Source organism: Cryobacterium sp. Y57 (assembly GCF_002929505.1).
Taxonomy (GTDB): domain Bacteria; phylum Actinomycetota; class Actinomycetes; order Actinomycetales; family Microbacteriaceae; genus Cryobacterium.
Genome location: NZ_PJJL01000062.1, coordinates 57,549 through 115,219 on the forward strand (window position 1 = coordinate 57,549; position 57,671 = coordinate 115,219).

The following is a 57,671-nucleotide window of genomic DNA, read 5'->3' on the forward strand; positions in this document are numbered from 1 at the left end:
GGTTTGTTTCATCGACGGCCATGGCGGGCGTGACCGCGGCACCAACGAGGGCGACCGAGCCCAGGAGGGCGAGGGCAGCGAAACTGGACTTACGCATAATGGAGCCTTTCAAAGGAGGTGAACCGATCGACGTTAGGCATGAAGCCCCGTGTCGATCAGAGGGTCAAGAATCTCGACTTGTCAGATTGTACGTAGTGCATCACAGGACACCCAATCGGGGCACGGACTGTGTACTTTTCCCATTTACCCCATTTCCGCGGAAAGACGCGGCCGGAGACCCCCTTAACGAGCGCCCCGCGCGGTAAGTGCCACCCACACTGGGGTCAGAAAACGTCAATAATGGGCCCGAGGGGCTCTCAGCTGCGTGACAAGGCCCTCTATTGTCCCGCCGAGGCGCCATGCAGGGCCGGCGCGACAAGACGTTCAACCGCACGGACGACACTGGCGCGCCGGGCCGCGATCGCTGCCGGATCGAGAGCTCCGCCATAGGCCAGAACCGTGCCGGGCTCGTGCATCCACGCGGAGGCCACTCCGAAAACGAGAGTCAAGAGCTGCGCCGCGTCCCACGTAGCCTCAACCTGGCCAGCGGCCTGCGCTAAGCGGATGCGCCGCACCTGTTCGTCGCGATAGCCGATCATGACCTCGAGCGCCGGCAGCTTGGTGCCGTCGGTCTCGAGGCGCGCCCAGTCGATCATGCGCAGGTGGTCACCGTGCAGCACAGAATGGTCGAACAGCGCTCCGGCAAAAGCCGGCACATCGTGGTCGGTGAGCATGGCGTCGCTCGCGAATTCGCGGAGATTTAGTTCCAGCACCTCGAGGAACAGCTGTTTCTTGTCGGAGTAATAGGCGTAGAGGCGCTCCTTGCTTGCCGTGGCACTCTTGGCGATGCGGTCGACACGCGCCCCGGCCAAGCCGTAGGCCGCGAACTCCGTGCGCGCCGCGTTGAGAATGCGGGTCTGAGTGTCTGCTCCATCGCGTGCCATACTCGACTATAACCAATAATCCATTAAAACGAACTAGTTCGTTTGTTTTTGGCGATAGGGTTGCCAACATGTCGACTCCACGCCGCAAGGCTGATGCACCGCCAATCGATTTGAATCACACCGACGCGTCTGAAACACCCGCAACGAGCCCCGCAACGAGCACGGCCCGACCGAGCACGGTCGAACCCGATACCGCAGCGCCCTCATCAGCGAGTGCGGCATCCGCTTCTGTTGATCACGGAGCGGCCAACCCCCGCCGGTGGTGGCTGCTTGCCATTGTGGCGCTCGCCCAACTCACCGTCGTGCTGGACGGCATCATTGTGAACATCGCGCTTCCCCAGGCGCAGATCGCACTCGGCATGAGTGACGGCGAACGTACCTGGGTCGTCACTCTCTACTCGCTGGTGTTCGGCGCGCTGCTGCTGCTCGGCGGGCGCATCGCCGACTTCTGGGGCCGCAAACGCTCCTTCATTGTGGGCATGGCCGGGTTCGCCATCGCTTCAGCCATCGGCGGTGCCGCGCAGAACACCGGGGAGCTACTGGCTGCTCGTGGTCTGCAGGGGCTGTTCGCAGCCTTGCTCGCTCCAGCCTCGCTCGCCCTACTCACCGTGAATTTTCCCGGCGGCAAGGACCGCATCAAGGCCTTTGCCCTCTACGGCGCAATCGCCGGCGGTGGCGCGGCCGTTGGCCTCATTCTCGGCGGCGTGCTCACCGAGTATGCGAGCTGGCGCTGGTGCCTGTTCGTGAACGTGCCGATCGCGATCGTCGCGATTGCGGCCGCCCTTCCGGTGATCCGGGAAAGTAAGGCGCACGGCAACACCCGGTACGACGTGCCGGGGGCCACTCTCGTGGCATTCGGTCTCGGATCCCTCGTGTTCGGCTTCGCACAAGCCGAGAATGGCTGGGGCAGCTGGCCCGTGCTCGTCTGCCTCCCGCTCGGACTGGTGCTGCTGGCACTATTCGTGTTTGTGGAGAGCCGGTCCAATCATCCGCTTCTGCCGTTGCGCATCATCGCCGACAAGGTGCGCGGCGGAGCCTTTCTCACCGCTTTGCTTTCCGGCGCTGCGCTTCTTGGCGGACTCCTTTTTCTCACGCTTTATTTTCAGATCGTGCTGGGATATACCCCGATCCAGTCCGGTCTCGCTTCCCTGCCGATGACGGTGACGATCATGATCGGTGCGGGGGTGCTGTCAAAGTTTCTGGCCAGCACCGGCGTGCGCCTTCCAATGACTGTCGGCCCGATCGTCGGCGCAGCCGGCCTGCTCTGGCTGACCGGCATCACGGTGGGCGGAAACTATGCGCTGGAGGTGCTGCCCGGGCTCTTTCTGCTCGGAGCCGGCCTGGCCCTGATCTTCGTGCCTCTGCAAAACGTGGCCCTGTCCGGGATTGCCGAACACGACGCGGGCGCGGCAAGCGCGGCCGTGACGGCCATGCAGCAGATCGGCGGCTCGCTTGGAACCGCGCTGTTCACCGCGCTCTACACGGCCGCCGTGAGTTCCTATCTGATCGGCACAGTGCCCTCACAAGCAGCACAGTTCGGCGCGCTCGTGAACGGCTACCAGTCCGCATTTCTGTGGGCGGCCATCATCATCTTCGCGGCGGCGCCCATTGCATTCTTCCTGGTCCGCCCGCGCAGGGAGGATCTGCTCAGCACGGAGTCCGCTGTGCACCAAGGGTAGCGGGGCAGTCGGCACGCGCACGCTCGCGGCCCACCTTATCTCCTCGGGCCCAGTTTATAAACTGGGCCCGAGGACGGGGCCCGGGCCCCGTCCGATCAGCTATCCAGGGCGACCAGGACGGTGTCGCCGTGCACGTCGATCGTCACGACGAGCAGACCGTCGGTATCGTCGGGACTGATGGCGTATTCGAGCACCGCGAAGTGCGCCTCGCTGCCGGCGTGATGCGGGTGAAAGCTGATGCGCTGCAGGCGCAGCGAGCGCAGAAAGTCAATCTGCTGGTCACCGGAATCCCAGATGATGGCGTTTTCGATCGCCTCCTGGTCCATCTCGTCGAGCTGCTCACCGATGTACTGGCTCGTCACCGACACCTCAGCGGACAGGTCGGCCACGAGGGATTCGCGCACCTGGGAGTCGAGGTCCTCCATCGAGCCGATCATCGCAGCCGCAATGTCGAGCGCCTCGGTGATCACCGAATCTTCATCGGGCGAACTGAGATCGATTTCGATGCTCTGGTCGCCGAGCTCCACGGAGTCCGACCAGTACACCTCGCCTTCGTCTTCGTCGCCGAGAATTCCGAAGAAGTCGTGTTCAATGCTCATGCTGGTCTCACTGTCTCTTGAAGGTAATAGTCGATCAGCCGACGAGTTTCTGGGCGAACACGTGCGGGGTGAAACCGGTGAGGTCATTGATGCCCTCACCCTGTCCGACCAGTTTGATGGGAATACCGGTCTTCTCCTGTACCGCCAGCACGAATCCGCCACGGGCTGAGCCATCAAGCTTGGTCAGCACGAGCCCGGTCACCCCGGCGTGCTCGATGAACGCTTCGGCCTGGGCCAGCCCGTTCTGGCCGGTCGTCGCGTCGAGGACGAGCAGCACCTCGGCGATCGGCCCCTGCTTCTCCACCACCCGCCGAATCTTCGTGAGCTCATCCATCAGGCCGCCCTTGGTCTGCAGCCGCCCGGCGGTGTCGATGAGCACGATTTCAATGCCCTCGTTCTTCGCCTTCTCCACGGTCTGAAAAGCGACGGATGCCGGATCCTGGCCGGTCATCTGCGGTTTCACGATCTGCGCCTCGGCGCGCTCGGCCCAGGTGGCCAGCTGTTCGACAGCGCCGGCTCGGAATGTGTCAGCAGCCCCGATCACGACGCTGCGACCGTAGGTGTGGAGAAACTTTGCGAACTTGCCGATCGTCGTGGTCTTGCCGACGCCGTTGACGCCGACAACGAGCACGACGGCCGGCCGATCGGAGAGCGTGAGGGTGGAGTCGAGAACCGAGAGTCGCTCTTCGATGCCTTCGCGCAGCATCCGCTGGAGGTCGGTCGGGTCGGTCGTGTTGTATTTGGCGACCTTGGCACGCAGGTCGGCGATGACCGCTTCGGTGACATTCGGGCCGAAATCGGCCTTCAGCAGGGCGTCCTCGAGGTCGTCCCAGGTATCCGCGTCGATGGTCTTCTTCGCGAACATTCCGCGCAGCGCGCCAGAGAGGGACCAGGGGGTTCGTTCAGCCATGTGCTTAGCCTACGGGGACGCCACCGCCTTCCGCGCGGCGCGGGACGCGGCCAGGCCGCAGCATGCCAGCTACCGACCGAACACTCAAGCGGTATCGCGCAACCTGTGTGACGCTGCGTGACAGTGTGTGACAGTGCATGACCAGGTCACCGCGCCCCTATTCGTGCGGCGCAGTAGCGTGAGAGTCGTTGCTTCGGTTCGTAAACCCCGGGGCAGCGCCGCAAACCGAGGGAGCCCACGTGCCGAACGAATCCGAGACGGTGCACAGCGAAACGGCCGTGGCCGCGAACGCACCGGTCGCGACCAAGCTGCCCGCAGCCCGTCCGCCGCGGCCTTCAACCCGCCCGAACGGCCAGTGGAAGATCGACGGCACCGAGCCGCTCAACGGCAACGAGGTCTGGAAGCAGGTCGACAACGGCCTCGCTGTACGTGGCCGCATCGAAGAAATCTATTCCAAGCAGGGGTTCGATTCCATTGACGGCACCGACCTGCACGGCCGTTTTCGCTGGTGGGGCCTCTACACGCAGCGTAAGCCCGGCATCGACGGCGGCAGGACTGCCACCCTCGAGCCGGAAGAACTCGAAGACCGCTACTTCATGCTGCGGGTGCGCATCGACGGCGGCCAGCTCACCACCGAACAGACCCGCGTGATCGGTGAGGTCTCCCGCGACTTCGGCCGCGACACCGCCGACATCACCGACCGCCAGAATATTCAGCTGCACTGGATCCAGATCGAGGACATGCCCGAAATCTGGCGCCGTCTCGAAGCCGTCGGCCTGGAAACCACCCAGGCCTGCGGCGACGTACCCCGCGTCTTCCTCGGCTCCCCCGTGGCCGGAATCGCTGCCGACGAACTCATCGACCCCACCGAAGCCATCGCCGAAATCGCCCGTAAGTACCTCGGCACCGACGAATTCGCCAACCTGCCCCGCAAATTCAAGACGGCCATCACCGGCCACCCGAGCCAGGATGTCGTGCACGAGATCAATGACATCGGTCTCGTAGCCGTCGACCACCCCGAGCTCGGCATCGGCTATGACCTGTGGGTAGGCGGCGCCCTCAGCACCACCCCACGCTTCGCCGAACGGCTGGGTGCCTTCGTGGCCGAAGACCGAGTGTCCGAGGTGTGGCGCGGCGTCACCTCGATCTTTCGGGACTACGGCTACCGTCGCCTCCGCGGCAAAGCACGCCTGAAGTTTCTACTCGCTGAATGGGGCACCGAGAAGTTCCGTCGCATTCTCGAAGACGAATATCTCGGCTACCCCCTGCCAGACGGGCCCGCTGCGCCACGCCCGAAGACGCAGGGCGACCACATTGGTGTGCACAAACAGAAGGACGGCCGCTTCTACATCGGTGTGGCCCCCTTCGTCGGCCGAGTTTCCGGCCAAACCCTCATCCGCCTCGCCGACCTGCTTGAAACCTACGGCTCGAGCAGGCTGCGCACGACCCCGCACCAGAAGATCGTGGTGCTCGACGTGGCTGAGGAGCACGTGGAGCCGCTCATCGCGGCCCTCGACGAGATCGGGCTGTCGGCCCGCCCCAGTCTGTTCCGCCGCTCCACCGTCGCCTGCACCGGCATCGAATTCTGCAAGCTCGCCATTGTCGAAACCAAGCAGACGGCAACGGATGCCATCCTCGAGCTCGAACAACGCCTCGCCACCATCGTGGCCCCGCACCCCATCACCCTGCACGTCAACGGCTGCCCCAATTCCTGCGCCCGCATTCAGGCTGCGGATATCGGGCTCAAAGGCCAGTTGCTGCCGGATGGCAACGGCGGTTCCACCCCGGGCTTTCAGGTGCACCTGGGCGGCGGTCTTGCCTCGGTCGATCGGGAAGAAGCCGGCCTCGGCCGTACCGTGCGTGGCCTCAAGGTCACCGCCGAGAACCTCACCGATTACGTCGAACGCCTCGTGCTGCGCTTTCTGGCCGCCCGCAGCGCCGACGAAACTTTTGCGCAGTGGGCACACCGCGCCGATGAGGAGGACCTCAAATGAGCGCTGTCAACCTGAACGCCACGACACGCCAGACCCGCGCTGTCACGTCCCCCGCCCGCGACCTGCCGCCGCGTCGATCGGGCGTCGAGCTTCAGGCCCTCGCCGAAGCTGGTTCCAGTGAGCTCGCTGCGGCGGCCGCCGCCAACAATCGTGAGGCCACCGCCGCGGAGGTCGTGGCCTGGGTCGCCCGCAATTTCGGCGTTGGCTCTGTCGCCGTAGCCTGCTCCATGGCCGACGCGGTGCTGCCCGAGATCGTGTCGCAGCAGCTGCCCGGCGTCGACGTGCTTTTTCTCGACACCGGTTATCACTTCGCCGAGACCTACGCGACCCGCGACGCGGTAGCTGCCGCCCTGCCGGTCACGGTTGTCGACGTACTGCCACTGACGACGGTGCCGGAGCAGAACGCTCTGCACGGCGCCGAACTCTTTGCCCGCGACGCAAATGCCTGCTGCGCGATGCGCAAGGTCGAACCGCTGCAGAGGTCGCTCAGCGGCTACGAGCTGTGGTTCACCGGTGTACGCCGCGACGAAGCACCCACCCGCGCCGACACCCCGCTGGTGACCTGGGACGAACGCAACGGCTTGGTCAAGGTGAACCCGGTTGCCGCCTGGAGCTATGACGAGCTCATGGACTACGCCACCGAACACCGGGTTCCCGTGAACGTGTTGCTCTCCCAGGGCTACCCCTCCATTGGTTGCGCCCCGTGCACCCAGCCCGTCGCGGCTGGTGCTGACCCCCGTTCCGGCCGCTGGGCCACCCTCGAGAAGACAGAATGCGGGCTCCACCTATGACGATCGCAACTTCACATCGCCTCTCCGAACTTGACGTGCTCGAGAGCGAAGCGATTCACATTATTCGCGAGGTCGTCGCCGAGTTCGAACGCCCCGTACTGCTGTTCAGCGGCGGCAAAGACTCCGTCGTCGTACTGCACCTCGCCGCGAAGGCGTTCTGGCCCGGCAAGATTCCGTTCTCGCTGCTGCACGTGGACACCGGCCACAACTTTCCCGAAGTGCTCGAGTTTCGTGACAAGACCGTCGCCGCGCACGGCGTACGTCTGACCGTCGCCAAGGTCGAGGATTACATCGCCGACGGCCGCCTGGCGGAACGCGCCGATGGCACCCGTAACCCCCTGCAGACCCTGCCGCTGCTCGACGCCATCGCCGCCGGTCGGCACGACGCGGTCTTCGGTGGCGCCCGTCGCGACGAAGATAAAGCGCGCGCGAAGGAGCGCATCCTCTCGCTACGCGATGAATTCGGGCAGTGGGACCCGCGCAACCAACGCCCCGAACTGTGGAACCTCTACAACGGCCGCCACACCGTCGGCCAGCACGTTCGCGCCTTCCCGATCAGCAACTGGACCGAACTCAACGTCTGGCGCTACATCGAACGCGAGAACATCGAACTGCCCCCGCTCTACTACGCCCACGAACGTGAGGTGTACCGCCGTGACGACATGTGGCGTGCCGTCGGCCCGGTCAGCCCGGCACGGGCCGACGAGACCATCGAAGTTCGCACCGTGCGCTATCGCACGGTGGGCGATATGAGCTGCACCGGCGCGGTCGACTCGGCAGCGGTATCCGTCTCCGACGTCGTGCGCGAGGTGGGAGTGAGCACCATCACCGAACGCGGCGCGACCCGCGCCGACGACCGCATCTCCGAGGCCGCCATGGAAGACCGCAAAAAGGAAGGATATTTCTGATGAAGAATTCGCTCCGTTTGGGCGCCCTCATGCTCGGAACGTCACTTCTGCTCAGTGGATGCGCCGCCACGGCCAGCACCGAGCCCGCAGCCGACCAGGGTCCCGCCGCCGAACTTCGCCTGGGCTACTTCGACAACGTCACCCATGCCGCAGCGCTCGTCGGGCTGCAGAAGGGCTACTTCGCGGATGCCCTCGGCGACACGAAACTGAACACCCAGATTTTCAGCGCTGGCCCGGCAGCCGTTGAAGCACTCAGCGCCGGCGCCATCGACGCCGCGTACATCGGCCCGAGTCCAGCCGTGAACACGTTCATTCAAAGCGCCGGCCAGTCGGCCGTTATCGTGGCCGGAGCCACGAGCGGCGGGGCTGCGCTCGTGGTGCGAGACGGCATCGACAGCCCGGCTGACCTGGCCGGCACGATCCTCGCTACTCCGCAGTTGGGTAACACCCAGGATGTCGCCCTGCGGTCCTGGCTCGGCGACGAGGGGTACGAAACCAGCACGACCGGCGGCGGCGACGTCACGGTGTCCCCCAGCGATAACGCGCAAACTCTCACCCTGTTCCAGAGCGGCAAGATCGACGGCGCCTGGCTGCCGGAACCCTGGGTCTCCCGGCTTGTGCTTGAAGGCGGCGGCCACGTTCTGGTCAATGAAGCCGACCTCTGGGACAACGGCGATTTTCCCACCACCGTACTGCTCGTGCGCAAAGCCTTTCTCGAGGAGCACCCGGACACGGTGAGGGCCCTGCTCGACGGGCACGTCACCGCCGTGGACTGGCTTACCCAGAACCCGGTCGACGCCGCGGCCGTCATCAACGCTCAGCTCACGGCCGACACCGGCAAGGCTCTCGCCGACGATGTTCTGGCTCGTGCCCTGACCGAAGTGAAATTCAGTGTCGACCCGCTCGCCACGACCTTTCCGGTGTTGCTACGCGAGGCAGTCAAGGTCGGCACCGCCAAGGACGGCGACCTAAACGGCCTGTTCAACGTGACACTGCTCAACGCCGTACTGGCCGAACGCTCTGAAGGACCGGTCTCGGCCGGCGGATTGGGAACGGAATAACAGATGACCCTCACCATTGACCCCCAGGCCAGCACCGAGAACGACATCGTCGCCGCTCCCGAAGGCACCCTCTTTCGCTTCGCGACGGCCGGTTCCGTCGACGACGGAAAGTCCACCCTGGTGGGCCGACTGCTGCACGACTCGAAGGCGATCCTGGCCGACCAGCTCGAAGCGGTCACCCGCACCTCCACCGAGCGCGGCTTCGGCGGCGAGAGCGGCGGCATCGACTTCGCCCTCCTGACCGACGGCTTGCGCGCCGAACGTGAACAGGGCATCACCATTGACGTGGCCTACCGCTACTTCGCAACGCCCGCGCGCTCCTTCATTCTCGCGGACTGCCCCGGCCACGTGCAGTACACCCGCAACATGGTCACCGGCGCCACCACAGCGGATGCCGTCATCATGCTCATCGACGCCCGCAAGGGGGTGCTCGAGCAGACGCGCCGGCACCTCAGCGTCGTCGCCCTGCTGCGGGTACCGCACGTGATCGTCGCCGTCAACAAGATCGATCTGCTGGACTACGACGAGGCCGCATACCGAGAGGTGGAGGCATCCGTTCGTCTCGTCACCGCCGAACTCGGAATCGCTGACGTTCTCGTTATTCCGGTGTCGGCATTGGTCGGCGACAACGTCGTCGACCGCTCCGAGCGCACGCCCTGGTACGCCGGGCCGAGCCTGCTGGAGCTGCTGGAGACGCTCAGTGTGATCGATGACCTCGACGCATCTGGGCGGGCCTCCGAGGCATTCCGGCTGCCTGTTCAGCTCGTGCTGCGCCCGCAGGGCGCTGTCGTCGTGGACCCCGAGCTCGCCGACTCCTACCGCGACTATCGGGCCTATGCCGGCCAGATCGCGAGCGGCAGCATCAAGGTGGGTGACACCGTCAGCGTTGAACCCGGCGGCGGCACCAGCACCGTCACCAGCATTGACTTCGCCGGGGTCTTTCTCGACGAAGCCTTCGCGCCGCAGTCGGTCGCCCTACAGCTGGCCGACAATCTCGACATTGCCCGCGGCGCCGTCATCGCAGCGCTAGACACCCTGCCACCTCTTACCCGAACTCTCGAAGCCGACCTGTTCTGGCTCGACCCGCGCCCGCTCGCTCCGGGCGCCCGAGTTCTCGTGAAGTTCGGTACGACCGTGGTGCAGGCCCTGGTCAGTGACGTCACCGGTCGGCTCGACCTGACGACGCTCGGCGTTGAACCGGCGACAAACCTGGCCGTGAACGATATCGGGCAGGCCAGCATCCGCTTATCGCGCGATCTGCCCGTGGAACGGTACGTGCAGAACCGCCGCTCAGGCGCTTTTCTCGTGATTCACCCGCAGGACGGCGCAACCCTCGCCGCCGGCATCGTCACCGCGCCGGGCGAGCCCACCCGGGCCGGCGATGGCTCGGGCGCCGGGTCGGACGTGTCGCCGTGACCTCCCCCGCACGCACGTCAGTCGTGACAGCACCGGTGCAGACCACTGAACCGGCCGTCGCCCCTGGGCTAGCCGCAATCACGATCGAGTCCCTCGGTAAGCGCTACGGTACCGGCCCACTCGTGCTCGACGACATCAACCTCTCGATCGAGGCCGGCCAGTTCGTCTGCCTGCTCGGCGCGAGCGGATGCGGCAAGTCCACCCTGCTCAACATCATCGCCGGCCTTGAGAAGCCGACGGAGGGCGCCGTCACCGTGGCGAGCGGTAAAGCCGCCGTCATGTTCCAGGACGCCGCTCTGTTCCCCTGGCTGACCGCTGGGCGCAATGTGGAACTCGCCCTGAAACTGCGCGGGGTGCCACGCAAACAGCGGGCCGCCGCGGCACTCGAACTTCTTGATCTGGTCAACCTGGCCGATGCTGCCGACAAGCGCCCGCACGAGCTCTCCGGCGGAATGCGGCAGCGGGTCGCCCTGGCTCGTTCGCTGGCGCAGGACCGCAAGGTGCTGCTCATGGACGAACCGTTCGCCGCCCTCGACGCCATCACCCGGGACCTGCTGCACGAAGAGCTCGAACGGGTGTGGCGCCAGACCGGCCGCACCATCGTCTTCGTCACCCACAATGTGCGCGAAGCGGCCCGGTTGGGCGAACGAATTCTGCTGATGTCGTCGCGCCCCGGCCGCATCGTCAACGAGTGGACCATCACCGATACCGGCTCCCGCCGAATCGAATCCCCCGAGGTAGCTCGTCTGGGCGACGAGATCACCGGCCAGCTGCGAGAGGAGATTCGCCGCAATGCCGCTTGACGCCCGAATTGACACCGTCCGTGCCGCACCGCACACATCCGACCCCGGCCACGACGAATTTCGTCGCCTCGAAGCTGGCCTGGATTCGTTGCAGGCCGTCCCCGAAACGCCGCGCGGCGCCTTTCGCCGCACCGTCGACGGTGTCCTGCCACCGATTCTGCTGCTCGTCGCCCTCGTCGCGGCCTGGCAGGTCTACATACTTATCGCCAAACCGCGGCCGGACCTGATCCCCGGGCCGTTCGACGTGTTCGGCGCCCTGGCCAGCGCATGGTCGAGTGAGCGCCTGCAGCTCGCGGTCCTGACGAGCCTCGAACGCGGCGGCCTCGGCTTTCTGATCGCCGTCGCCATCGGCACCCCGATCGGGCTGCTGCTCGCTGAATGCCGCCCGGTACGACGGACCGTCGGCCCGCTGTTGTCGGGTCTGCAGGTGCTGCCCTCGGTCGCGTGGGTGCCGGCCGCGATCATCTGGTTCGGCCTGACCGATGCCACGGTGTACTTCGTCATCCTGATGGGCGCCGTCCCTTCGATCGCTAATGGACTCGTGTCCGGTGTCGACCAGATCCCACCGCAGCTTCGCCGCGTCGGTACTGTACTCGGCGCCTCCCGGTTCGAGATGGCCACCCTCGTGGTGCTTCCGGCCGCGCTGCCCGGTTATTTCTCCGGCCTCAAGCAGGGCTGGGCTTTCGCGTGGCGTTCGCTGATGGCCGCGGAGATCATCACGACCGGCGGTACGATCGGATTCGGCCTCGGTACAATGCTTAACCAGAGCCGCGAACTGGCCGATCTCGCGGGCGTCCTCGCCACGATCCTGGTGATTCTGTTCGTCGGGATACTGGTCGAACTGGTGTTTTTCGCTCCGATCGAGCGTCGCCTGTTGCGCCGCCGCGGGCTCATGGCCGCCGGCTTGCGTTGAACCGTGCGCATCCACTTTTCTCCCCTGTTCTCTTGTGAAAGGCCCGTTATGACCCCCGCTTCTTCTGCCCTGCGTGTCGCTATCATCGGCGCCGGCCCGGCCGGCATCTACGCCGGCAACATTCTGAACCGGCTCGTGGTCGAGGCGGGCCACACCGTGGCCATCGACCTGTTCGATGCGCTGCCCGCACCATACGGGCTCATTCGCTACGGCGTCGCCCCCGACCACCCGCGCATCAAGGGCATCGTCAAGTCGTTGCAGGAGATGCTCGACGCCGACACGATCCGCTTCATCGGCAACGTGACGTATGGCACCGACCTGAACCTCGCCGATCTGCGCGAGCACTACCACGCGGTCATTTTCGCGACCGGCGCCATTCTCGACGCCCCCCTCGTCATTCCCGGCATCGACCTGCCCGGATCGTTCGGCGCCGCCGACTTCGTCTCCTGGTATGACGGCCACCCCGACGTACCGCTGGAATGGCCACTCGATGCAACCGACGTGGCGGTCATCGGCAACGGCAACGTCGCCCTCGACGTGGCCCGCATTCTCGCCAAGCATGCCGACGACCTGCTCACCACCGACATTCCCGCCTCGGTCTACGCCGGCCTCGCCGGGTCTCCGGTCACCGATGTGCACGTATTCGGTCGTCGCGGACCGTCACAGGTCAAGTTCACCCCGATCGAGCTTCGGGAACTCGCCGATATTCCCGATGTCGACCTCGTGGTCTATGCCGAGGATTTCACGCCCGATTCGCACAGCGAACAGCTCATCGCCAGCAACAACCAGGTCAAGATCATGACCCGCACGCTGAACGGATGGCTCACCAAGGCTCCCCTCGGCGCCTCGCGTCGCCTGCACCTGCACTTTCTGCACGCCCCGGTCGAGGTGTACGGAGACGGTCGGGTGGAAGGCATCCGCTTTGAACGCACCGAACACACCGGAGACGGCGGGGTGCGAACGACCGGGCAGGTCGTCGACTACCCGGTGCAGGCCGTCTATCGCGCGGTCGGCTACCGGGGCAGCGCGCTCACGGAGGTACCGTTCGACGCCGTGCGCGGTGTCATTCCCAACGACGGCGGGCGGGTACTCGATGCGACCGGCGAGCCGATCGCAGGACTGTACGCCACCGGGTGGATCAAGCGCGGCCCGGTCGGCCTCATCGGGCACACCAAGGGCGACGCCCTCGAGACCGTGACCCGGCTTGTGGCCGACCTGCCGGTGCTCGTATCCCGTGCAACGGTCGATCAGGGCGCAGATATGATTCTGGCGCTGCTCGGGGACCGCGGCGTGGAGTACACCACCTGGGCTGGATGGCGCGCCCTCGACGCGCACGAGCAGTTGCTCGGCAGCCAGGATCTGGTCACCCCCGGCCGCGAGCGGATCAAGGTCATCTCCCGGGCCGAACAGGTCGCCATTTCTCGTGTGGAAGCGTTGTCGGCCCTGTGACGTATGTGATCGCTCTTCCGTGCGTCGATGTGAAAGATCGTGCCTGCATCGATGAATGCCCGGTGGACTGCATTTATGAGGGCGAACGCTCCCTCTATATCCATCCGGACGAGTGCGTCGATTGCGGCGCCTGCGAACCGGTCTGCCCGGTCGAGGCCATCTACTACGAAGATGACCTGCCCGAACAGTGGTCCGACTACTACAAAGCCAACGTCGAATTCTTCGACGACATCGGCTCCCCCGGCGGAGCCGCCAAAATCGGCGTCCTCGCCAAGGACCACCCCGTCATCTCCGCACTGCCACCGCAGGGCGCCGAGTAGGTCGGATTGCGTAGTTACACCTGCCAGTTTATACTCGAAGTGAAATACTGCATCTCTCGTCCATCGTCATGGTGGGCGAACTTGAGTGCAGAATCCGCTCAGTACGGGCGTCAAAGTATGTTTGTCTTTGGCGGGGCATAACTATCCCCAATTAGAAATAACGGGCGATGCCGGGCATGACCGTGCGGCCGCACACGGTCCTATTCTCCCGACGATGATTACCTTCCATCGGGTTCTTCAATACTGAGTCTCAGACCGTCGTACGTGGTCTTCATCGTGACGAACCACACACCGGTCGCAAGAACCTCCCCGGCACGCCCCGATTGGACGTACGTGGCTGTGTAGTCGAGGTGAACTTTTGGACGGTACTCATCGTCGGTCTCGCGCTATCGTCGCTGTTTCATGCGACGCCACTTGCTTTCCGGTCACGAGATCAGCGTCACCGCCCGGCCAAAATGGGAACGCCGCAACGCCAAGCACCGCGCATACGATGCCACCGCCGGCAACGAGTTTTCGTTTGAACTCCACTAAATTTTCTGAACTATGGCAGAGGTCAGTAGTGCAACCGCGCACAAGAAGGGTGAAGCCCACACCACGTCCATCCATGAACATGATTCGGCGGAGGGTCGGTCCATCAAAAGTGGTGTCGAAGTGCACATGGTGCCGGATGACTCACCGCTCGGACCCCGCCGGCCAGCCCGTTGGCCGGCGGCGCGCGGGTAGATCCTGCTCTACCGGCGCGCGATGCGGCGACTATTGCAGAATGCTTGTGCGCAGTTCACGAGTATCTGAAGTCACCGGTACCAACGTGACGCCAGTCGCCGACAGATCGATCAGCTCGTATTCGGGGGCGAATTGGGCGCAGCGATGGTGCGAGTCGGAAAGTGCCGTGACGTTCAGCATTGCTTCGATCGGAAAGGGAGAAACAGAAATAGTCGAAAAGTCGGAGGTCCCGGTAACCGAGCGATCAACAAGGTCCGCACCAATAACGGTCGTTATACGGCAAACGACCGACTCAACGTACTTATTCTGCTGCTTTCCAACGTAAACACCAACGACAATTGCAGCAGCTGCCGAGGCACTCGTACCCAAGACTCCTACGGCCTGGCTACCGAGCACGGCTCCGATTCCAACGACAAGAATAAATATGTTGAGCGTTGGAAGAAGAAACTTACCTGAAACGCTCGACGATGCAAATGTCTTCCACCAAATGGCATAGGCGCGAAACATTCGATCCGCGAAGTCACCTATATCGCGGCAATTCCAACAAGAATTAAGAGTCAGCGCATCTGCGTCAGCATGCGCAACTACTCGCTCGTGGCCAGTACAACGAGCACCCCAGATAGAGTCTTATTGCCCCTTGCCGAAGGTGACTTTGTAAACCGGAACCGGGATATCGACGGTCGAACTACGTGGTGCATCTGCATTGTTCGGGGTCACCCCGTTGTAAAGCCGCAGCGTTAGATCGTATTGCATGGTCCCACCCAAGGTAAATCCTTCGGATTGCTCCGGTACCTGAAAATAAGACGTAACCACGAGGTCCTCGGCGTTCACCGTTGTGGCGGCAGCAGTGAACAAACCACCGGACTCGTCGGTAAGCGTCAATGTCGCGGCGGAGAGAACATCGTCGTAGTAGTCAGCCTGGTTCTTTTTGCCGGGCCACAGCAGGAGGCTTCCCCCCTCATACATCGAAAGCGTTGTTCGAACCCACACTTGCCCTTCCTCGGCCCAGATAGCGTTCTCGAAGGGGGACCGCAGTGCTGCAATACTTTCGCCGGAGATCTTCAGCGAAAACCCCTCAGCATCTACAGCGGACTCGGGATACGCCTGTTCCAAAAAGGTCGACTGGCGACCGTCGTAGTACGCGTTTGCGGTGGTACTACTGCGCGCCATCCGGTCGATATTGATGGTCTGCTCGAGTCCTCTGTACGTCACAATGAGATCAAGCGTCTTGGTGCCGCGCGGTATAGACACTCCAAATGCACCGTCCGCGGCCGTGCCCGATGTCAAAATAGTCCCGAAATCGATAGCCTTTACGGGGTATCGGATCTCGTCTGCCGCGACTTCTAAAGCGGGGTATTCCCCGTCTACGGTCAGGGCCGACTGCGTGGGCAACACGAACAGATCAATGTGAGCAAACTCGTTCTTGTCAGTGGTGGCGTAGCGCGCCGCAGCGTCCCCGACTCGCGGCGAGGTGCCGCCGCCGAGCACGCCAAACGTGAAGTCCGGCGTGATGAGTGCCGCCGCCGACGCCGCAACAAAGTCGGCTGCAGTTTCAGTGTCGAGCAGGTCGTTCACGCCTGTCGATCTGGAGGCGAGCTGCACGCTTGCCCCGCTACTGACATTGTTCGCCGTAGCTGGCTCCGCGATCTCGAGGTCGTCGTCATACGCCTGACCGTCGGTGCGAAAAAGTGCCTTGTCGTCATCAACGATTGCACCTGGCGAACCGACCTCGGCCGTAACGATTCCCTCACCGTCGATGTCGAGGCCTTGGCTGAACCATGTGAACTCATCATCACCCAGGTACCAAATAGGGCCACAGAGAGCGGTCGGTGAAACCGCGTCGTTGTCCGCCGCCTGAAAGTAGCAGCGAGCGTCGTCTGGGATGCTCACGGCGGTCCCGCCACTGGGTGTCACCGTGGCGATGAACGTTTCGTCCATCGCCACGAGAACGTCGGTCGGCTTCTCAATCGCGATGCCGGCCAGAGTGAGGGCGCGCTGGGGAGAGCAGGCCGTCAGGCCCACCGTGCAGACTGCGCCAACGAGCAGCGTGCAAAGAATTCGTCGGAGGTTCATGGTGTGACGTTGCCTAAGAGTAAATCAGCCAGTGCATCACAGGCCGAGCGAGAGGATGAGTAGCGAAGGGGTGTTACCGAGCGACCAAGTAGGTCGACTCTTGGCCGGCCAGGTAGTCCTCAAATTCGTCCTCTCCAGTGCACTCGAAGATGGTGGACCACTTCACGGAATCGCCAGCGGTGAGAGGCTTTTCCTTCATGAGTTCCGGATAGTCATCGAGCAGATCCCCCAAGTCGACGTCTGCCTCTTGCGCGAAGCGAGTAACTTCATCCCAACCGGCGTTGTACTGGTCCAGGCTGGAGTCATCACCTTGATCCTCCGTGGATTCGTTCTTGGCCGTCAGGCCGTAGACGCACCATTCCTTCGATTCCTTATTGACTGCGTCGTAATAGGGGATGACGTCGCCGAGCTGCACGGCGCTAACAACTACGCCGTCAGTGGTCGTCACCGGCTCCGCGGCCAAGGCTGCTGAACACGCGCTCAAGCTCATAACGGTGAGCAGGCTCACAACTCCTACGCATAGGGCCGAGCGGGTTTTTATGGGTAAATGGGGCATTCTGTGATGCTACGTTGTGGAGTCTGTGCTGCCCTTCTCCACGGGGCAGCCCTGGCTGAGCTGTTCACGCCTCCACGGCGCACTATTCAATGCATTCCCTGCGATATTCGCAGGATTGCCGCGAGAATGCGCCCACGTTGCGCAAAGAGATGAATTCATTCATTGGACAGAATCGCCCCCGAACTGGGTCTGGTTGGGAATTTCGCTTTGGAACGACTCGGGCGTGCCACACGCGCGTCAGTGCCATGAAAAAGCATGCCGAGGACAAGGCTAATGTCGCATTCTTCGACGACATCGGCTCCCCCGGCGGCGCGGGAAAGGTCGGCGTGCTGGCCGAGAACCACCCGTCATCTCCGCAGTACGACCGCAGAAGAAGTGGCGCATCTGCTGGTCTTCACATCACGGATACCGAGCAGCCTGTCAGGCCGAAACCGCTTCCAGCGTGATGACGGCGAGGAATCCCCGTCCGAGCACCTCCGGGGCCGGATCGTCGCCGCGCACGGTGTCGAGGACACTCAATTTGGCCTCCTCACCGCTGGCGATGGCGGTGGCAGTGCCCTTCAGCAGCAGGGCGAATTGGTCACTGAACACCGGGTGGGGGCGTTTCTTCGACAGCTCGACGATCGATAGAAAGCCCTTGAACGCTCCCCGTCGTGCGATCACGTTCAAATTTTTTGTGTCGCCGACCGGCAAGGCGACGCTGGTGACGCTGTCACCGGAAAACCGGAATGGCCGGTACTGTTCCACGGCGTGCTCTTCGCCATCGACGGTCACGACCATGAGCTCTCCCTCGATCACCGTGAGGATGCGGTCCACCCCCGGAAAAGTAGAGAAGTCGCCGGCTGCGGTCACGTCGGCGATGCTGATTCGCCAGTCGATGTCCACCGCGCCATCGGGAAAAGATGCTACCTCGCGGCTGGTGCCGCCGCCGTTGCGCCAAGGTGCGGGCCGAAGAGCGTTATATCGAATAATGCGCATGATTTCAAGTTTAGGTCAGCAGACGACACGAAACCAGTTCGCACTCAAGCGCTGCGCTCTGGCGGCCGCGGTTAGTCCACCACTGGGAAGTTCTAGAACACCGATCTGTCCACGAGCACCGAACTCTCGGCACACACCGAGCGGTCAGGACGCTGCAGCACGCTCTTGCTGATCGATACGGGCGCCGACGCGTTGGCCCACGACGGCGCTGACCCCGTCTTGCCGCATGCTGACACCGTAGAGGGCATCCGCTATCTCCATGGTGCGTTTCTGGTGCGTGATGACGATGAGCTGGCTGGTTTCGCGCAGGTCTTCAAAGATGGTCAGCAGCCGGCCGAGATTGGCATCATCAAGGGCCGCTTCGACCTCGTCCATGATGTAGAAGGGGCTCGGGCGGGCCTTGAAAATGGCGATCAGGAGCGCCACGGCGGCAAGCGAGCGTTCGCCGCCGGAGAGCAGGGACAGTCGTTCGATCTTTTTTCCGGCCGGCTTGACCGACACCTCGATGCCGGTCGTGAGCACGTTATCGGGGTCGGTGAGCCAGATGCTGCCGCTGCCGCCGGGAAACAGCACCGGGAACACCTCGGCAAAGGCCGCCTGGGTGTCATCGAATGCGGAGGAGAAGATGGTCTGCATTTTTTCATCGATGTCGGCGATGATGGTCAGCAGGTCGCTGCGGGTCTCGGTGAGGTCGGTGAGTTGCTCCGTGAGAAACCGGTGCCGTTGCTCGAGCGCCGCGAACTCTTCAAGGGCGAGCGGGTTGACCCGGCCGAGCTGACCGAGCTTGCGTTCAGCAGCCGCGAACCGTTTTTGTTGTTCGGCCCGATCGAAGCGGATACCGTCGCTGGCGTTGTCATGGGCGCTGGCACCGTCTTTGCTGGCACCGTCTTCGCTGGTATGGCTTTCGTCCCGAACACTGTCCCGGGCGCTGGCACCGATACCCGTACCATCAGGTGGGATGGCCTGGTCGGGCCCATATTCGGCGACGAGCACGTCTTCGGTGAGCCCCAGTTCGCTTCCGGCGCGTTCGAGCAAGGCCGAGAGTTGCAGTTTCTTCTCGTAGATCTCGAGTTCGAGGCCGTGCACGTTCTCGGTGATCGACGTGAGCCGCTCGCGCAGGGCGTTCTCGTCACGACGTAACTGCTGAAGTTCGATGTTCTGGCTGGCCCGTTCGGTTTCGGCGCTCGCCAGTTGAAGCCTCGCCTCGGCGACGGAACGCTCCGCCGCGGCGAGCACGGCCGGAAGTGCCGTGGCGACCCGGGACGCGGCATCCACTTGGCGACGACGAACGACGGCGCGGCGAGCCGCGACGGCGGCGGCGGCGCGGTCGGCCTCGAGACGATGGGTGAGGGTCGTGACGTGCGCTTCGCCAGCGAGCGCCCGCTCGCGGGCGGTCTCTCCCTGCAGCCGAGTCTCGACCTCGGTCTCGCGAGCGGCCTCAAGTTCGGTATAGAGCGCGTCGCGCAGGGTCACATCAAGGAGGGGCCGTGGTCGTGACCGGGCAGTGTCGAGGGCGGCTGCTGCCCGTCCGGCGACGGCCTCCGCTTCGGTGACGGCGCTGCTTGCGAGGCCCAACGCGGCAGAGACCCGATCGACGTCGGCGGTGCTGGCGTCCGCTTGCACCAAGAGGCGCCCACGCCGTTCGGCCACGGTGGCGAGCCGCGTTTCACAGTCGCGCAGGGCCGCCCGTGCACTGACGGACTGCTCTTTGTGCGCCTGCAGCAGTGTGCGTTGTTCGGTGAAGTCGAATCGCACGCGTTCGATCTGTGAGGTGACAGTTGCGAGTTTCTCGGCGGCGGCATCGCGTTCGGCGACGAGTTCGAGCCTGCTCTGTCTGGCGCCGGACCCTCCGCGTACGACCCACGGGCTCAGCACCTCTCCGGAGAGGGTGATGAGGGTGAGGCCACTCGGCAGTTGTGCGGCGCTGGCCACGGCGAGATCGTCGGCGATGACGGTTTGGGCGAGCAGCCCACGTACGCCGGCCGGGCCGTCGATGACCGAGTTCGCCCAGCGAATGCCCACCCGCGCGCCCAGTTCGTCAACTGGCACTGATGGGTCATCGGCATCGGCATCGGCCACGGCCACGGCCACGGCATCGGCCACGATCAGTTCGACCCGCCCGTAGTCGTCGCGTTCGGCCTGCATGATCGCGGCGAGTGCGGCGTCGCGGTTGTCGGCAAGCACGGCGTCGGCGAGGGAACCGAGCGCCGCAGCGATCGCCGCCTCGAACCCCGGCTGCACTCGCACGTGGTCGGCCACGAGGCCGCGAATGCCCGCTAGCTGCGCGGCCAGCACCGCCGACGAGCCATCTTTCTGATCGAGCGCGAGGGAAAACGCACCCTGTCGGGCTGCCTGGGCGTCGCGTTCCCGTTCGTGCCGGTGGAGGTCATCGCGAAGGCGCTCCACCTCGGCCTCAACGTGCTGCACCGCGGTTTGCGCCAGTTCAAAAGCCTCGGAGAGGTCGCCCGGGTCGAGTTCTCCGGCGGGCACGGCCGCTGGCAGTTCATCGAGCTGCTGCTGTGCTTTTCGGCTGCGGTCCATCGCGTCGCCGTGCGCATTCTGCTGCCGCAACTGCTCACCGCGCACGGCAGTAAGCCGCGACGCCCCCGCCTCCGATTGGCCGGTCAGGTGCGAGATTTCGAGGTCGTGGCGAGAGACGAGTGCTGCCTGCGCCGCAATGTCTTCGTCGACCGCGTCGAGCCGCGACCGAGCCGCCGCACTCTGCCCTCGCGCGGTGTCTGAGGCGATTTGGGCTGTCCCAATGCCCGCACGCAACCGCTCAACTTCATCGGCGGCCTCGGCCAGCATCGTCGGGGTGACACTCGATACGAGTCCGGTCGACTCCATCGGCGACCCCAGCAGGGCCAGGCGCTGGTTGGCGAGGGTGAACAGTCCACGCAGGCGTTCCTGCACCGACTCGAGGGCGTGACTGGTACGGCGAGCCAGGTCGACGGCATCGCCGGTTTGAGTGAGCTCAAGCCGCTGCACTCGGTCCTGTTTTTGCGAGAGCTGTTCTTGGAGCACGATCCGCTCGGTGTGCCGTTCACTCTCGGTGCGGTCATAGACCTCGAGCGCGGTGCGCAGCGCCACGACGTCGTCGGCGAGCAGTCGGGCGCGCGCGTCGCGGACGATGGCAGCGATCGTCTGCGCTTCCCGGGCGATTTCGGCCTGGTGTCCGAGCGGCTTGAGCTGGCGCCGAATCTCCCCGGCAAGGTCGCTCAACCGGGTGAGGTTGGTCTGCATCGCATCAAGCTTGCGCAGGGTCTTTTCTTTGCGGCGCCGGTGTTTGAGAATGCCGGCGGCCTCCTCGATGAAACCTCGGCGTTCCTCCGGGCTCGCACGCAGTACAGCGTCGAGTTGTCCCTGCCCGACGATGACGTGCATTTCCCGGCCCAGGCCAGAGTCGCTGAGCAGTTCTTGCACGTCGAGCAGCCGGCAGGTGCGCCCGTTGATGGCGTACTCGCTCGCGCCGTTGCGAAACAATACGCGCGAAATGGTGACTTCGGAGTATTCGATCGGCAGGGCGCCGTCGGTGTTGTCAATGGTGAGGATGACCTCGGCCCGGCCGAGCGGACCGCGGGTCGACGTGCCGGCGAAGATGACGTCCTCCATCTTTCCGCCGCGCAGGGTTTTCACGCCCTGCTCGCCCATTACCCAGGCCAGCGCGTCGACGACGTTGGACTTACCCGAGCCGTTCGGGCCTACAACGCAGGTGACGCCGGGTTCGAAAGCGAACGTCGTCGGCTGCGCGAACGATTTGAAGCCCTTGAGGGTGAGGCTCTTCAAATACACCAGAAACCCTTTCGATTGTCGGCCGCGAATACACGTCTCGGCGTCGATTCAACGCTACCGTGACCCACCGACACTGGTCGGGACATCCGCTGATCGCACAGTGTGGCGTGAACACTGCGGTCGCTCGGATTACTGCGACGCAGATGAGGTCCTTCTCGATCGCAGAAGTCGTCATTTCGCTGAGCCGGCTACCGCCCAGCCGGCCCGATTCTGAGGCGGTGGTCGCGCTGCATGACGTCGTCGATGCGAAGAAATTCGCTACGATCGACTCCCACTATCCGAACGTCGCGCTAGACCCCAAACCCGCGTGCTGCCACAGCCCCAGCTCAGCGTGGCGAGCCTTTCCGACCAGGGCGCGGCTGGGACAACCGCTGGCAGTGGGGACAGAAGTGCGAGCCGCGGTTCATGAACTGTTCGCGCACGATCAGCGTGCCACAGCGCGAACACGGGTTGGCCTGCCGTCCGTAGACTTCGAGGCTGTGTGCAAAGTAGCCGGCCTGCCCGTTCACGTTCACATACTGGGCGTCGAAGCTGGTGCCGCCCTCGGCCAGAGCGCGGTGCAGAATAGTGCGCACGGCCGCGAGCAGCGTTGACGCCTTGGCGCCCGACAGCGACGCAGCGGGCTGCTCATAGTGGATCCGCGCGGCGAACAGCGCTTCGTCCGCGTAAATATTGCCGATGCCGCTGATCAGATTTTGATCGAGCAGCGCCCGTTTAATGCCGGTTTTCTTCAGTGCGAGCGCGGTGAAGAAGGCGCGGGGCGAGAACGATGGGTCGATCGGGTCGCGGGCGATGTGCGCAACCTGTCCGGGAACGTGGTTCTGCCAGACGGCATCCGCTGTGGTCATACCGGAATAGCCGCCGGGAAGTCCGTCGCCGGTGGCGACCATCGTGTCGACGGCCATGCTTCCGAAAATGCGCTGGTCGACGAAATTGACCCACAGTTCTCCGCGGCTCGGGTGCTCCAGCGTCAAGCGGATGCGCAACATGCGATCATCGGCCGCCCCCGGCGCCCGCAGCAGCACCTGGCCGCTCATACCGAGGTGAATGACGAGTGCCCGACCGCTCTCGAGCGGCAGCCACAGAAACTTGCCGCGACGCACCGCTGCGAGAATTCGCCGCCCTACGAGCTGCTTAGCGAACGCCCCGCCCGCGGGAGCGTGCCGGCGCAGAGAACGTTCATCGAAGACCTCCACCCCGGTGACCACAGCATTGGTTACCGCCGGCTGAAGACCAGAACGCACGACCTCGACCTCGGGAAGTTCCGGCATTTCGTCAGACTTTAGAGCGCGTTCAGCTGGTCGATGGCGCCGCGCGCCGCGGCCATTTCCGCAAACTTCTTGCTCGGACCCATTCCCTGGGCGGTCACGGCGGAACCGATCGCTACGGTCGCGACAAAAATTTTCGCGTGATCAGGACCGCTCGATTCGAGCGTGTAGACGGGAATGCCCACGCCGGCGGTGGCCGCGAGCTCTTGCAGGCTCGTTTTCGGGTCCATCGACACACCGAAGTGACCAGGCTCAGCCATCAGGGGTTCGATCAGGCGCAGCACGAACGCGGTAGCGACTTCGCCACCGGCATTCAGAAAAGTGGCCCCGATGAGCGCCTCAACGGTGTCGGCCAGAATCGACGCTTTATCGCGCCCGCCGGTGAGGATCTCGCCACGACCCAGACGAATGTACTCGCCCAGTCCGAGACCTCGGGCGATCCGAGCGAGGGCCGCCGTTGATACCAGGCTGGCCCGGCGTTTGGCCAGATGACCCTCGTCGAGGTCGGGGTAGGTGCGGTACAGCATGACCGTGACGGCCTGGCCCAGAATCGAGTCACCGAGAAATTCAAGACGCTCGTTTGTGGGAATACCGCCGTTCTCGTACGCGAATGACCGGTGAGTTAGAGCAAGCTCCAGAATCACCGACTCAATCTGTACTCCGAGGGTCGCCAGCAGGGGCGACCGCTCGGTACGTACGTTGTTCATCTGTACACCTTCATCGACCGAGTTCCGGCCTCTTCAAAAGGAGTGACTTAGATGTCAGCGACTTTACGGCCCTTGTATTCCATGAACAACGGGGTGCCGGTGGAGTCGGTGACAACCTTGGCGCGGTGCGGCAGGCTGTAGACGACCTTGCCACCCTCCATGGACTTCACGAGGGTGGGAGGCGTGGCCTTCCACTGCGCGCGACGCGAGTGGGTGTTGGAACGCGACATCTTGCGCTTCGGAACTGCCATGACTACTTCTCTTCTCTGCTGTCTGAAACATGGATGTTCGCACCCATGTCTTTGTCTGTGGAAGCCGTGAACCCCGCCAGCGCTGACCACCGGGGATCGAGCGCATCGTCGGAAACGAGTTCGGGCAATTCGTCAAGCGGCTGTCCGGTCTCACTGTCAAGACCTGGGCAGTCCCGCCGACATACCGGCTGGAACGGAAGTGCTAACACTACCGCGTCCCGGATCAAAGATTCCAAATCGACATGGTCGTCTAGAATCTCAAACTCGAAAGCTTCCTCCTGAGGATAACCGAAAAGCTCGGCAAACTGAACTCGAACCGGCAGGTCGATGTCTTTCAGGCACCGGCCGCACTCGCCGAGTGCCCGCGCGTACACCTCGATGCTGACCAGGATTCCCTCGTGCATCGCCTCGAGTCGCAGCTCGGTCGACAGTATCGAACCGGCTGTCACCACTACGAGCCCGGCACCCAGGTCGTCGGGAACCTCAATGTCGAGGTGGCGTTCGTGCAGGGTACCCGGACGGTTGATGAGGTCACGCACGTCGACCGTGTACGGAGTCTTCTTGAACTTAGTCACGGTCGTAAATTCTACGTGCTCTGGCTGGACGCTGTGTTCAGGGGGCGATCGTGCGAGCCCGTCTCTCTCCGCGCAGCACCGCAGCCAGAGTGGCGAACAGCGAGGTAGGAGCGAATAGTGCCCGAAAACGGATGCCGACACTTGCACCATCGTGCACTGCGCGCAGGGCCAGGGTCAGGTCGTCGGCGAGGGTTTCTGACGAGGCTTGCGACCGGTCGAACCGCGAGCGTTCAAGAGCCAGAAGTACCCGTGCGAGTGCTTCCGTCTGCGCAGGGTCGACGGCGCGAAGGCGTTCCAGGCGGCCCGCGAAGCCCCGGGGGGTCTCGGTGACCGGCACCGGTATGCCGTGATCGAGACAGGTGTGCTGCAGCTCGGTCCAGGCGAGGCCTGCCCCGGCTCGTCCGGAGCGGATGCGGCGCACCCGCGAACCACGCAGCATCCGTCTGGCTGCCGCCGGAAGGAGTAACACGAGCAGTCCCAGTGTGCTCAGTCCCAGGATTCCGATCAGTTTGCTGGACTCGAGACTCTGCGCCGTGGCTCCGCGTTCCAGGGCGGAATCGTTCGCTAACCGGTCCGGGCTGAGGGCGGGACCGCTCGTGGCGGGGGCCTCATTGGGTGTTGTAATCGGTGTGCCGGCAACGACTGCCTGCTCGTAGTTGGGTACGGTGCCGCGGCCAAGCGTTGGCTCGAATTTCACCCAGCCGACGCCGACGAAGTACAACTCCGGCCAGGCGTGCAGGTCGTGGGAATCCACGTTGTACTGCCCCAGTCCCTGCTCGAGATTCTGCGATTTAACCCCGGGCAGATAGCCGAGGGAGACCCGCGAGGGGATACCAAGGGTGCGTGCCATCGCGGCCATGGCGGAGGCGAAATGCACGCAGTAGCCGCGTTTTTCCTGAAGGAACATTCCAATCACCCCAACTCCGCCACCGTCGTAACCGGCTTCAACGGGCGCGTCGGTGTCGTAGCTGAAGGCACTGCTGCGTAAATAGTTCTGAATTGCGACAGCAGCGTCATAGTTCGACGTTGTGTTCGCCGTCACCTCCCGTGCTGTCTCCCCGATGATCGAAGGCGCTTCGACCGGGAGTTGAAGATTACCCACGACGCTCGCGGGATAGTCGCTGCTCGACTGGCGCAGTTGCTCGGCGGTGGGTTTCAATTCCAATGACGACACCGTATATTGCTGACCGAGGGTGTTCGCCGAGACGCTCGCGATTGCCCGGGTACGGCTGTCCCAATACCAGCGACCGGTCAGACCCTCGATCCTGCTCGCACGTGCTGGCGCGGGCAGCCACTGGCTGTTGACGCCGTCGATGACAACCGATGTCGACGCTTCCACCGTCTTCACATTGGCATCGAGCCCGAATGGCTTCTGAATAGCGTCCACGGTATTGCGCTCGTCCGCCCCATCGACGCGTGCCGTCCAGGTCAAACCGATGACCTCGTCCAGGGTGAGTAGGGTGAAATAGGGCTGCTCTGTGCCGGTCGAGGTGTAGTGAAATGCCGGCCCAGCCTTGGGGCGACGCAGGTCCTGTCCGAGATTGATCATGGGACTCACCCCACTGCCGAACAACAATCCACCGGGCCGAGCCGTCACGAGCCCCCCGGCAGTGAAAGCCGGGGCAACCGTACTCAGAATCAAGGCGCCCACGATAGTCAGGGATCCCATCAGGAGGGCGCCGCCGTGCGGCCGCTCCGACCGGTATGTCCGAGGCACGCGCGGCCCGGTCGCACGATGCGTCGTCGCCTGAGCACGACGACCAGAAACGTCGACCCGCAGCAGCAGCAGAAATGCACCTGCCGCCGCCACAAGCGCGACAATGTCAGCCCCATCGTCGATGATGAAGCCCGGCACGAACAGCGGCACGAGTGCACCCGCTGCACCGATGGCGGGCCAGCGCAGGGTCACCGCCAGCAAATCCATGAGAATCGCGATCAGTCCGGTGCCGCCGGCCAGCAGAAAGAGGATGCCCAGGGTCACCTCGGCCGGCGTGCTCTGCTGCACGATCGATGCCCCTCCGGCGTCGATCAGCCCGGTGAAAGTATTGACGGTTTGCGGTGTAGGAATGAGCCAGAACAGGCCAGTCCCACCGCCGAACATTAGTGTCATCGTGACGACCAGCACCGCGCTGTTCGCCACCGGAACAATCAGGCGTGGCAATCCAAGACGGCGAAACACAGCCGCGCCGAGCAATACGGCGCACCCGACTACCGCACAGACCCACCACCAGGCGTTGCCGCGCAGCAGAGGTGCCAGCGCCGCACAGGAAACGAGCAGAAGCAACAGCAGGCTGAGTGCTAGCGGCCAGGACACGATGCTGCGCGCGCCGCGGAGACCGCGCGGTCTCCGCGGCGGGAGCCCCGGGCGCGCCTGGGGACGGAGCTCCGACTTCGTCGTCGCTGTGGTGGCCAGACTAGTCATGGTCGGCTCCTCGCTCCCCACTCACGTCGTTCCATACGACTGCCAGGTCATCGGAGCCCGCAAGCTCCACACAGCGCCAGCCAGCGGCCTGCAGGTGTTCGCGGGCTTGCCCTCCCACGGTGCGCTGCACTAACGCTATAGCGGGCGCGCAGTGACGTACGAGGGCGACGAGGTCTTCGACATCAGCATCGGATACGGTCACGAGCATCGCGAATGTCGGAAGTGATAGCTCTGCGTTACGCAGGGCGGCACGCACCGGTGCGCGGCGCTCGGCAGACAGTCGAGCGCCGCGGGTAGGCCACGGTACCGGCACCACACCGGCGAGGGCTTCCAGCAGTGCGCGATCGCCACCGGGGGCACGAAAAGTGGCGGGCACGTCGCCGTGCATCCCCCCCAGGGCCTGTTGGTCGCCCGGCAGCAATTGGCTGGCGCCCAGCTCGATCACCTCGAGACGGTAGCCCGCGTCGAGCAAATGCACACCAACGGATGCCGCTAGCTCGATCGCGAGTTCAAAACCGGTCACGAGATGCGGTGGAACGTGTCCGGCGCCGAGCCCCGCCGCGCCGGCCAGGGTCGTGTCGAGCACGATGCGGGCCTCTGGATTGCTGCGTTGCTCTTCCTGCCGCACCATGATTTGCCCGTGCCGGGCGGTGGCTGGCCAGTTCACGCGGCGCAGGGCATCACCGGGGCGGTATTCACGGGCGATGAGTTCGTCGGAGGTGGGGGTGGCCTGACGCAACAGCTCTCGAATCGAGCCGTCGTTGCTGGACTGGGCGACGCCGCTGCCTGGCAGCGGCGTCACGCGTGGTGTCACTATCAAGTCGTGGGGCGAACCAGCCTGTCGGTCGCTGTGCGCGAGGCCGAATGGGTCCTGACGTGACACCCGGAGCGGACCGACATCGTAGACGCCGCGGTTGCGTGGCACGACGGAGTATTCCAGGCGCACTGTGTCACCGGTCGCGCCGCTCCGGCTCACGAGGGGAAGGATGGCCGCAGCCGGCGCCTCAACGCCGGGTGACGGAGTGTCGGCCCACCAGGCACCGCTGAGCGGTGTCGCCGACAGGTTGCGCAACTGCAGTGAAATCACACTCTCACTGCCGACCGACACGATCGGCGGCCGAAAAACCCTGCTGACTTCGACCCGGGCGGGGCGGAGCGAAACGAAGCCGGCTGCCGCGAGCGGCGCCATGATCAACAGGCTGGCCACGAACACCATGTCACGGCTGTTCACCAGCACAGCGTTGGCGAACAGTACAACTCCGGCGGCCAGAATGACCCAGCCTCGCCGGGTGAGACGCGTAGCAAATCGGGCCGCCAGCCGCGTGTACCAGTCGGCATTCGCCGGCCCGGTATCTCTCACCCCAGGCGCCATGACTACGACTGCCCGGTAGAACCAAGGGGCCGCATCGAAGCGGCGGGCACGGGCGGCAGCGATGGGGACGCCGCCGATTCGAACGGGTGTGCTGGAACCTGATCGGATGCCGCGACACCGACCGGCACCGGCGTGTCAGCAAGAATTCGACGCACGATGTCGTCGATCACCGGGCCGCTGTCCTGGTGATGGTGACCCAACGCCCGGCTGGTGGGAACCAGCCGATGACCGAGAACAGCCACGGCGAGCGCATCGATATCGTCGGGCAGCACGTAATCCCGACCGTTCAACGCCGCCTGGGCTTTCGCGGCACGGATGAGTTGGAGCGTTGCTCTCGGGCTGGCACCGAGACGCAGGTCCCGATCGTCGCGGGTGGAGCGCACCAAATTAACCGCGTACTCCTTGACCGCCGCGGAGGCGAAAACTGCTCGTGCCGTGTGCATCATGTCGCGCAGGGTCTCCTCCGACACCACGGCCGAGATCAGAGCGAGCGGACTGTTGGTGTCGCGCGAATCGAGCATCGCGAGCTCCGAGTCGGAGTCGGGGTAGCCCATGGAGATGCGGGCCATGAACCGGTCCCGCTGCGCCTCCGGAAGGGCGTACGTTCCCTCCATCTCGATCGGGTTTTGAGTCGCGATAACGGTGAACGGCAGGGCCAGTGGGTAGGTTGTGCCGTCAACGGTGACCTGGCGTTCCTCCATTGATTCCAGCAGTGCCGACTGAGTTTTCGGACTCGCCCGGTTGATCTCATCACCGATGACGATGTTGGCGAAGACCGGGCCCGGTTTGAACTCGAACCGGCGTTCGGCCTGATTGAACACGGACACCCCGGTCACGTCGGAGGGCAGTAGGTCGGGGGTGAATTGAATTCGCCCGACCGTGCAGTCTACGGAGCGGGCGAGCGCCTTGGCCAGCATGGTCTTGCCCACACCGGGAACGTCCTCGATGAGCAGGTGCCCCTCGGCCAGTAGAACAGTCAGCGCGATCTGCACGGCCTCGTGCTTACCGTCAATGACCGTCTCGACGTTGTGCATGATCGCGCGCCCCGCATCGTGCAACTCGCGCAGGTTGCCGGCCGACACTCCCTGGGTCGGCGCGGAGGGGCGAGTCGGTTTGAGGTTCATACCCGCGACCGCTCCAGATACGCCGCAACAGCTCGCGGCACATACGGCGAGACGTCGCCGCCCAGGCCGGCCACTTGGCGTACCAGAGAGCTGGAGACATGGGCATTGGCCGGATCGGGCAGTAGAAAGACTGTCTCGACGGCGGCCAGATTGCGATTGACGATCGCCATCGGCGTCTCGTAGGCCACATCGACCTGTGAGCGGATGCCCTTGACCAACACGCTCGCACCGACGTCCATGCAGTAGTCCACGAGCAATCCCACGCTCCAGCTGGCGACCACGATATTGGTCGGCAGCCCGGCCTCTCTGATGGCCTGCTCCAGCAGTGATACGCGCTGATTGATCGGCAACAGCGCTGATTTGTCAGGGTTGTGCACCACGAGAACGTGAAGCTCGTCGAACAGGCCGGCCGCGCGATCGATCACGTCCAGGTGGCCCAGAGTGACGGGGTCAAATGATCCAGGGACAACGGCGATCCTGCGCATGGTCACACCCTACTGCCACACGCTGACGGAACGCTGCCCGATGTATCCGCTTTGCGTTGACATAATCAGCCTTTATTGAGCCAGGTGCGTTCGGAATCATTCAGGCGGCGCGCGATCGCATCACGCAGCGCCGGGTTGGTGCGGATGCCCGGATCCCCCGTGACCAGGTGGTAAGCCGCTTGTCGAGCTTCGGCGATCATGTCGCCGTCCACTGCCACCCGCAGAAAGCGCAGTTTCGAGCCGTCACCGGACTGCATATCACCGAGCACGTTGCCCTCCTTGCGCAGGGCGAGGTCGAGTTCAGCGAGCACGAAGCCATCGAGCGTTGCGGCGACATCACCGATACGCTGGCGGGCCGGGGACCCTGCGCGGGAGTTAGTTACCAGCAGGCACAGCCCTGGCACTCCACCACGCCCGACCCGGCCGCGCAACTGGTGCAGCTGGGAGACACCGAATCGGTCAGCGTCGAGCACGACCATGGCGGAGGCGTTAGGAACGTCGACACCGACCTCGATGACGGTGGTGGCAACGAGAATATCGATCTCACCGGCGGCAAAAGAGCGCATGATGCGGTCTTTCTCCTCGCTCGTCATGCGCCCGTGCAGTGCCTCGAGGCGGTATGGCGCCAGGGACGCGACTCCGCGCATTCCCTCCAAAACTTCTTCAACGTTGAACAGCGGACGCGGATCGTCTCCCGGCGGCGGCGCGATATCAGCCTCGTCTTCGACTTCTGCCGGAGAAATCGCCGGACATACGACAAAACCTTGACGTCCCAGGGCAAGTTCCTGCGCCAAACTCGCCCAGACGCGCCCGAATAGTGCCCCGTTCTCACCCATGGGAACGACAACACTGCGAATTCCCTGGCGCCCGGCCGGCAGCATGCGAATGGTGCTCACGTCGAGGTCGCCGAACACGGTCATAGCGATGGTGCGCGGAATCGGCGTTGCCGTCATGACAAGAACATGAGGAGGCTCCGCCCCCTTGAGGCGCAGTGTTTCGCGCTGGTCGACGCCGAACCGGTGCTGCTCATCGATCACGATCAGACCGAGGTCAAAAAAGGTCACGGTATCGCTGAGCAGGGCGTGCGTGCCGATCACAATGCGCGATTGGCCAGAGACCGTGCGCAGCAGGGCCTTGCGTTTCTGCGCCACCGGCAGTTTTCCGGTCAACAAGGTCGGCATCAGTTCGGCCGCGAGATTCGGGCCGAGCAGGGTCGTGATCGACCGCAGGTGTTGCCCGGCGAGCACCTCAGTCGGTGCCAGCAACGCGGTCTGGCCGCCGCTGTCCGCTACGGCGAGCATAGCCCGCAGGGCAACCACGGTCTTGCCCGAGCCGACCTCGCCCTGCAACAGCCGATTCATCGGGCCGGACCGGGCCATATCGGCGGCGATTTCGACCGCGCAAATTTCTTGATCGACCGTCAGCACGAAGGGTAGCGCTGCATCAAAGCGTTCGAGGTAGCCGCCGGGCGTTGGCACTCGGGGTTGGGTACGGCGTTCCCGCGCGAGACTGTGCCGCTGCATCAGGGCGCACTGCAGCACCCAGGCCTCGGTGAACCGCAGCGTGTCTTGCGCGGCCATCCACTGTTCTGGATTGTCAGGGCTATGAATCCAGCGGATGGCCTGGGTGTGATCGAGCAGGCTGTGTTCGACCTGCAGAGCCTCGGGAACAGGGTCGGGCAGGGTGCCGAGGCGCCGGAGCACCTGGTCGATCATCGTCTGCAGGTTCCAACTGGTCTCGGCGGCCGTAGCGGCATAAATCGGGATGAGCGGCTTGTGCTTCAACCGCAGGGCCGGGTCGTCGCGCGCCTCTTCTTCTTCACTTTCAAAGGTCTTGTACGACGGGTTGGCCAGTTGGCTCTGCCCCTGATACATGCGCACCTTGCCGGAGAAACTGCCGCGCAGGCCGGGTCGCAGCTGGTCAAGACGCCACTGCTGGCTGTTCTTGCCAAAGAATGTGAGGGTGAACTGACCTCCCCCGTCGGAGATGACCACCTCCACGATCGTGCCCGGCCGGGATGACATGCGCTTTTCGTGCGCCGAGATGATGTCAGCGATGACCGTGATGTTGGCGCCGGGAGTGAGCTGGTTCAGGGGCCGGAGTACTTCGCGGTCGGCGTAGTCACGCGGGTAATGGCTGAGCAGATCGTTGACGGTCTGAAATCCGAAGGCTTTCCCGAGCGCTGTCGCCTGGGCTGGGCTGAGGGCCTTCTTCAACGGGGTGTCGAGTGTCAGCGGCTCGAGTTGGGGTGACGGAAGCGCAACGCCATCGAATCCGGGGCCACTGGCAGCGCTCGAACCGGTCATGCCCTCATCGTAAACCGGGCCACTGACATGGTGTTGTGACTGAGCCACCACAACCAACATCTCCGTCGCAAGTTTTCGGCGCGGGGCGTTCTTTGCGGGGCGGCTAGGCTCGGGAGAGTCATGACGCGAATTATTACCGGGTTTGCCGGCTCTCTCTCCCTGGCTGTTCCCAAGTCGGGGACACGTCCGACCAGTGATCGGGTGCGCGAGGCCATCTTTTCGGCGCTCGACTCACGGGATGCTCTGCACGAAATGCGAGTGTTGGATCTGTATGCGGGATCGGGAGCTTTGGGGCTTGAGGCCGCCAGTCGCGGTGCCCGTGTCGTGACGCTCGTCGAGAACAGCTACGGCGCGGCGGCCATGTGTCGCAGGAACGCCGAGGCCGTGCGACGGTCAGCGCCGAAGGGCACTGACCTGAAAATTGCCGTCTCCGCCCAGGCGGTTCAGTCGTTCCTGGCCGCTACCAAAGAGGGCTTCGACGTAGTGTTCATCGACCCGCCCTACGACCTGAGCGAGATTGAACTGGGGCACAATTTGAGTGCGCTGGCTCCCCTGCTGGCCACCGACGCGCTCGTGGTGCTCGAGCGCAGCTCCCGCTCGCCCGAGCCAAATTGGGGCGCGGGGCTCGCACTCGACCGTCGCAAGGACTACGGCGACACGACCGTCTGGTATGCCGCTTCCACCCTGCAGCCGACGCCGTAGCACCAACGGCAGGACATCACCGGTCGTGCAGCAGCCGGTTCAGTCAGCCGGCCGCACCGTCCCAGCCTCGGTATGGGTCCCAGCCGCCCTGGTCGTGTGGAACACCGTCGACGGTGATGGCGCCCCAATTCGAAGCGGATACCGCGACGACCATGCCAAGGCGGCGAAAGTCGGGCGGCAGAACACGGTCGGGTGCAAAGGTGGCCAGAAGTCCGTGGTCCTCCCCGCCTCCGAGGGCGACCTCGATCCGCTCCCCCAGACAGCTGGATTCGAAGTCGATACCCACACCGCTGGCCCGCGCGATGCGTCCGGCATCGATGGCAAGTCCGTCGGAGACGTCAAGCATGGCCGTGGCTCCGCCGAGCGCTGCAATCGGGCCGCTTGCAATCGGCGGTACGGGGGTGAGCTGGGCGGCCACTTCGGTGGGATGCGTGAGTTTGAGTGCGTTGGCCCTGGCCAGGTCGGGTACTCCGTTGCAATCAACGCCCAGACGGAACAACAGTTCGAGGCCGATTCCAGCGTCGCCCAGCCGGCCAGAGAGCGCCACTATGTCTCCCGGCCGCGCTCCCGAGCGAAGCACGGGAGCGCGGCCCTCGAGGTCACCGAAGGCCGTCACAACCAGGGTGAGGGCGTCTGACGCTGACAGGTCGCCGCCGACCACCCCGCAGCCGGGGGCAAGAGCCTCGCAGCAATCGCGCAGCCCGTCAGCAAGACCCTCAAGCACCGAAACGGGCGTCGACGGCGGAGCGGCGATTGCCACGACCAAAGCTGTCGGGCGAGCGCCCATCGCGGCCACGTCGGAAAGATTGGTGGCGGCAGCCTTCCAGCCAAGATCGTGCGGGGAGGACCACGCGAGGCGAAAATCGGGTCCCTGAATCATCATGTCGGTCGTCACCACGAGCCGCCCATCAGGCGCTGAGATGACCGCCGCATCGTCGCCCGGGCCGAGAAGTTGGGCCGAGGCTGTCGGTAGACGGGGAAAGATGCGCGCCAGCACTGCGCCCTCGCTGAGGTCGGCGAGAGTTTCAGTGGCGGCGGAGTGCGGAGGTGGAAGCGGGGCATCCGCAGCAGTGGTCATGTTAGAAACGGTAGCCTGAATACGATGTCTCATCCATTCCTGCTCCTGCGCACCGCTCCCCTTCGTTTCGTCGCCTCCGCCGCCGCGGTGCTGGCGACCTCACTGGTGCTGGTCGGCTGCGCCGCTGCCGTCCCCCTGACCCCGGCCGCCGACGCCACCAATGTGGCCTGCGCCGACGTGATCGTGCACCTGCCGTCCACCGTCGCCGATCAGGCATCCCGGGAGACGAACGCCCAGGCGACAGGCGCCTGGGGTGACCCTGCCGCTGTGTTGCTGCACTGTGGTGTTCCAGTACCGGCGCCCACGACGCTGCCCTGCCTGAATATCAACGGCATCGACTGGATCGAAGATGACACCGCCGCTCCGACCTACCGCTATACAACCTACGGACGCGACCCGGCCATCGAAATCGTGATCGACTCCGAAGCGGTGAGCGGCTCGACGGCGCTCGTCGACGTCGCCAATGCGGTCGCGTATGTGCCGGCGACCCGCTCCTGTGTCGGCGCCGAAGACGTGCAGCTGCCCACACCAGGGGCCACGACCGCCCCCGTGATCCCCTAGTTCACGAGGCCGCTAGTGACCTGCCGGTGATGCGCGAGATCCTGCGGCAGGCCGTTCAGGAACCGTGGCGGGCGTGGGCGATGGCCACAGAGATGAGTTCGTCGACCAGCTCCGGGTAGGTGTAGCCGCTGGCCAGCCAGCAGGTGGGAAACATCGAGATGCTCGTGAACCCGGGCATGGTGTTGATCTCGTTGATCACCCAGCCGGTCTCCGTCAGGAAGAAGTCAACCCGAGCCAGACCAGCTGCCCCGATCGCCTCGAAAGCGGCAATGGCCAGCCGCTGTACCTCAGCCAGTTCTGCCGCTGATAGCGGCGCGGGGCAGACCAGCTCGACTCCCGGAGCATTCAGGTACTTCGCGGCAAAGTCGTAGAAGTCACGGCCCGTCACGACGACCTCGCCGGCCACGGAGGCGCGGGTGGGTTCCCCCGGGCGTCCCTGCAGCACGGCAATCTCGAGTTCACGTCCGACGAGCCCGGATTCAACGAGTACCTTGTTGTCTTCGGCGAGACCGACCGTCATAGCCTCGGTCAGCTGGTCCGACGTCGCTACCCGACTGACGCCGACGCTCGATCCGGCCCGGGCCGGTTTCACGAAGACCGGCAAGCCGAGGTGTTCGAGGGCAGCGTAACCCCTGGCAGGATCCCGCGCCCAGTCATGCGCTGTCAGGGTGCGCCACGGCGCCACCGGCAGGGCGCCTTGCTGAAAGACCGTCTTGGCAAAGTGCTTGTCCATCCCCAGAGCGGATGCAAGAACTCCTGACCCGACATACGGAAGGTCGAGCAGGTCGAGCATGCCCTGAATGGTGCCGTCCTCGCCGAACGGTCCATGCAAAATTGGGAATATAAGGTCGACAGAGCCGAGCGAACGCTCACCGGAGGCGTCGACAACGGTCAGTTCCCGGCTCAATGCGCTCTGCGGCCAGCGCACCCGGGTGCCATTGTCGGCGACAACGGGCAATGCCTGCGCGTTGAGGGCGAACTTGGCTGGGTCGTTGTCTTCGAGTACGTACGCGCCGTCCCGGGTGATTCCGACCGGGATGACGGTGTAACGCTCAGGGTCGAGGGCTGCCAGCACTCCCCCCGCCGTGGCGCAGCTGATCGAGTGTTCGCTGGAACGCCCTCCAAAGAGAAGCACCACCGTGAGCTTGTGCATCGTCAAGTGTCCTTTCGCCCTGCGGTTCGCCGGAGTCAGTCGTGAGGTGCGGCGCAATGTCGCGGGGATTGAGTGTGCCGTCGAGCACCTGGCGAACCTGTTCGACAATCGGCATCTCGACGCCCTTGGCACGGGCCAGTTCGAGAACCGGCTTCACCGAAGCGAGGCCTTCGGTAGTCTGCTGCATTTGTTTGACGACGTCGTTGATGCTGTAGCCTTGGCCGAGCAACCGCCCGGCCGTATTGTTGCGAGACAACGGCGACTGGCAGGTGGCGATGAGGTCGCCGAGACCGGCCAGCCCGGCCAATGTCTCGGGTTGAGCGCCGTAGGCGACCGCGAAGTCGGTCATTTCGACCAGGCCACGGGTGATGATCGAGGCTTTGGTGTTCTCGCCGTAGCCGACACCGTCGACGATGCCGATGGCGACCGCGATCAGGTTCTTCAGCACCCCACCGAACTCGGTGCCGATGACGTCGGTGTTGACGTAGGAGCGAAAATAGCGATTGGTAGCCAGTTTGGCCACGGCCTGCGCCGTTTCGAGGCTCACCGAGGAGACGACAGCGCCGGTGGGCTGTTCCTTGGCGATTTCAAGCGCGAGGTTCGGACCGCTGATCGCGGCAATGCGATCGGGGTCGATGCGCAGCGTTTCCTCGATCACCGAGCTCATGCGCATGCCGCTGGAGCGTTCGACACCCTTCATGAGCGAGATCACTATCGCGTTCGCAACCAGGTACGGCTCGACCTGCTTGAGGTTTTCGCGCAGCGACTGGCTCGGAACCGAGACGAAAACCATTTCGGCGCCAGCCAGGGCGAGGTCGAGACGGCTCGTGGCGCGCAGGCCCACCGGCAGGTTCACCCCCGGCAAATAATCACTGTTGCGGCGGGCCTCGGAGATTTCCCGGGCTAGTTCGGGGCGGCGAGCCCACAGAACGACGTCGGCACCGCCATCCGTGAGAATTTTGGCGAAAGTCGTTCCCCAACTGCCCGCGCCGAGAACGGCCACCCGGGTGCCTGGCTGAATCGTCGGCAACTGGGAGGTTCTAGGCTTCAAAACGACCGGTCTCTCTCTGGTTGTGGTCTGCCGGGTTCCACCGCTTGGCCGGGGCTTTCTCGCCGCGCAGATCTTCCAGCAGCGCGGTAATGGCCAGCATCACGACTGCAGTTGCCTCGTTGAGCGTCGCCGTGTCGAGGCTCCGCCCGCGAAACTGGGAGAGGTCGATCGGGTCGCCGATTTTCACGGTGATGGTCTTACGTGGAAACAGGCTGATTTTCTTGGAATATCGTTCCATCAGGTGCTGGGCACCCCAGTGGGCGGCCGGCACGATGGGAATCCCCTGCTCAAGCGCGATGCGAACGGCTCCGGTCTTGCCTCGCATCGGCCACAAGTCAGGGTCACGAGTCAGTGACCCCTCCGGATACACCACGACGATCTGACCCTTCTCGGCCAGACGCTGGGCGGCCTTGACCGGTTCGCTGCCGCGCACCGAACCGCCGCGCTGCACCGGAATCTGCCCGGACCTGCGCAGCACAGCACCGAAGACGGGAATTTCAAAAACAGATGCTTTCGCCAGGAATCGAGGCAGCCGCCCCAACTTCCACGCTACGACTCCCATGACCACGGGGTCGATCTCGCTGTAGTGGTTGGGTGAGAGCACAAACGCGCCACTGCGCGGAAACTTGTGAGCGTCGATGATCTCATACCGGGCGGCGAGGTTCATCACCGGCAGGATCAGCCCGGCGAGAATCCAGAACGCGCTGGGCCTGCTCTTCTCCGACCGAATTCGAGACGGCGGTACGGATGACCCGGAAGCTATGGGCACGTCGTTATTTTCAGGCACGCGCCTATTATCCTTCGAGATCGAAGTCCGCCCCCAAAAGCCGCAGCTTGCCGATGAAGTTCTCATACCCGCGGCTGATGATTCCCACATTACTGACCGTTGATGTGCCCTCGGCCGAAAGCGCCGCGATCAGGTGGCTGAAACCGCCGCGCAGGTCGGGCACGACGATGTCGGCGCCGTGCAGCTTCGTCGGACCGGTGATGACGGCCGAGTGATTGAAATTACGCTGGCCGAACCGGCACGTGTGCCCACCGAGGCATTCCTTATGAATTTGAATTGTCGCGCCCATTTCGACGAGCGCATCGACGAAGCCGAACCGCTGCTCGTATACTGTTTCGTGCACGATCGACGTTCCGTGTGCCTTGGTCAGCGCGATGACGAGCGGTTGCTGCCAGTCCGTCATGAAGCCGGGGTGGACGCCCGTTTCGATGATGACGGGCTTGAGGTCGCCACCGGGGTGATAGAAGCGGATCCCGTCGTCGCAGATGTCGAAGGCGCCACCGACCTTGCGGAAGACGTTGAGGAACGTGATCATCTCAGCCTGCCGGGCGCCACCAACGAAGATGTCTCCATCCGTGGCGAGTGCTGCGGCAGCCCAGCTGGCAGCCTCGTTGCGGTCGAACAGGGCGCGGTGGTTATAGCCCGCCAGGCGTTCGACGCCCTCGATGCGGATCACCCGATCAGTATCGACCGTGATGATGGCGCCCATCTTCTGCAAAATATTGATGAGATCCATGATTTCAGGCTCGATTGCCGCGCCCTTGAGCTCGGTGAGACCTTCGGCCCTCACCGCGGTGAGCAGCACCTGCTCGGTGGCACCCACGCTCGGGTACGGCAGTTCAAGCTTGGCGCCCTTGAGACCGTTCGGCGCCGACATACGGATGCCGTTGGGCTGCTTTTCGACGACAGCACCAAACTTGCGCAGCACCTCGAGGTGAAAGTCGATCGGCCGGTCGCCGATGCGGCAGCCGCCGAGGTCGGGAATGAAGGCTTCGCCGAGCCGGTGCAACAGCGGACCGCAGAACAGAATCGGGATGCGCGAGGAACCCGCGTGGGCGTCGATCGCGGCGAAGTGCGCGCTTTCCACGTTTGCCGGGTCAAGCACGAGGGTTCCGGGCTCATCACCCTCGGTCACATTGACGCCGTGCACCTCAAGCAGGCCGCGAACGATCCGAACATCACTGATGTTCGGAACGTCCTTGAGAACGCTGGGAGTTTCACCGAGCAGGGCGGCGACCATGGCCTTGGTGACGAGGTTCTTCGCCCCCTTCACGTCGACGCGACCGACCAGCGGGATACCGCCGCGGATGGTGATTTTGTCGGCGGTGAGACCAACGGATGCCCCGTGGTTCTGAGCACTCCCCCGCCCGTTCGCGTCGTCGTGCTGCCTGGCGTCGATCAGATTTTTCGCCTCTTGATCACGCCGGGCTTCGCTGAGAGTGCTCACAAAATACCTGTCCTAATGCAAATTGGTGCAATACAAACTACTGCAAATTGACGCGGGCCGAACCTGCGGAGAGCGCCGGAAGAGTACGCGGCAACCACGACTCTCGCGTCCCCTCAAATTCCTTGATCCGCGCTTCGTCACGCAGGGTCAGCCCGATGTCATCGAGACCTTCGAGCAGCCGCCATCTAGTGTAATCGTCGATTTCGAAATTCACGGTCAGATCCCCGACACGCACTGTTTTACTCACCAGATCCACGGTCAACTCCACCCCGGGAGCGCACTCGACCAGGTTCCACAGGGTTTCGGCATCCGCTTCGCTGATCTGGCCGGCGAGCAAGCCCTGCTTGCCGGAGTTTCCGCGAAAGATGTCGCCGAATCGGGGGCTCAGGACCACGTCGAAGCCGTAGTCCCGCAGCGCCCAGACGGCGTGTTCGCGCGATGAGCCAATTCCGAAGTCGGCCCCGGCGATAAGCACGCGACCGCCCTGGTATTCCTTCTTATTGATGACGAAGTCGGGGTCGAGACGCCACGCCGCGAATAATGCGTCTTCAAAACCGGTGCGCGTGACTCGCTTGAGATACACGGCTGGAATGATCTGGTCGGTATCGACATTGGAACGGCGCAGCGGCACCGCGATTCCGGTGACGGTGGTGAATTTCTGCATGGTTACTGGTCTCCAGCCTGGTCGAGATCCCACGGGCTACTGAGCGTGCCGCGAATGGCCGTGGCGGCAGCGACGAGCGGCGACACCAGGTGGGTGCGCCCTCCCTTTCCCTGTCGTCCTTCAAAGTTGCGGTTACTGGTCGACGCGCAGCGTTCGCCGGGCTCAAGCTGGTCTGGGTTCATGCCGAGGCACATCGAACACCCGGCGAAGCGCCATTCGGCACCGAAGTCGAGGAAGATCTGGTCGAGCCCCTCGGCTTCGGCCTCGATGCGTACCCGGGCAGAACCGGGGACGACCATCATGCGCAGTCCTTCGGCCTTGGTTTTGCCCTTGATGATTTCTGCGGCGGCGCGCAGGTCTTCGACCCGGCTATTGGTGCAGGAGCCGAGAAAAACGGTATCGACCCGGATCTCCTTCATCGGGGTACCGGCCGCGAGATCCATGTATTCCAGAGCCCGCTCAGCCGCCGAGCGCTCGTTGGCGTCGACGATTTCGGCGGGATTCGGCACAGATCCACTCAGGGACACGCCTTGGCCGGGATTGGTACCCCAGGTGACGAACGGTTCGAGATCGTTCGCATCGATGATGACCTCGGCGTCATAGGTTGCGCCCTCGTCGGTGGCCAGGGTCTCCCAGTAGGCCACGGCAGCGTCCCAGTCGGCACCGCGGGGCGCGTGGGCACGCCCGTCAAGATAGTCATAGGTGACCTGATCGGGGGCGACCATACCGGCGCGGGCGCCAGCCTCGATCGACATGTTGCAGATAGTCATGCGCCCCTCCATGGAGAGGGCTCGAATGGCCTCACCACGGTATTCGAGCACGTAACCGGTCCCCCCGCCGGTGCCGATCCTGGCAATCACGGCCAGGATGATGTCTTTTGCGGTGACCCCGGTGCGCAACGTGCCGTTGACCGTGATGGCCATGGTCTTGAAGGGGTTCAACGGCAGAGTCTGGGTGGCCATGACATGCTCGACCTCGCTCGTGCCGATACCAAGCGCCATGGCACCGAAGGCACCGTGGGTGGAGGTGTGCGAGTCGCCGCACACCACGGTGATTCCCGGTTGGGTCAGGCCGAGCTGCGGGCCGACAACGTGCACGATGCCCTGTTCGATGTCACCGAGCGAGTGCAGACGCACACCGTATTCGGCGCAGTTGCGGCGCAGAGTCTCGATCTGCGTGCGGCTGGTGAGGTCCGCGATCGGCTTGTCGATGGCGAGCGTTGGCGTGTTGTGGTCCTCGGTCGCGATAGTCAGATCGGGCCGACGCAGCATTCGATTGGACAGGCGCAGGCCGTCGAAGGCCTGCGGGCTGGTGACCTCGTGCAGCAGGTGCAGGTCGATATAGATCAGGTCTGGCGTGCCATCCTCACCCTTGGTGACGAGGTGCTTGTCCCAAACCTTCTCGGCCAGGGTACGAAGGCCGGTGCCGGAGTGTTTTTTCGAAGTGGATATTACGTTGGTCATTTTGAGCGTCTTCCTCACGAATCGATGGCAGCCACGCTGAACGCCGCGACGAGGGAGGCCTCAGGACAGGGACTCGTCGCGGCACAGAAGAAGTCGGCTCAGCACCATGGCTTCAGGGTAACACCTCGCCTAGCCGCTCAGCTCGCGAACACTTGCGCGACCGGTCAGTCGAACGTTGATTCCACGTAGACGACGCTGACGTTATCGCGTCCGCCGTGCTCGATGGCTTCGTCAACGAGAATGTCAGCGACGCTGCGCCCCGCGGCATCCAGGCCAATGTCCATGGCCAAGACCTCCGCGATCGCCGCATCATCAAGTTCTTTGGTCAGCCCGTCGGAGCAGATCAAAAAGGATTGCCGTCCGAGGGCCGGCAGCAGCCAGACGTCGGCATCGACAAACTCGTCGGCGCCGATCGCCCGGGTGATGACGTTGCGCTCGGGGTGTTTCTCGGCGTCGTCGACCGAAATCAGGCCAGCGTCGACCATCTCCTGCACTGCGGAGTGGTCGATGGACAACTGGGCCAAAACACCGTCGGTCCAGGTGTAGACGCGGGAATCGCCGACGTTGAAGGCCATCCAGTGGTAGCCGACGTCATCGCCGGCGTCGACGAAGGCGATGCCGGCGAGGGTGGTGCCCGACACTGCAGTGCCGTAGTCATCGGCCGCGCTTAGATCGCGTACGGCGTCATTCGACGAGTGGATGGCGTCGAGGATGCGTTCCGGCGTCGAGGGCGAATCGCGGGCGATGTGCTCGTCGAACACCCGAAGTACGGTCTGGCTGGCGACCTCACCCCGGGCGTGGCCGCCCATACCGTCAGCCACGAGGAATACTGGGGACTGCGCGAACACGCTGTCCTCGTTGACCTTGCGCACGCTGCCGACATCGGTGCGCTCGCTGAAAGAGAAACGGGCGACAGCACTGGAAAGCTCGATCATGCTCTGCCGGTGCTCAGTCATGAGAGCTCCCCGTTCGCCGTCGCCCGGTCTCCATCAGTCATTCGTTGGCGTTTACCGAAATCTCTTCGACCAGCGTGTGGCCACGCTTTTTGGCATCGTGACCAGCCTTGATCAGGCTCGCCACGGTGGCCACGGCCATACTGCCGATAATCACGCCGAGCGAGGTCCAGGTGCCGATCTCGGGCGCCCACAAGATGGGATCGCCATTATTGATGAAGAAGACCTCGTTGGTGTGCATCGCGTGCAGCACGAGCTTGACGCCGATGAAGCCGAGGATGACGGCGATGCCGTACTTGAGGTATTCGAGACGTTCGAGTAGTCCGCCGAGGAGAAAGTACAGCTGGCGGAGGCCCATAAGGGCGAAGATATTGGCCGTGAACACGATGAACGGGCTCGTCGTGATGCCGAAGATCGCTGGAATGGAATCGAGGGCGAAGATGAGATCGGTGGTGCCGATCGCGATGAACACGATCAGCATCGGCGTGAAGATCTTCTTGCCGTCGACCAGCGTGCGAACCTTGGAGCCGTCGAATTCTGATGAGATACGAATGCGGCGGCGGAGCAGACGAATGACGCCGTTCTCTTTTTCTTCCGTTTCTGATTCCGAGGAGAACGCTTGCTTCACGGCGGTGTAAAACAGGAACGCGCCGAAGATGTAGAAGATCCAGGCATAGCTTTCGATCAGCTGGGCGCCGAGCAGAATGAAGATTCCGCGCAGTACGAGAGCGATGATGATTCCCACCATCAGCACTTCCTGCTGGTATTTTCGCGGCACGGAGAATCGGGCCATGATGATGACAAAAACAAACAGGTTATCGATCGACAGGCTGTACTCGGTCAGCCAACCGGCGAGAAATTGACCGGCATGTTCAGCGTCACCGAGAACCAGCATCAAGAGCGCGAAAATGAGCGCGAGCCCAACGTAGAACGCGACCCAGAGGCCAGCCTCGCGCATGCTCGGAACGTGCGGGCGCTTGTAGACGATGAGAAGGTCAGCGACCAGAATAAGGGTCAAAACGACCAATGATCCAGCTTCGAACCAGAGAGGGAGGGCGAGTTCCACGGGGGCCTTTCAAGAAAATAACGGGAATCGGGGATGGCAGAACCCGAAAGTCTCTCCCGCACCGAAAACGCCCAAACGGAGCCAATCGATACCACCGCGACCGGGGCCCCACCAGTGCGGCCCGTATTGACGATCGCGATATAGAACCCGATCGGGCCCAGAGGGATACTCCCCTTCGCTCGCAAAATTCTATCAGTGCGGCGGCCCCGCGCGTGCACGGTCGAAGAGGCTCGGGTGCGCAGACTACTTACGGACTGATGTGACGGCCCGCATTTCGAGTGCGCAATCGCAGGACCAGCAGGAGTACACCGATCAGGAACAGCAAGAGTGCAGCGCCGCCGACCGGTATCGTTTCAATCCCCGTGCGGGCGAGTTCGATGGTTTGCTGGGCGACGACTGCGGCCCTGACGGTACCGGTGCCCGAGTTGACGACCGTAATGGTCTCCGACGATAGCTGCGCGGTCGAGGACGATACGCCGATCATCACAACATGGTGCAGGCCGGACGCTGTTGACTCGGGAACGGTGACACTCGTTACGATAGAGCCGTTCTGGTCGGCTGTAACGGTGGACAGCAACACGGGTAAGGAGTGCATCCAGACCTGGACGGACTCTCCGGGATCGAAATCGGCGCCGGTGACAACGAGTGATTCAAATGCACCCTCCGTAACGGTTTGCGCGAGAGTTGTGTTGGCCGGCGGCGTCGTGGCCACGATGAAACTCTGCCTCGCCGATCGCGCATTGCCGTACGCGTCTTCGGCGGTGACGACGACCACGACGATGCCGTCGTCGAGCGGACCGGGCTCGACAGTCCAGATGCCCCCGACCTGGACCGTTGCGCTCAGTACCTGCCCCGCCACAGTGACCGACAGGATCGCGCCGGGCGGGGCATCCGTCGTTCCCGACAGTGTCGGCGTGGTGTTGCGCGTGCGACCCGTGGGCGCCACGGTCACGGCCACAACGGGAGCAGTCGTGTCGATCGTGAAGATTTGGGCCGAATAAGCGGTGATGTTCGTCGCGAGGTCCACGACGGTCACCGCTACGGTGTATTCACCGTCAGTGGAGATGTCGGCCGAGGTGACGGACCACGTACCGGCCGCCGTCACGGTCGTCGTGAGAATCTGGCCGTCGATCATCACTGTCACTGTCGATCCAACAGTGGCAGTCGATGTGCCGACGAAGGTCGGTGCGGGATTGTTGGATGCAGCCGCGCCCCCACCGGTGACCGCCACGTCGGGCGCCACGACCACCCGATAGGTCTGGGTTGCCGTGCCGGTGTTGCCGGCCACATCCTGCACTGAAGCGGTAATGGTGTGAGCTCCGTCAGTGAGGTCCGCAGCCGTCACCGACCACACACCGCTTCCATCAACGCTGGCAGTCAATGTCTGGCCGGCAACGGTCACACTGACCAACGTGCCGACAAGCGCATCCGTCGTGCCCGAAATAGTCGGCGTCCTGTCGCCGGTGATCACCGCTGCACCTCCCCCAATAACCACGGATGGCGCTTGAGAGTCGAGCGTCAACGCCAAGTTTGCAGTAGTCCTATTACCCGCCATATCCCTAACCGAAGCGGTAATGGTGTGAGCGCCGTCAGTGAGGTCCGCAGCCGTCACCGACCAGACACCATCAACGACAGTCGCCAACAAAGACTGACCCGCCACTATGATCGTCACACCGGTGCCATCGTGCGCATCCGACATCCCCGAAATAGTCGGCGTGCGATCGCGGACAGTCACCGTCGAACCGCCTGCGATGACAAGCGACGGCGCCGTCGCATCCAGCGTGATGGTCTGATGTGCCGTTCCAGCGACACCAGCAACAGTGATAGTAACGACGACCGAATAGGCCCCATCAGCTCCAAGGTCGCGCAGATCCACCGACCAGGCACCCGCCATCACCGTTGATGAGACCGTAGTGCCGCCGACCACGACTGCTACGTTGACGCCGTCTTCCGCGTCAGTAGTGCCGGAAATCGTCGGCGTTGTGTCGTTGGTGAGAAGCGTGTCCCCACCTGTAATCATTACGATCGGGACGCCCACGTCGTTGGTCGAAAAGGATTTGCTGATGCGGATGTGGCCGACAATAATGGCGGTGATGGTCCAGGTATAACTGTCCGAGTCGGTGCGCCTGCCGGCCAAAGTTCCGGCGACGGGATCCAAGTTAATCCCGGGCGGTAATCGGCCCGCTGTCAAGGCCCAGGCCACGTCCTCAGCGCCGACCGGTTCACCGTCCGAGGACACGACCGTGAGACCGTCCTTGTATTCCACCCCGTCGGCCATGGTACCGAGGGTCTGATCAGACCAGTCCGTCGTTGCAGTGCCCGACGGGGCATCGTTGATGATGCGTGCGGCCGCGCTGAGGGTGATCGCTGTTCCCGTCGTGAGCAGCTGGCCGTGCAGTGTCGAGCCTGCCGAGAGAGTGCCGGCGGTGCCGCCGATGACCCGACCACTGAAGTCGGCATCGGCCCCAATGGTGAACGCCGCCCCGATGAACCAGTAGACGTTGCCGGCCTGCGCATCGTTGGCTAAAACCACCCGGGCATTCGCCGCGGTGTCGAAGGCCCCGTGCGGCACCATGATAAAGATGGCGTCGGGGTCGTTCTGCGCGTCGAGAGTGACCGTGCCCGTTAGCGTGACATTGCTGTCGGCTGTGTGGATCCCCGGCCGAAGGGTCTTACCGGCCAACTCTCCCGAAAGAATGTAATCTCCGGTCGCGGCCAGTGCCGCAGTGTGCGCGGCGGTGAGATCGGCCTGTGCTCGCTGCGCCGCAGCATTGTTCAAATTGATTGCGCCCACACCGACGAGCGTCCCGGTATTGGTGTAGACACCGGTCGGACTGGATACCCCCAGGTCGGCCCCAAAGGTGCCTTCGACCTTCCCTGCATCGCTGATCGTTACAGCCGAATTGCCCAGCACGACATACGAGTTTGCAAACCCAAGGTTGGGGCGCGCGGTGACTGCATTAGCCGCCGTGACGCCACTGACGAGCAACGATGCGGTCAAGGCGACCACACCGACGGCGCCGGACCATCTCACTGCGATCGCTGTCCGTGGCGGTCGGGCGGAGTGTCGGGGACCACGAACCGGTGGCATGCCGATCAGTGAAATGCGGAGCGTCATAGTGCGTGCTTTCGTCAAAGTACGCCAGCCTTCGTGGGGATATCCCGGAGGGCAATGAGTCAGCGAACTGCCATGTCTTTAGCTTGACGTAATTACACACATTTACTCTGCTCTGGAATCACCCAATAAGGGGGAAGAACACGAGTTCATGCACGCCCCGCCATCTAGCCTCGCCCCGTCGGCGGCAAGCGCACGGCCCGCAGTCAGCCTTAGGCGCTGGTGCGCTCCAGACGGCGACGCACGATCAGAATCAGCGCGCCCCGACCAACAGGAGGACGGCAGCCCCGCCGATTGGAGCAAGGTTTGGGTGGTCACCGTACCGACCACGTCATCGCCGATGGTTACCGGCCGAAGGCACGACGCTCAGGTTGTTGCGACAGAAGCTGTCGTTCGTCTTCGGAGTCTCACCTGGTGTCCCACGGCACCGATCTATAATTGGCGGTTATGACTATGCCCCGGGTTCGATGACGGCCACCGACTACATCAACTGGTCTGACGTTGGTCGACCGGTCACCGCCCTGTGGAGATCAGCTAACGGCGCACCGGCCCCGAAACGAGTCGAGCCGGTCGACGACACGATCACAGCGGATGCGGCCTACCGGCTAGCCTCGCAGGGCGTCGCAATGCTCTGGACAGGAGACTTTCAGAACGCCCGCCAAATTCTGACAGCCCTGGAGCACCGCACCAGGCCTCGCCCGGATCACAGCGAGCGCAGCACCGCCGACCTGTTCTACCGCTATCGGCAGAACCGTTCGCACCGGGCCCGGATTCTCGGACTGCTTCTCGTTCCGCTCGCTGTCGGCAACACGATCGGGCTGCGCCGCGCGCCGGACGTTCACGCTGCCACGGTCGCCGCCTACGGCAGCATCACCGAGGCATCCGTTGTGTCGCTGCACGAGGTGCTCGGCACGATCGGCGCCCATCAGTGGCGAACCACAGGCATTCCCGTTGCCGCGTTAAATGCCAATATCTATCCGCATTACGGCACATTCTTCCCGGTGCGCAGCGAGTACGTCGATCTCGTGGCGAGCGCTCCCCTGGCCGCGCCACAGCTTGCCTTCGATATCGGTACCGGCACCGGGGTGCTCGCAGCAGTACTCGCAACCCGGGGCGTGCCGCGTGTGGTCGCGACCGATCTCGAACCGCGTGCGGTCGCATCCGCTCGAGAAACGGTATCGCTTCTCAAACTCGATGGGCGGGTTGAGGTTCAGCTGACCGATCTGTTTCCGGAGGGGAAGGCTGATCTCATTGTCTGCAATCCACCGTGGATTCCGGCGACCGCACACTCGCTGCTCGATGCGGCCGTCTACGACCCTGGATCTCGCATGCTCAAGGGATTTCTGGCCGGCGTGCTCGACCATCTGGAGCCGCACGGTGAGGTCTGGTTGGTCCTGTCCGATTTCGCTGAGCTGGTGGGGCTGCGCTCCCGCGGCGACCTTCTGAACCTGATCGATGCGGCCGGCCTGCGCGTGATCGGTGCACTCGAAGCGCCCGCCAGACACGCGAGAGCGACCGACACGAACGACCCGCTGCACGCGGTGCGAGCGAACGAGGTCACCTCTCTCTGGCGCCTCTGCGCCAGCTAATCCCCGCGCTGGGCACTAATCGAGGTCGGGCTCCAACGGAATCAGCGGTCATCCGGCAGGGTACAGACGTGTCCGTCCGCATCGATGGGCATGCCGCACAAGGCACAAATAGGTCGACCAGCCCCCACGATCTCCCGGGTGCGCATCGCAAAAGCTTGGGCGGTGCCCACCGGGATACGCACGAGCAGCGTTTCCGTCGAATCCAGGCTGACCGCGTCGAAGTCATCCTCGTCGGCGACCTCACTGTCTATCAGCGGAAAAGCCTCGATCACGATCTGCGCACTGCGCGGATCCCAGCCGAGGGTCATCGTGCCGGTGCGGAACTGCTCATCAAACGGCTGCTCCAGGGGGTCGTTGTCGACCAGTTCGATAGGTGTTGCCGTCGGCACACTGAACGGGTTGCCGTCGTGCGTCATGAGCTGCTCGAGCATTTCGTCGATCTTCTCCGCGAGCAGAGCGGATTGTTGTTTTTCCAGGGCAATGCTGACAATTTGAGCGCCGCTACGCACCTGTAGGTAAAACGTGCGTGATCCGGGCACGCCGACGGTGCCGATGACAACGCGATCCGGCCAGTCGAATTCGTGAACGATTATGGGCATGTGAGCATTTTATGAGCGCACGGCTTGTGGCGCAGCGTGGCCGGACCCACCGCCCACCGGCGCGTCGGCCCCCAGAGCACTCGAGCGCAGCCAGGACAGGTCTCCGGAATCGGTATTGGTGGCAAACACGTTCGGACGATGGGGCCCGTAGCGCACGATCGACGCCGAGGCCGGACCGACAGAAATGCGCTGAAACAAGTCCAGGTGCATGCCGAGCGCGTCGGCCAGAATCGATTTGATGATGTCGCCGTGGCTGACCGCCACCCACACGGCGTCCGGCCCGAATTCCGCCTCGATCCGTGCGTCGTGGCGCCGGATGGCGGCGACCGACCGGGCTTGCATGGTCGCCATCGATTCTCCGCCGGGAAAGATGACGGCTGACGGTTGCGCCTGCACGACCGGCCACAGTTTCTCCAAGGCAAGCTCGCTGAGCGATCGGCCCTGCCACTGCCCGTAATCGCACTCCGTGATGTCCGCATCCTCGGTCGTCGCCGGGGATCCCGCCTGATGCTGCAGAATCAGGGCCGAGGTCTGCTGGCAGCGTTCCAGCGGGCTCGAGACTAAACCGACCAGTGGAACGGCAGCGAGCCGCTTTCCGGTGCGAGCGGCTTGGTCACGCCCCACTTGGTCGAGCCCGACCCCGGGAGTTCGTCCGGCCAACATACCGGTGGCATTTGCTGTGGTGCGACCGTGCCGCACAAGAATGACTGTGGCCATGCCTACGAGCCTATACAGGAGCACTGACGCCGTGAACCAGAAAAGCCCGGCACCTGTGAAGAGTGGGCGACCGGGCAATGGTGACCCCAGCGGGATTCGAACCCGCGTTACCGCCGTGAGAGGGCGATGTCCTAGGCCGCTAAACGATGGGGCCGTTTTTGCAACTTTCCGAGTATGCCACATGAAGGAGTGGTCTTCCAAACTGAGCACACGCGGCGCGCCGTAGCGGCTGCCGATCATTCAAGAAAGTGGATGCTGTTGCGCCACGACTCGAATCGGGGTTAGCTCAGGGCATGAAACTGACCAAGCTGGAGCATGCTGCCCTGATCATCGAACTCGCCGGCAAGAAGCTCTACATCGACCCGGGTTCGTTCACCACTGCACTTTCGCGCACGGCCGGCACCGTGGCCGTAGTCATCACCCACGAACACGCCGACCACTGGACCCCGGAACAACTGGGCCGCATCATCGAAATGAACTCCGATCTGCGCATCTTTGCGCCGGCTGGCGTTACGCGCGCCATTGCCGCTTTCAACGCTGATCTCGAAATCACGACGGTGCAGGCCGGTGACGTGATAGGAGTCGACCCGTTCACCCTGCGTTTCTTCGGCGCCACCCATGCGGTGATCCATGAATCGATCCCGGTTATCGACAACGTCGGAGTTCTCGTCAATGACGAGCTCTACTACGCCGGTGACGCTTTCACCATTCCCGAGGGGGTCGAGGTCGGCACGCTCGCCGTTCCGGCCGCGGCGCCATGGATGAAAATCAGCGAGGCGATGGACTATATTTTCGCGATCAAACCCAAGCGCAGCTTTCCCACCCATGAGATGCTGCTCTCTCGCGCCGGGAAAGACCTGTCCAATGCGAGATTCCAGAATGTCACCCAACTCAGCGGTGGTGAGTTTTTTCCCCTTGAACCGGGCGACAGCCTTGACCTGTAGACCGACTAGGGGCGCAGCATCCTCTGGGAAACGGCCCGCTGTCAGTAAATGTGCAGTGACTGCAATTTAGAGTGCAGTTATTGCACGTGTGGCCTGTGAGGTCACCAGGAGCGAGGGATGCGCGATGGACTCCGAGTGGGTAATTGATGCACAAGGCCTGGAAAAATCCTATGGGTCGGGTACGAGCCGGTTCGACGCGCTGAAAGGGGTGTCCGTTCAGATCAAGACCGGGGAGACCGTGGCGATCGTCGGAAAGAGCGGGTCCGGTAAGTCGACCCTCATGCACCTGCTCGCCCTGCTCGACGAGCCCGATAAGGGGTCGTTACAGGTTGCCGGCGCAGACGCCAAGTCACTCTCCAAGCGCGCGGTCAACGAGCTGCGCAACAAGGAGCTCGGCTTCGTCTTTCAGCAGTTCTTTCTCACCCCCAACGTGAGCGTGCTCGACAACGTCATTCTGCCGCTCAAGATTGCCGGCATGGGCGTCAAGGAACGTCGCCGTCGCGGCATGGAAGTTCTCGAACAGCTCGAACTGGCCGACAAAGCCAGCAACAAGGCCACGACCCTGTCGGGCGGCCAAAAGCAGCGCGTCGTGATCGGTCGCGCCCTGGTGAATACACCACGGGTGATCTTCGCCGACGAACCCACCGGAAACCTTGACACCGCCACCGGCACCGTAGTCGAAGACATCCTGTTCGAGCTCAATCGCAGCCAGGGCATCACGCTCGTCATCGTCACCCACGACGAGGAACTCGCCGCCCGCTGCGACCGCCAGATCTATATTCGCGACGGACTGGTCGTGTCTCACGCCGGTCCGATGCACACCGGGGCGCACGCGCTGCACACCCCCGAAGCGCTGACCACCGCCGGAGGCGCAGCATGAGAGCCCAAGACCTCGTCACCACCGCGATCTCCAACACTTTTCGCAGCAAGCTTCGCACGACGCTGACCGTTCTGGCCATCTTCGTCGGAGCCTTCACTCTCACACTCACCAATGCCGTCGGCGCCGGCGTCAGCCAGTATGTCGACGCTCAGGTAGGCGCCCTCGGCTCCCCCGACGTGTTTATCATCACGCAGGCGACTGACGCCACGACAGCCGGCGACGGCCCGGTCAAGTACGACCCGAAGAGTTCAGCCTCTGTCTCCAGCCAACAGGGTCCGCCCGGCACGACAACCAAAGCGCTGACAGACTCCGACCTCACCAAGATTGGCGAGACCGCGGGCATTGTGTCGGTCGATCCGATTCGCGCAGTTCAGCCCGACTACATCGAGTCCGGCACCGGTTCGCAGTACGAGTTCAGCATCAACGCCACCTCCGCCGTCACCACGGCCGACCTCACAGCTGGTGCGCAACTCGACGGCGGCGCCAGTGACGCGCAACTCGTACTGCCTGACACCTTCGTGACCCCGCTCGGGTTCGCGTCGGCGGACGACGCGGTGGGGGCATCCGTGTCGATTGGCATCACCGACATTCTCGGCGCGAAGCACACCGTGCAGGCCACCGTCGTCGGCGTCTCGCTCGAGAGCCTGCTTGCTGCGGGCGCCGGAGCCAACGACGCGCTGATTGCCGCGCTGGCCGACGCGCAGTCCGGCGGCATCGCCACCGCCGTCACGAGTTACGGCGTAGCTGTGGCTCACTTCGACACAAGCCTGTCAGCGGATGCTGTCACCGCCCTCAAAGCTGACCTCGCCACCCAGAATTACACCGCGCGCACCATCGCAGACCAGCTGGGCGCCGTGCAGACGGTGATCAACGGCATCGTCGGGGTGCTCAACGCTTTCGCCGTCATTGCTCTGATCGCGGCGGCATTCGGCATTATCAACACCCTGCTGATGAGCGTGCAGGAGCGCACCCGTGAGATCGGCCTGATGAAGGCCATGGGCATGAGCGGCGGCAAGGTCTACACCCTGTTCAGCCTTGAAGCGGTCGTCATCGGATTCCTCGGCAGCGCCATCGGTGCCGGTGTGGCGATCGGGCTCGGCTCCGCCTTGAGCGCCGTCCTGTCGCAGGGGTTGCTCTCGGGGTTACCGGGATTGAACATTCTCTTGTTTGAGCCGGCATCTGTGGCTTTCGTCATCCTGCTGGTCATGGCGATCGCCTTCCTCTCTGGCACCCTGCCGGCTCAGCGGGCGGCAAAGCAGAACCCGATCGAGTCGCTGCGATACGAGTAGCACCCCTGAGCAACAGGACGAGGCATGACCGACACCCCCACGCCACGCACCTAGGCACCCGTGCGCCCGCACACTCGTGAAGACAAGCATCATAAAACGAAGCTGCGAGTGGAACAAAGTGCCGTCAGCCTCGTTCTGGAACACGGTTTCGACAACGTCACCGTGGATATGATCTGCAGCCGGAGTGGCATTTCCCAGCGCACCTTCTTCAACTATTTCAACACGAAGAACGCTGCCATCATCGGTACAGACTCGCCCACCATCGATGAAAGTCGGGCCCGGGCATTCATCGCCGCCCCCGGAGATGATCTGCTGCCCGATGTGCTCATGCTGATGAGCGCGATCGGCCCACGTGATGGCATCGACGAGCACCTCTTCACCGACCGACTGCGAATTTTCGGGCTGCATCCAGAGCTCATGCAGATGCAGATGGAGCGGATGACCCGGATCATCTCCGAGGTCGCCGGGCTGGTCTACCTACGCCTCGGCCGCGGGGCCACCGGCGACGCCGAGAATGATGTTACCCGGGCTTTTCGCCACGGGCAGGCCGAACTGCTCACGCATGCCATGGTGGGCGTCGAACGTTTCATGGCCATCCAATCGATTCCCGCTCAGGCGTGCCAGGCCGCGTCTGCCGCCGACGGTGAACCCGAGTCCGGAGCCGACGCCCGCCCGAGCACGGCTGACCAGCACGTGGTTCTTACCCTGGCCGAGTCGCTCAACCGATCCGTCGAGCTGCTCCGCCGCACGCTGGTCCTGCCCAGCCAGAAGGTGCGGCCCGATGCACGGGTCACTGCTCGTGGTCGGATTCCCGGGGCAACCACTTCAATAGAGCCGCCCGCAGTTTGGCTAGGTGTAGCGGGCGTATGAGGTAGTCGTTCATGCCGACCGCACGGGTGTGGTCGGCATCGCCGCGCACCGCGCTGGCGGTCATGGCCAGGATCGGCACATGTACCCCCGGCCCCTCTGCCGCTCGAATGGCCGTGGCCAATTCGAAGCCGTTCAGCTGTGGCATTTGGAGGTCAGTGATCACCAGGTGGTAATCACCCGTTGTCCATTGTGCGAGGGCTAGAGCGCCGTTGTCCCGTAAGTCAGCCTCGTATCCGAGTAGGTTCAGCTGCCACAAAATGAGCTTTTGATGGGTCGGATTGCCTCCAGCTACAAGAATACGAGTGGCATCCGGGGCGCGAAGTGTCGTCGGTCGTGTCCCTACGGGAAAATCCTCAACTGTTGACCAGTCTCGTCGCGTGAAGCCGGAAGACGACTCCTTCGGCCTCGAAAGGTTGCCTATTATTGAATATATTTCCTCCGCCGCGTCCTCGTCGCCGGCCCGCGGCAGAAGCCAGTTGATCGCGTCCTGAAGTTCCTGATAGTGCAGCGGCTTGGTGATGTAAGCGTCACAAGCAGCCTGACGCGCCCGGTCCTGATCCCGAGACATCGCCATCGCTGTCAGGGCGATGACCGGAATTTCGGCGGTGGCAGGATCGCTCTTCAGCAGAGCAGTAGCGGTGAACCCGTCCATGTCCGGCAGCTGGATATCCATCAGAATCAGATCTGGCAGTTCAACCCGAGCGAGCAACAGACCGCTCTCAGCATCGACGGCCTCAAATGTCGAGTGGCCAGCCCGGCGCACCAGCAGCGCGGCGAGTTTCATATTGATGTGGTTGTCTTCAATGATGAGAATTCTGGCCACATCGCTACCTACCTGTCGGGTCGTCGCGAAGTTCGCCCGACTGCAAAGCGCGCTTGACCTCGGCTATGAAGGACGTTCGGTTGAAGTTCTCCGTACCGAGCACGCGCACCGGCTGGCTCGGATCGCTGTCGACCGCCGCTGATTCCTGCTTGGTGAGTGGCTTGCCGGACACGATCAACACGGGGATATGTTCGGTAGTCTCATCGCTTTGCAACGCCAACACAACCTCGTAGCCGCTAAACCCTTCCATCATGAGATTGAGCAACACCAGGTCAGGGTGCAAGCGTTGCGCCATCTCGATGGCCGCGTCTTTCGTGAACGCGCGTTCAACTACATAATCCGGGCGGGTCAGAAAGCGTGCGATCACATCGACAGTTTCGGGGTCATCGTCGGCGACCAGAACGCAGCGGGTGCGCCGAGCGTCAGGGCTGAGGTCGAGCGCCTGCAACGACTGCTGCAGCGCATGTCGGCTGATCGGCTTCTCCAGTACGGCGGCCGCGCCGTGCGTCAAGGCCAGGCTCACATCGGTGTCGCCCGCAATGATCACGATCGGAACGGCGGCAAGATCCGAGAACTCGTGCAGGCGAATCAAAAAACCCCAACCGTCCATTCCCGGCAGACGAATGTCGAGGGTTATGAGGCTGAGACGTTGTTTCGGGGCAAGGTTCAAACCCTCTTCACCGCTCCGCGCGATGATGACCCGAAACTCTTCAGCCTCCAACAAAAGCCGCAGAACTTCGGCCCCTTTGGCGTCGTCTTCAATAACGAGAACAACGTGCTTGTCGGTGTACTCCTCGCCTGCGGGCACGTGCTGAAGGCTCTCGGCCACATCGGAAAGAATCTGTGTCGGCGTATCCGCTGATTCCACCCCTGAGTCGCTTGTGCGCTGCTGCGTGCACCCAACCTCGTCGCCCTCGTTTTCTCCGGTGGGGACCTCTTCCGGCACCGCTTTCACCAATTCGCCGACAGTGGGCAACCTTTCGTTTCCCCCCGCACTCGCCTCGCCACCGAGGCCGCGATGCGCCGAAGCTATGGATTGGACGTCCGGGCCGGGAGCTGGTTCCGACGTTTCCGATGCTTCCGACATTCTGATGGAACTCGTTTTTTTTTGCTCCCCGCCTGGCCAAGCTGGCGCCTGGTCATCGGTTGCGCCCAGGGGAAGCCAGATGGCAAAACTGGATCCCTCGCCGGTCTCGCTGGCTACAGCAACCGTACCTCCCTGCAACTCCACCATCTGCTTGACCGTGGCGAGTCCAAGTCCGGTCCCTCCGAACTTGCGCGCCAAGGTGCTGTCGATCTGGCTGAAAGCGAGAAAGAGTTTGGACAGATTTTCACGTGAGATGCCAATACCCGTATCGTCGACGCGAATTTCCAGAAAATCACCGACGTCGCTCTTCGGAAGCGGAAAATCATGCACCGGTCGGGTGCCGGCGATTTTACCCGCCGCGCTGCGCGGCACCCTTCTCGCTATGAGTGTGACCGCACCAAGGTCAGGCGTGAACTTGACGGCATTGGACAACAGGTTGTAGACGATTTGCTTGGTTTTGCGTCGGTCGAGCAGTGGCATCCCCAGATCCTTCGCCCCGTCGAATACCAGGTGCAGTCCATGAACCAGAGCGTCTTCTCGCACGATCAACAGGCTTTGCTCCAACAGCGACTGCACATCGACCGATTCCAGCTCAATGTCCATTACCCCCGCTTCGACTTTGGACAAATCGAGGATGTCATTGATCAGCGACAGAAGGTGGTGCCCGCTGGAATAAATGTCTCCGATGTACTCACGCTGAGTTGCGGTGATCTCCCCGATGAGTCCGTCCTTGAGAGCCTCCGAAAAGCCGATGATGGCGTTCAAGGGAGTGCGCAGTTCGTGAGACATCGTTGCCAGGAACTCCGTTTTCATGCGGCTGGCGTGTTCCAACTCGATGTTCGTCTTCTGCAGTGCTCGCTCGAAGCGCTTGCGCTCTGTCACATCACGGGCCGACGCAAAAACACCCTGCACCACTCGATCCCGATCGTAGAACGTCGCGGCGTTGTACGACACATCAGTCTCATCGCCGTCTATGGAGCGCACCGTCAGTTCGTAATCACTTACCTTGCTCTCGGTCAGAGCACGTTTGATGGCCGCGTCCGCCCGGCACGGGTCTGTGAAGAAATTGCGGCACGGGGCACCTATGAGTTCGTCCCTGGTGCGCCCAGTGAGCTTGATCATCTGCTGGTTCACATCAGAGATAACCCCCCTGGTGTCGGTCATCATAAGCGCGTCGATATTCGATTCGATGAGCGACCGAGTGTAGAACTGTTGATCGCGCAGTCGTTGGTCAAGAAGAGATTGGGCCATCGATGCCTGGTTGCGCGATGTGTTGTCGGTACTGATCAACAGATATCCGATGATCTCCGCGTCGCCGTCACGTAACGCGGTAACCGACACCGTCGTCGGAAAGCGGCTACCATCTCGTCGAATCGTTGTCAGCTCATAGATATCTTCGATTCCCCGGCTCGCCTTGTAGACCAAGGCTTCGAAGCCGGGTTGGATTTTACTGCCGAATTCGACGCTCAATTGCGCTGCTCGCGCGATGATTTCGTCGGGGTCGTGCATATCTCCTGGTACACCCGTGTTCACTATGTCTTCGGGCGCGTAACCGAGCATGCGTTGCGCGCCCACGTTGAAGATTTGGATGACTCCCTTGGCGTCGGTAGCGACGCACGCAAAATTAGCGCTGTTGAAGATGGCATGCTGCAGGCTCACCGTTTGTTCCAGCATGTTCTTGTGGGCGACATCCTTTTGCGCACTCGAATACTCGTTGCTGGTCAGAGTCGGCTCTTCAGCGCTCATTCCGTCGTGACTAGACGTTCGGGAGTCGTCCTCACCGCGGGGTTGTGTCATGTCGGTCACGCCCTCTGTGATCTATCGCTTCGCCAAGTGCGATTCGTGCCGTGAATCAGCTTGCAGTTCGGTCTAGCGACACGCGGTCTGTTTGTTCGCCGAGCTTTAATGCTGCGAGATGACCCGGAATTCGCTTGGATTAAATCTATATCATGAGACACCCTCATATGTCCCCTGATTGGGGGTGGTCGAAAATGCCGGCCCGGGCGAAAAAGTTAGGGTTCGGCGCAAGCCGAACCCTAACGTCAAATGCCCTGATGCCCGGTTAGTAGATCGAGGTCACCACGACCTTGCCGTCGACGACGTTGACTTCAGCGGTGATCGTGAGGTGATTCTCATTGGTCTCATGGCGGACCTCGGTGGAAAACCCGTAGTTCACGTCGTAGTCCATATTCACGACACCGTAGGTGTCGGTGGAGACCGTCAAGCCACCATCCTGGTACGACACATCCACGGTGAGGTCCGGCGCTGTAACGAGGGTGTAGACCACGTTGGAGTAGTACGAAGAGATGTATCCCATGTTCGGGCAGTCGTCAGACGCGGCATCTCCTGCGGCAAGGCAGGTCGTGATGAGTGTG

51 protein-coding genes, 1 tRNA gene and 1 pseudogene (2 of these 53 cut by a window edge) are annotated in these 57,671 nt (G+C 63.3%); 19 read left to right on the plus strand and 34 right to left on the minus strand.

Annotated features, from left to right (window positions below):
* Both CXY72_RS06700 and CXY72_RS06705 read right to left on the minus strand, forming a co-directional pair.
* A protein-coding gene (locus tag CXY72_RS06700) for a hypothetical protein (RefSeq protein WP_104126918.1) crosses the window boundary here: on the minus strand, window positions 1-97 show its beginning. Its footprint begins 467 nt before the window's first position; the window shows 97 of its 564 coding nt (coding positions 1-97); the start codon lies at window positions 95-97; its stop codon lies off the left edge, out of view.
* A 280-nt stretch (window positions 98-377) separates the two neighbouring features.
* Window positions 378-983: a TetR family transcriptional regulator gene (locus CXY72_RS06705; RefSeq protein WP_104126919.1), complete on the minus strand. Its 606-nt coding sequence runs from the start codon at window positions 981-983 to the stop codon at window positions 378-380.
* 68 nt (window positions 984-1,051) lie between these two features.
* On the opposite strand from CXY72_RS06705, the gene CXY72_RS06710 reads away from it, so the two are divergent.
* Window positions 1,052-2,662 carry an MFS transporter gene (locus tag CXY72_RS06710; protein ID WP_104126920.1) on the plus strand — a complete coding sequence of 537 codons (1,611 nt, stop codon included), beginning with the start codon at window positions 1,052-1,054 and terminating at the stop codon, window positions 2,660-2,662.
* Window positions 2,663-2,757: 95 nt separating this feature from the next.
* On the opposite strand, the gene CXY72_RS06715 is transcribed toward CXY72_RS06710, so the two are convergent.
* Window positions 2,758-3,261, minus strand: a complete 504-nt coding sequence (locus tag CXY72_RS06715; protein ID WP_158252507.1) for a DUF2004 domain-containing protein — start codon at window positions 3,259-3,261, stop codon at window positions 2,758-2,760.
* A gap of 34 nt (window positions 3,262-3,295) precedes the next feature.
* On the minus strand, window positions 3,296-4,171 hold the full coding sequence (ftsY, locus tag CXY72_RS06720) for a signal recognition particle-docking protein FtsY (protein ID WP_104126922.1): 876 nt from the start codon (window positions 4,169-4,171) through the stop codon (window positions 3,296-3,298).
* A gap of 278 nt (window positions 4,172-4,449) precedes the next feature.
* Here ftsY and CXY72_RS06725 point away from each other — a divergent pair, with 278 nt between their 5' ends.
* The 10 genes from CXY72_RS06725 to CXY72_RS20335 all read left to right on the plus strand — a co-directional run bounded on the left by CXY72_RS06725 (window position 4,450) and on the right by CXY72_RS20335 (window position 14,357).
* Window positions 4,450-6,165: a nitrite/sulfite reductase gene (locus CXY72_RS06725; RefSeq protein WP_304466358.1), complete on the plus strand. Its 1,716-nt coding sequence runs from the start codon at window positions 4,450-4,452 to the stop codon at window positions 6,163-6,165.
* The gene (locus CXY72_RS06730; protein WP_104126923.1) at window positions 6,162-6,956 is read left to right on the plus strand and encodes a phosphoadenylyl-sulfate reductase; all 795 of its coding nucleotides are present in this window, start codon (window positions 6,162-6,164) and stop codon (window positions 6,954-6,956) included. The genes CXY72_RS06725 and CXY72_RS06730 overlap by 4 nt, the downstream gene beginning before the upstream one ends.
* Window positions 6,953-7,864 (plus strand): sulfate adenylyltransferase subunit CysD, encoded by a 912-nt coding sequence (gene cysD, locus CXY72_RS06735; protein WP_199183974.1) that lies wholly within the window; start codon window positions 6,953-6,955, stop codon window positions 7,862-7,864. The genes CXY72_RS06730 and cysD overlap by 4 nt, the downstream gene beginning before the upstream one ends.
* Window positions 7,864-8,925 carry an ABC transporter substrate-binding protein gene (locus CXY72_RS06740; RefSeq protein ID WP_104126925.1) on the plus strand — a complete coding sequence of 354 codons (1,062 nt, stop codon included), beginning with the start codon at window positions 7,864-7,866 and terminating at the stop codon, window positions 8,923-8,925. Before cysD ends, CXY72_RS06740 begins: the two co-directional genes overlap by 1 nt.
* A gap of 3 nt (window positions 8,926-8,928) precedes the next feature.
* Window positions 8,929-10,341: a sulfate adenylyltransferase subunit 1 gene (locus CXY72_RS06745; protein ID WP_104126926.1), complete on the plus strand. Its 1,413-nt coding sequence runs from the start codon at window positions 8,929-8,931 to the stop codon at window positions 10,339-10,341.
* Between the two features lie 77 nt (window positions 10,342-10,418).
* Window positions 10,419-11,144 (plus strand): ABC transporter ATP-binding protein, encoded by a 726-nt coding sequence (locus CXY72_RS06750; RefSeq protein ID WP_104126975.1) that lies wholly within the window; start codon window positions 10,419-10,421, stop codon window positions 11,142-11,144.
* Window positions 11,134-12,057, plus strand: a complete 924-nt coding sequence (locus tag CXY72_RS06755) for an ABC transporter permease (RefSeq protein WP_104126927.1) — start codon at window positions 11,134-11,136, stop codon at window positions 12,055-12,057. Before CXY72_RS06750 ends, CXY72_RS06755 begins: the two co-directional genes overlap by 11 nt.
* Before the next feature lie 48 nt (window positions 12,058-12,105).
* Window positions 12,106-13,506 carry an FAD-dependent oxidoreductase gene (locus CXY72_RS06760; RefSeq protein ID WP_104126928.1) on the plus strand — a complete coding sequence of 467 codons (1,401 nt, stop codon included), beginning with the start codon at window positions 12,106-12,108 and terminating at the stop codon, window positions 13,504-13,506.
* The gene (fdxA, locus tag CXY72_RS06765) at window positions 13,503-13,826 is read left to right on the plus strand and encodes a ferredoxin (RefSeq protein ID WP_104126929.1); all 324 of its coding nucleotides are present in this window, start codon (window positions 13,503-13,505) and stop codon (window positions 13,824-13,826) included. The genes CXY72_RS06760 and fdxA overlap by 4 nt, the downstream gene beginning before the upstream one ends.
* A gap of 402 nt (window positions 13,827-14,228) precedes the next feature.
* Window positions 14,229-14,357 (plus strand): hypothetical protein, encoded by a 129-nt coding sequence (locus CXY72_RS20335; protein ID WP_255409258.1) that lies wholly within the window; start codon window positions 14,229-14,231, stop codon window positions 14,355-14,357.
* Between the two features lie 222 nt (window positions 14,358-14,579).
* Here CXY72_RS20335 and CXY72_RS06770 read toward each other — a convergent pair whose 3' ends face one another.
* The 3 genes from CXY72_RS06770 to CXY72_RS06780 form a co-directional block, all read right to left on the minus strand.
* A complete protein-coding gene (locus CXY72_RS06770; RefSeq protein WP_104126930.1) occupies window positions 14,580-15,056 on the minus strand; it encodes a hypothetical protein in 477 nt (158 codons plus the stop codon).
* Window positions 15,057-15,176: 120 nt separating this feature from the next.
* Window positions 15,177-16,622 carry a hypothetical protein gene (locus CXY72_RS06775; protein ID WP_104126931.1) on the minus strand — a complete coding sequence of 482 codons (1,446 nt, stop codon included), beginning with the start codon at window positions 16,620-16,622 and terminating at the stop codon, window positions 15,177-15,179.
* Window positions 16,623-16,695: 73 nt separating this feature from the next.
* On the minus strand, window positions 16,696-17,130 hold the full coding sequence (locus CXY72_RS06780; protein WP_104126932.1) for a hypothetical protein: 435 nt from the start codon (window positions 17,128-17,130) through the stop codon (window positions 16,696-16,698).
* A gap of 314 nt (window positions 17,131-17,444) precedes the next feature.
* Between CXY72_RS06780 and CXY72_RS06785 the strand changes: the two are divergent.
* Window positions 17,445-17,525: pseudogene (locus CXY72_RS06785) on the plus strand (ferredoxin); the annotation flags it as partial.
* 73 nt (window positions 17,526-17,598) lie between these two features.
* On the opposite strand, the gene CXY72_RS06790 reads toward CXY72_RS06785, so the two are convergent.
* From CXY72_RS06790 to CXY72_RS06840, 11 genes are all read right to left on the minus strand, one after another.
* Window positions 17,599-18,156 carry a HutD family protein gene (locus CXY72_RS06790; protein WP_104126933.1) on the minus strand — a complete coding sequence of 186 codons (558 nt, stop codon included), beginning with the start codon at window positions 18,154-18,156 and terminating at the stop codon, window positions 17,599-17,601.
* A 144-nt stretch (window positions 18,157-18,300) separates the two neighbouring features.
* Window positions 18,301-21,948 carry a chromosome segregation protein SMC gene (smc, locus tag CXY72_RS06795; RefSeq protein ID WP_104126934.1) on the minus strand — a complete coding sequence of 1,216 codons (3,648 nt, stop codon included), beginning with the start codon at window positions 21,946-21,948 and terminating at the stop codon, window positions 18,301-18,303.
* Window positions 21,949-22,274: 326 nt separating this feature from the next.
* On the minus strand, window positions 22,275-23,219 hold the full coding sequence (gene mutM / locus CXY72_RS06800; RefSeq protein ID WP_104126935.1) for a bifunctional DNA-formamidopyrimidine glycosylase/DNA-(apurinic or apyrimidinic site) lyase: 945 nt from the start codon (window positions 23,217-23,219) through the stop codon (window positions 22,275-22,277).
* 11 nt (window positions 23,220-23,230) lie between these two features.
* Complete coding sequence (rnc, locus tag CXY72_RS06805; RefSeq protein WP_104126936.1) at window positions 23,231-23,923, minus strand: ribonuclease III; 693 nt, start codon at window positions 23,921-23,923, stop codon at window positions 23,231-23,233.
* A 47-nt stretch (window positions 23,924-23,970) separates the two neighbouring features.
* Window positions 23,971-24,174, minus strand: coding sequence for a 50S ribosomal protein L32 (rpmF, locus tag CXY72_RS06810; protein WP_104126937.1), 204 nt, complete (start codon window positions 24,172-24,174; stop codon window positions 23,971-23,973).
* A gap of 2 nt (window positions 24,175-24,176) precedes the next feature.
* Window positions 24,177-24,749, minus strand: a complete 573-nt coding sequence (locus tag CXY72_RS06815) for a DUF177 domain-containing protein (protein ID WP_233197686.1) — start codon at window positions 24,747-24,749, stop codon at window positions 24,177-24,179.
* 37 nt (window positions 24,750-24,786) lie between these two features.
* Entirely contained in the window at window positions 24,787-27,171 is a 2,385-nt protein-coding gene (locus CXY72_RS06820; protein WP_104126939.1) for a DUF3488 and transglutaminase-like domain-containing protein, read from the minus strand.
* Window positions 27,164-28,531 (minus strand): DUF58 domain-containing protein, encoded by a 1,368-nt coding sequence (locus CXY72_RS06825; RefSeq protein ID WP_158252508.1) that lies wholly within the window; start codon window positions 28,529-28,531, stop codon window positions 27,164-27,166. The genes CXY72_RS06820 and CXY72_RS06825 overlap by 8 nt, the downstream gene beginning before the upstream one ends.
* A gap of 14 nt (window positions 28,532-28,545) precedes the next feature.
* Window positions 28,546-29,667, minus strand: a complete 1,122-nt coding sequence (locus CXY72_RS06830) for a MoxR family ATPase (protein ID WP_104126941.1) — start codon at window positions 29,665-29,667, stop codon at window positions 28,546-28,548.
* Entirely contained in the window at window positions 29,664-30,152 is a 489-nt protein-coding gene (coaD, locus tag CXY72_RS06835) for a pantetheine-phosphate adenylyltransferase (protein WP_104126976.1), read from the minus strand. The genes CXY72_RS06830 and coaD overlap by 4 nt, the downstream gene beginning before the upstream one ends.
* Before the next feature lie 65 nt (window positions 30,153-30,217).
* The gene (locus CXY72_RS06840; RefSeq protein ID WP_104126942.1) at window positions 30,218-32,458 is read right to left on the minus strand and encodes an ATP-dependent DNA helicase RecG; all 2,241 of its coding nucleotides are present in this window, start codon (window positions 32,456-32,458) and stop codon (window positions 30,218-30,220) included.
* A gap of 120 nt (window positions 32,459-32,578) precedes the next feature.
* On the opposite strand from CXY72_RS06840, the gene rsmD reads away from it, so the two are divergent.
* Complete coding sequence (rsmD, locus tag CXY72_RS06845; protein WP_104126943.1) at window positions 32,579-33,160, plus strand: 16S rRNA (guanine(966)-N(2))-methyltransferase RsmD; 582 nt, start codon at window positions 32,579-32,581, stop codon at window positions 33,158-33,160.
* Window positions 33,161-33,203: 43 nt separating this feature from the next.
* Here the strand turns inward: rsmD and thiL are convergent, their stop codons facing one another.
* On the minus strand, window positions 33,204-34,238 hold the full coding sequence (gene thiL / locus CXY72_RS06850) for a thiamine-phosphate kinase (protein ID WP_104126944.1): 1,035 nt from the start codon (window positions 34,236-34,238) through the stop codon (window positions 33,204-33,206).
* A gap of 24 nt (window positions 34,239-34,262) precedes the next feature.
* On the opposite strand from thiL, the gene CXY72_RS06855 reads away from it, so the two are divergent.
* Complete coding sequence (locus tag CXY72_RS06855) at window positions 34,263-34,799, plus strand: DUF3515 family protein (RefSeq protein ID WP_104126945.1); 537 nt, start codon at window positions 34,263-34,265, stop codon at window positions 34,797-34,799.
* 55 nt (window positions 34,800-34,854) lie between these two features.
* On the opposite strand, the gene CXY72_RS06860 is transcribed toward CXY72_RS06855, so the two are convergent.
* The 9 genes from CXY72_RS06860 to CXY72_RS06900 form a co-directional block, all read right to left on the minus strand.
* A complete protein-coding gene (locus CXY72_RS06860; protein WP_104126946.1) occupies window positions 34,855-35,952 on the minus strand; it encodes a D-alanine--D-alanine ligase family protein in 1,098 nt (365 codons plus the stop codon).
* Window positions 35,852-36,982 carry an NAD(P)H-dependent glycerol-3-phosphate dehydrogenase gene (locus CXY72_RS06865; RefSeq protein WP_233197687.1) on the minus strand — a complete coding sequence of 377 codons (1,131 nt, stop codon included), beginning with the start codon at window positions 36,980-36,982 and terminating at the stop codon, window positions 35,852-35,854. Before CXY72_RS06865 ends, CXY72_RS06860 begins: the two co-directional genes overlap by 101 nt.
* A 10-nt stretch (window positions 36,983-36,992) precedes the next feature.
* A complete protein-coding gene (locus CXY72_RS06870; protein WP_233197688.1) occupies window positions 36,993-37,790 on the minus strand; it encodes a 1-acyl-sn-glycerol-3-phosphate acyltransferase in 798 nt (265 codons plus the stop codon).
* Between the two features lie 7 nt (window positions 37,791-37,797).
* Window positions 37,798-39,105: a UDP-N-acetylglucosamine 1-carboxyvinyltransferase gene (gene murA / locus CXY72_RS06875; RefSeq protein ID WP_233197693.1), complete on the minus strand. Its 1,308-nt coding sequence runs from the start codon at window positions 39,103-39,105 to the stop codon at window positions 37,798-37,800.
* 169 nt (window positions 39,106-39,274) lie between these two features.
* On the minus strand, window positions 39,275-39,901 hold the full coding sequence (gene leuD / locus CXY72_RS06880) for a 3-isopropylmalate dehydratase small subunit (protein WP_104126949.1): 627 nt from the start codon (window positions 39,899-39,901) through the stop codon (window positions 39,275-39,277).
* Between the two features lie 2 nt (window positions 39,902-39,903).
* Complete coding sequence (gene leuC / locus CXY72_RS06885) at window positions 39,904-41,364, minus strand: 3-isopropylmalate dehydratase large subunit (RefSeq protein WP_104126950.1); 1,461 nt, start codon at window positions 41,362-41,364, stop codon at window positions 39,904-39,906.
* A gap of 164 nt (window positions 41,365-41,528) precedes the next feature.
* On the minus strand, window positions 41,529-42,320 hold the full coding sequence (locus CXY72_RS06890; protein ID WP_233197689.1) for a PP2C family serine/threonine-protein phosphatase: 792 nt from the start codon (window positions 42,318-42,320) through the stop codon (window positions 41,529-41,531).
* Between the two features lie 37 nt (window positions 42,321-42,357).
* Window positions 42,358-43,383, minus strand: coding sequence for a TerC/Alx family metal homeostasis membrane protein (locus CXY72_RS06895; RefSeq protein ID WP_104126951.1), 1,026 nt, complete (start codon window positions 43,381-43,383; stop codon window positions 42,358-42,360).
* Between the two features lie 247 nt (window positions 43,384-43,630).
* Window positions 43,631-46,417, minus strand: coding sequence for an Ig-like domain-containing protein (locus CXY72_RS06900; protein WP_158252509.1), 2,787 nt, complete (start codon window positions 46,415-46,417; stop codon window positions 43,631-43,633).
* A gap of 548 nt (window positions 46,418-46,965) precedes the next feature.
* On the opposite strand from CXY72_RS06900, the gene CXY72_RS06905 reads away from it, so the two are divergent.
* Window positions 46,966-48,087 (plus strand): class I SAM-dependent methyltransferase, encoded by a 1,122-nt coding sequence (locus CXY72_RS06905; RefSeq protein ID WP_104126953.1) that lies wholly within the window; start codon window positions 46,966-46,968, stop codon window positions 48,085-48,087.
* Window positions 48,088-48,128: 41 nt separating this feature from the next.
* Here the strand turns inward: CXY72_RS06905 and CXY72_RS06910 are convergent, their stop codons facing one another.
* The 3 genes from CXY72_RS06910 to CXY72_RS06920 all read right to left on the minus strand — a co-directional run bounded on the left by CXY72_RS06910 (window position 48,129) and on the right by CXY72_RS06920 (window position 49,557).
* Entirely contained in the window at window positions 48,129-48,686 is a 558-nt protein-coding gene (locus tag CXY72_RS06910) for a DUF3090 domain-containing protein (RefSeq protein ID WP_104126954.1), read from the minus strand.
* 9 nt (window positions 48,687-48,695) lie between these two features.
* Entirely contained in the window at window positions 48,696-49,403 is a 708-nt protein-coding gene (locus CXY72_RS06915; protein ID WP_104126955.1) for a histidine phosphatase family protein, read from the minus strand.
* Between the two features lie 78 nt (window positions 49,404-49,481).
* A tRNA-Glu gene (locus CXY72_RS06920) sits at window positions 49,482-49,557 on the minus strand.
* Window positions 49,558-49,696: 139 nt separating this feature from the next.
* Between CXY72_RS06920 and CXY72_RS06925 the strand changes: the two genes are divergently transcribed.
* From CXY72_RS06925 to CXY72_RS06940, 4 genes are all read left to right on the plus strand, one after another.
* Window positions 49,697-50,347: an MBL fold metallo-hydrolase gene (locus CXY72_RS06925; RefSeq protein ID WP_104126956.1), complete on the plus strand. Its 651-nt coding sequence runs from the start codon at window positions 49,697-49,699 to the stop codon at window positions 50,345-50,347.
* A 124-nt stretch (window positions 50,348-50,471) separates the two neighbouring features.
* A complete protein-coding gene (locus CXY72_RS06930) occupies window positions 50,472-51,227 on the plus strand; it encodes an ABC transporter ATP-binding protein (protein WP_104126957.1) in 756 nt (251 codons plus the stop codon).
* Window positions 51,224-52,516: an ABC transporter permease gene (locus tag CXY72_RS06935; protein ID WP_104126958.1), complete on the plus strand. Its 1,293-nt coding sequence runs from the start codon at window positions 51,224-51,226 to the stop codon at window positions 52,514-52,516. Before CXY72_RS06930 ends, CXY72_RS06935 begins: the two co-directional genes overlap by 4 nt.
* Before the next feature lie 108 nt (window positions 52,517-52,624).
* Window positions 52,625-53,386, plus strand: a complete 762-nt coding sequence (locus CXY72_RS06940) for a TetR family transcriptional regulator (protein ID WP_199183975.1) — start codon at window positions 52,625-52,627, stop codon at window positions 53,384-53,386.
* Here CXY72_RS06940 and CXY72_RS06945 read toward each other — a convergent pair.
* From CXY72_RS06945 to CXY72_RS06955, 3 genes are all read right to left on the minus strand, one after another.
* The gene (locus tag CXY72_RS06945; RefSeq protein WP_104126960.1) at window positions 53,307-54,209 is read right to left on the minus strand and encodes a response regulator; all 903 of its coding nucleotides are present in this window, start codon (window positions 54,207-54,209) and stop codon (window positions 53,307-53,309) included. The two genes, CXY72_RS06940 and CXY72_RS06945, sit on opposite strands and share 80 nt — an antisense overlap.
* A gap of 4 nt (window positions 54,210-54,213) precedes the next feature.
* Window positions 54,214-57,042, minus strand: a complete 2,829-nt coding sequence (locus tag CXY72_RS06950) for a response regulator (RefSeq protein ID WP_104126961.1) — start codon at window positions 57,040-57,042, stop codon at window positions 54,214-54,216.
* A 316-nt stretch (window positions 57,043-57,358) separates the two neighbouring features.
* Window positions 57,359-57,671 carry the final stretch of a hypothetical protein gene (locus CXY72_RS06955; protein WP_104126962.1) on the minus strand. It continues 548 nt past the right edge of the window, so 313 of the gene's 861 nt are visible here — the last part of the coding sequence; the start codon falls outside the window, past its right edge; its stop codon occupies window positions 57,359-57,361.

Excerpts from the sequence above, each read along its gene's own strand:
- CXY72_RS06740 (WP_104126925.1), top strand. The coding sequence starts at position 7,864 with ATGAAGAATTCGCTCCGTTTGGGCGCCCTCATGCTCGGAACGTCACTT.
- coaD (WP_104126976.1), bottom strand. The coding sequence starts at position 30,152 with ATGCGCAGGATCGCCGTTGTCCCTGGATCATTTGACCCCGTCACTCTG.
- CXY72_RS06715 (WP_158252507.1), bottom strand. The coding sequence starts at position 3,261 with ATGAGCATTGAACACGACTTCTTCGGAATTCTCGGCGACGAAGACGAA.
- CXY72_RS06775 (WP_104126931.1), bottom strand. The coding sequence starts at position 16,622 with ATGAACCTCCGACGAATTCTTTGCACGCTGCTCGTTGGCGCAGTCTGC.
- CXY72_RS06760 (WP_104126928.1), top strand. The coding sequence starts at position 12,106 with ATGACCCCCGCTTCTTCTGCCCTGCGTGTCGCTATCATCGGCGCCGGC.
- CXY72_RS06820 (WP_104126939.1), bottom strand. The coding sequence starts at position 27,171 with ATGACTAGTCTGGCCACCACAGCGACGACGAAGTCGGAGCTCCGTCCC.
- CXY72_RS20335 (WP_255409258.1), top strand. The coding sequence starts at position 14,229 with ATGCGACGCCACTTGCTTTCCGGTCACGAGATCAGCGTCACCGCCCGG.
- CXY72_RS06935 (WP_104126958.1), top strand. The coding sequence starts at position 51,224 with ATGAGAGCCCAAGACCTCGTCACCACCGCGATCTCCAACACTTTTCGC.
- leuD (WP_104126949.1), bottom strand. The coding sequence starts at position 39,901 with ATGCAGAAATTCACCACCGTCACCGGAATCGCGGTGCCGCTGCGCCGT.
- leuC (WP_104126950.1), bottom strand. The coding sequence starts at position 41,364 with ATGACCAACGTAATATCCACTTCGAAAAAACACTCCGGCACCGGCCTT.
- CXY72_RS06890 (WP_233197689.1), bottom strand. The coding sequence starts at position 42,320 with ATGACTGAGCACCGGCAGAGCATGATCGAGCTTTCCAGTGCTGTCGCC.
- CXY72_RS06730 (WP_104126923.1), top strand. The coding sequence starts at position 6,162 with ATGAGCGCTGTCAACCTGAACGCCACGACACGCCAGACCCGCGCTGTC.
- CXY72_RS06855 (WP_104126945.1), top strand. The coding sequence starts at position 34,263 with ATGTCTCATCCATTCCTGCTCCTGCGCACCGCTCCCCTTCGTTTCGTC.
- thiL (WP_104126944.1), bottom strand. The coding sequence starts at position 34,238 with ATGACCACTGCTGCGGATGCCCCGCTTCCACCTCCGCACTCCGCCGCC.
- cysD (WP_199183974.1), top strand. The coding sequence starts at position 6,953 with ATGACGATCGCAACTTCACATCGCCTCTCCGAACTTGACGTGCTCGAG.
- CXY72_RS06905 (WP_104126953.1), top strand. The coding sequence starts at position 46,966 with ATGACGGCCACCGACTACATCAACTGGTCTGACGTTGGTCGACCGGTC.
- CXY72_RS06910 (WP_104126954.1), bottom strand. The coding sequence starts at position 48,686 with ATGCCCATAATCGTTCACGAATTCGACTGGCCGGATCGCGTTGTCATC.
- ftsY (WP_104126922.1), bottom strand. The coding sequence starts at position 4,171 with ATGGCTGAACGAACCCCCTGGTCCCTCTCTGGCGCGCTGCGCGGAATG.
- CXY72_RS06710 (WP_104126920.1), top strand. The coding sequence starts at position 1,052 with ATGTCGACTCCACGCCGCAAGGCTGATGCACCGCCAATCGATTTGAAT.
- CXY72_RS06915 (WP_104126955.1), bottom strand. The coding sequence starts at position 49,403 with ATGGCCACAGTCATTCTTGTGCGGCACGGTCGCACCACAGCAAATGCC.
- rpmF (WP_104126937.1), bottom strand. The coding sequence starts at position 24,174 with ATGGCAGTTCCGAAGCGCAAGATGTCGCGTTCCAACACCCACTCGCGT.
- CXY72_RS06930 (WP_104126957.1), top strand. The coding sequence starts at position 50,472 with ATGGACTCCGAGTGGGTAATTGATGCACAAGGCCTGGAAAAATCCTAT.
- CXY72_RS06755 (WP_104126927.1), top strand. The coding sequence starts at position 11,134 with ATGCCGCTTGACGCCCGAATTGACACCGTCCGTGCCGCACCGCACACA.
- CXY72_RS06770 (WP_104126930.1), bottom strand. The coding sequence starts at position 15,056 with ATGTTTCGCGCCTATGCCATTTGGTGGAAGACATTTGCATCGTCGAGC.
- rsmD (WP_104126943.1), top strand. The coding sequence starts at position 32,579 with ATGACGCGAATTATTACCGGGTTTGCCGGCTCTCTCTCCCTGGCTGTT.
- CXY72_RS06705 (WP_104126919.1), bottom strand. The coding sequence starts at position 983 with ATGGCACGCGATGGAGCAGACACTCAGACCCGCATTCTCAACGCGGCG.
- CXY72_RS06950 (WP_104126961.1), bottom strand. The coding sequence starts at position 57,042 with ATGAGCGCTGAAGAGCCGACTCTGACCAGCAACGAGTATTCGAGTGCG.
- CXY72_RS06860 (WP_104126946.1), bottom strand. The coding sequence starts at position 35,952 with ATGCACAAGCTCACGGTGGTGCTTCTCTTTGGAGGGCGTTCCAGCGAA.
- rnc (WP_104126936.1), bottom strand. The coding sequence starts at position 23,923 with ATGAACAACGTACGTACCGAGCGGTCGCCCCTGCTGGCGACCCTCGGA.
- mutM (WP_104126935.1), bottom strand. The coding sequence starts at position 23,219 with ATGCCGGAACTTCCCGAGGTCGAGGTCGTGCGTTCTGGTCTTCAGCCG.
- CXY72_RS06830 (WP_104126941.1), bottom strand. The coding sequence starts at position 29,667 with ATGAACCTCAAACCGACTCGCCCCTCCGCGCCGACCCAGGGAGTGTCG.
- CXY72_RS06745 (WP_104126926.1), top strand. The coding sequence starts at position 8,929 with ATGACCCTCACCATTGACCCCCAGGCCAGCACCGAGAACGACATCGTC.
- CXY72_RS06790 (WP_104126933.1), bottom strand. The coding sequence starts at position 18,156 with ATGCGCATTATTCGATATAACGCTCTTCGGCCCGCACCTTGGCGCAAC.
- CXY72_RS06840 (WP_104126942.1), bottom strand. The coding sequence starts at position 32,458 with ATGACCGGTTCGAGCGCTGCCAGTGGCCCCGGATTCGATGGCGTTGCG.
- CXY72_RS06925 (WP_104126956.1), top strand. The coding sequence starts at position 49,697 with ATGAAACTGACCAAGCTGGAGCATGCTGCCCTGATCATCGAACTCGCC.